At 47.6% G+C, this 57,671-nt stretch carries 47 protein-coding genes and 1 tRNA gene (2 of these 48 cut by a window edge); 13 read left to right on the forward strand and 35 right to left on the reverse strand.

From position 1 onward, the window contains the following. The 4 genes in view from T325_RS06095 to T325_RS06110 are tightly spaced (at most 28 nt apart) and all read left to right on the forward strand, a layout consistent with a single transcriptional unit that may run on beyond the window. A protein-coding gene (locus tag T325_RS06095) for a polyprenol monophosphomannose synthase (RefSeq protein WP_036911414.1) crosses the window boundary here: on the forward strand, positions 1-274 show its 3' portion. The gene continues 473 nt to the left of window position 1, outside the view; only the last 274 of its 747 coding nucleotides appear in the window; the start codon falls outside the window, past its left edge; the stop codon is at positions 272-274. A gap of 28 nt (positions 275-302) precedes the next feature. Continuing rightward, the gene (locus T325_RS06100) at positions 303-1,061 is read left to right on the forward strand and encodes a lysophospholipid acyltransferase family protein (protein WP_036911416.1); all 759 of its coding nucleotides are present in this window, start codon (positions 303-305) and stop codon (positions 1,059-1,061) included. Beyond that, positions 1,058-2,221, forward strand: a complete 1,164-nt coding sequence (locus T325_RS06105; RefSeq protein WP_036911418.1) for a metallophosphoesterase — start codon at positions 1,058-1,060, stop codon at positions 2,219-2,221. Before T325_RS06100 ends, T325_RS06105 begins: the two co-directional genes overlap by 4 nt. A 21-nt stretch (positions 2,222-2,242) precedes the next feature. Beyond that, positions 2,243-3,382 carry a glycoside hydrolase family 5 protein gene (locus T325_RS06110; RefSeq protein WP_036911420.1) on the forward strand — a complete coding sequence of 380 codons (1,140 nt, stop codon included), beginning with the start codon at positions 2,243-2,245 and terminating at the stop codon, positions 3,380-3,382. Here T325_RS06110 and T325_RS06115 read toward each other — a convergent pair whose 3' ends face one another. The 5 genes from T325_RS06115 to T325_RS06135 form a co-directional block, all read right to left on the reverse strand. Then, the gene (locus T325_RS06115) at positions 3,383-4,171 is read right to left on the reverse strand and encodes a vitamin B12 dependent-methionine synthase activation domain-containing protein (protein ID WP_036911422.1); all 789 of its coding nucleotides are present in this window, start codon (positions 4,169-4,171) and stop codon (positions 3,383-3,385) included. Then, positions 4,168-5,499, reverse strand: a complete 1,332-nt coding sequence (locus T325_RS06120; protein ID WP_036911424.1) for a dihydroorotase — start codon at positions 5,497-5,499, stop codon at positions 4,168-4,170. The genes T325_RS06115 and T325_RS06120 overlap by 4 nt, the downstream gene beginning before the upstream one ends. Next, positions 5,465-6,214: a DUF4369 domain-containing protein gene (locus T325_RS06125; protein WP_051949746.1), complete on the reverse strand. Its 750-nt coding sequence runs from the start codon at positions 6,212-6,214 to the stop codon at positions 5,465-5,467. The genes T325_RS06120 and T325_RS06125 overlap by 35 nt, the downstream gene beginning before the upstream one ends. Before the next feature lie 87 nt (positions 6,215-6,301). Next, positions 6,302-6,703, reverse strand: coding sequence for a hypothetical protein (locus T325_RS06130; RefSeq protein WP_036911426.1), 402 nt, complete (start codon positions 6,701-6,703; stop codon positions 6,302-6,304). Next, positions 6,687-7,049 (reverse strand): FtsB family cell division protein, encoded by a 363-nt coding sequence (locus tag T325_RS06135; protein WP_051949748.1) that lies wholly within the window; start codon positions 7,047-7,049, stop codon positions 6,687-6,689. Before T325_RS06135 ends, T325_RS06130 begins: the two co-directional genes overlap by 17 nt. A 130-nt stretch (positions 7,050-7,179) precedes the next feature. On the opposite strand from T325_RS06135, the gene T325_RS06140 reads away from it, so the two are divergent. Further along, positions 7,180-8,964 carry a DNA polymerase III subunit gamma/tau gene (locus T325_RS06140; protein WP_036911558.1) on the forward strand — a complete coding sequence of 595 codons (1,785 nt, stop codon included), beginning with the start codon at positions 7,180-7,182 and terminating at the stop codon, positions 8,962-8,964. Positions 8,965-8,979: 15 nt separating this feature from the next. Here T325_RS06140 and T325_RS06145 read toward each other — a convergent pair whose 3' ends face one another. The 3 genes from T325_RS06145 to T325_RS06155 are packed head-to-tail and all read right to left on the reverse strand — an operon-like array spanning position 8,980 to position 12,681. Beyond that, positions 8,980-9,336: a response regulator gene (locus T325_RS06145; RefSeq protein ID WP_036911428.1), complete on the reverse strand. Its 357-nt coding sequence runs from the start codon at positions 9,334-9,336 to the stop codon at positions 8,980-8,982. A gap of 40 nt (positions 9,337-9,376) precedes the next feature. Beyond that, positions 9,377-10,849 (reverse strand): D-xylose transporter XylE, encoded by a 1,473-nt coding sequence (xylE, locus tag T325_RS06150; RefSeq protein WP_036911430.1) that lies wholly within the window; start codon positions 10,847-10,849, stop codon positions 9,377-9,379. Next, the gene (locus T325_RS06155) at positions 10,846-12,681 is read right to left on the reverse strand and encodes a sensor histidine kinase (protein ID WP_036911432.1); all 1,836 of its coding nucleotides are present in this window, start codon (positions 12,679-12,681) and stop codon (positions 10,846-10,848) included. Before T325_RS06155 ends, xylE begins: the two co-directional genes overlap by 4 nt. A gap of 160 nt (positions 12,682-12,841) precedes the next feature. Between T325_RS06155 and T325_RS06160 the strand changes: the two genes are divergently transcribed. Further along, positions 12,842-14,854 (forward strand): alpha-L-arabinofuranosidase C-terminal domain-containing protein, encoded by a 2,013-nt coding sequence (locus tag T325_RS06160; protein ID WP_036911434.1) that lies wholly within the window; start codon positions 12,842-12,844, stop codon positions 14,852-14,854. A 67-nt stretch (positions 14,855-14,921) separates the two neighbouring features. Here the strand turns inward: T325_RS06160 and T325_RS06165 are convergent, their stop codons facing one another. Continuing rightward, entirely contained in the window at positions 14,922-15,884 is a 963-nt protein-coding gene (locus T325_RS06165; protein ID WP_036911436.1) for a bile acid:sodium symporter, read from the reverse strand. Between the two features lie 76 nt (positions 15,885-15,960). Between T325_RS06165 and T325_RS06170 the strand changes: the two genes are divergently transcribed. From T325_RS06170 to T325_RS06185, 4 genes are read left to right on the forward strand one after another with little or no spacing between them, the layout of a single operon-like run. Next, a complete protein-coding gene (locus T325_RS06170; protein ID WP_036911438.1) occupies positions 15,961-16,914 on the forward strand; it encodes a methylenetetrahydrofolate reductase in 954 nt (317 codons plus the stop codon). After that, complete coding sequence (locus T325_RS06175) at positions 16,911-18,023, forward strand: DNA polymerase III subunit (RefSeq protein WP_036911440.1); 1,113 nt, start codon at positions 16,911-16,913, stop codon at positions 18,021-18,023. Before T325_RS06170 ends, T325_RS06175 begins: the two co-directional genes overlap by 4 nt. 29 nt (positions 18,024-18,052) lie before the next feature. Further along, positions 18,053-19,216, forward strand: coding sequence for a PSP1 domain-containing protein (locus tag T325_RS06180; protein ID WP_051949749.1), 1,164 nt, complete (start codon positions 18,053-18,055; stop codon positions 19,214-19,216). Beyond that, positions 19,206-19,670 carry a gliding motility lipoprotein GldH gene (locus tag T325_RS06185; protein ID WP_036911442.1) on the forward strand — a complete coding sequence of 155 codons (465 nt, stop codon included), beginning with the start codon at positions 19,206-19,208 and terminating at the stop codon, positions 19,668-19,670. Before T325_RS06180 ends, T325_RS06185 begins: the two co-directional genes overlap by 11 nt. Positions 19,671-19,675: 5 nt before the next feature. On the opposite strand, the gene rodA is transcribed toward T325_RS06185, so the two are convergent. The 9 genes from rodA to T325_RS06230 form a co-directional block, all read right to left on the reverse strand. Further along, entirely contained in the window at positions 19,676-21,148 is a 1,473-nt protein-coding gene (gene rodA, locus T325_RS06190) for a rod shape-determining protein RodA (protein ID WP_036911444.1), read from the reverse strand. Continuing rightward, entirely contained in the window at positions 21,129-22,982 is a 1,854-nt protein-coding gene (mrdA, locus tag T325_RS06195; protein ID WP_036911446.1) for a penicillin-binding protein 2, read from the reverse strand. Before mrdA ends, rodA begins: the two co-directional genes overlap by 20 nt. Then, entirely contained in the window at positions 22,979-23,479 is a 501-nt protein-coding gene (gene mreD, locus T325_RS06200) for a rod shape-determining protein MreD (RefSeq protein ID WP_036911448.1), read from the reverse strand. Before mreD ends, mrdA begins: the two co-directional genes overlap by 4 nt. 15 nt (positions 23,480-23,494) lie before the next feature. Further along, on the reverse strand, positions 23,495-24,361 hold the full coding sequence (gene mreC / locus T325_RS06205) for a rod shape-determining protein MreC (RefSeq protein ID WP_036911451.1): 867 nt from the start codon (positions 24,359-24,361) through the stop codon (positions 23,495-23,497). A gap of 12 nt (positions 24,362-24,373) precedes the next feature. Beyond that, a complete protein-coding gene (locus T325_RS06210) occupies positions 24,374-25,396 on the reverse strand; it encodes a rod shape-determining protein (RefSeq protein WP_036911452.1) in 1,023 nt (340 codons plus the stop codon). A 15-nt stretch (positions 25,397-25,411) separates the two neighbouring features. Then, on the reverse strand, positions 25,412-26,005 hold the full coding sequence (locus T325_RS06215; RefSeq protein ID WP_036911453.1) for an IMP cyclohydrolase: 594 nt from the start codon (positions 26,003-26,005) through the stop codon (positions 25,412-25,414). A 125-nt stretch (positions 26,006-26,130) separates the two neighbouring features. Beyond that, positions 26,131-26,448, reverse strand: coding sequence for an L-rhamnose mutarotase (gene rhaM / locus T325_RS06220; RefSeq protein WP_036911455.1), 318 nt, complete (start codon positions 26,446-26,448; stop codon positions 26,131-26,133). Between the two features lie 28 nt (positions 26,449-26,476). Further along, positions 26,477-27,655: a rhamnogalacturonan acetylesterase gene (locus T325_RS06225; RefSeq protein ID WP_036911457.1), complete on the reverse strand. Its 1,179-nt coding sequence runs from the start codon at positions 27,653-27,655 to the stop codon at positions 26,477-26,479. A 346-nt stretch (positions 27,656-28,001) separates the two neighbouring features. Next, the gene (locus T325_RS06230) at positions 28,002-29,969 is read right to left on the reverse strand and encodes a glycoside hydrolase family 97 protein (protein WP_036911458.1); all 1,968 of its coding nucleotides are present in this window, start codon (positions 29,967-29,969) and stop codon (positions 28,002-28,004) included. A gap of 181 nt (positions 29,970-30,150) precedes the next feature. On the opposite strand from T325_RS06230, the gene T325_RS06235 reads away from it, so the two are divergent. Further along, positions 30,151-31,122: an aldo/keto reductase gene (locus T325_RS06235; RefSeq protein ID WP_036911459.1), complete on the forward strand. Its 972-nt coding sequence runs from the start codon at positions 30,151-30,153 to the stop codon at positions 31,120-31,122. A 96-nt stretch (positions 31,123-31,218) separates the two neighbouring features. Here the strand turns inward: T325_RS06235 and T325_RS06240 are convergent, their stop codons facing one another. From T325_RS06240 to asnA, 3 genes are all read right to left on the reverse strand, one after another. Continuing rightward, complete coding sequence (locus T325_RS06240; RefSeq protein ID WP_036911562.1) at positions 31,219-33,360, reverse strand: RagB/SusD family nutrient uptake outer membrane protein; 2,142 nt, start codon at positions 33,358-33,360, stop codon at positions 31,219-31,221. A 43-nt stretch (positions 33,361-33,403) separates the two neighbouring features. Continuing rightward, entirely contained in the window at positions 33,404-36,556 is a 3,153-nt protein-coding gene (locus T325_RS06245; RefSeq protein WP_036911460.1) for a SusC/RagA family TonB-linked outer membrane protein, read from the reverse strand. A gap of 204 nt (positions 36,557-36,760) precedes the next feature. Next, complete coding sequence (gene asnA, locus T325_RS06250) at positions 36,761-37,798, reverse strand: aspartate--ammonia ligase (protein ID WP_036911461.1); 1,038 nt, start codon at positions 37,796-37,798, stop codon at positions 36,761-36,763. Between the two features lie 225 nt (positions 37,799-38,023). Between asnA and T325_RS06255 the strand changes: the two genes are divergently transcribed. Continuing rightward, a tRNA-Arg gene (locus tag T325_RS06255) sits at positions 38,024-38,097 on the forward strand. 248 nt (positions 38,098-38,345) lie between these two features. Here T325_RS06255 and T325_RS06260 read toward each other — a convergent pair. From T325_RS06260 to T325_RS06290, 7 genes are all read right to left on the reverse strand, one after another. Further along, positions 38,346-39,269, reverse strand: coding sequence for a DUF4268 domain-containing protein (locus T325_RS06260; RefSeq protein ID WP_036911462.1), 924 nt, complete (start codon positions 39,267-39,269; stop codon positions 38,346-38,348). Between the two features lie 31 nt (positions 39,270-39,300). After that, the gene (locus T325_RS06265; protein WP_036911464.1) at positions 39,301-40,509 is read right to left on the reverse strand and encodes an SIR2 family protein; all 1,209 of its coding nucleotides are present in this window, start codon (positions 40,507-40,509) and stop codon (positions 39,301-39,303) included. Positions 40,510-40,653: 144 nt separating this feature from the next. Then, positions 40,654-41,730: a hypothetical protein gene (locus T325_RS06270; RefSeq protein WP_156097651.1), complete on the reverse strand. Its 1,077-nt coding sequence runs from the start codon at positions 41,728-41,730 to the stop codon at positions 40,654-40,656. Positions 41,731-41,764: 34 nt separating this feature from the next. After that, positions 41,765-42,625, reverse strand: coding sequence for a UPF0489 family protein (locus T325_RS06275; RefSeq protein ID WP_036911468.1), 861 nt, complete (start codon positions 42,623-42,625; stop codon positions 41,765-41,767). A gap of 97 nt (positions 42,626-42,722) precedes the next feature. Further along, positions 42,723-43,610, reverse strand: a complete 888-nt coding sequence (locus T325_RS06280; RefSeq protein WP_036911470.1) for a DUF1311 domain-containing protein — start codon at positions 43,608-43,610, stop codon at positions 42,723-42,725. A 28-nt stretch (positions 43,611-43,638) separates the two neighbouring features. Beyond that, positions 43,639-44,454: a TIGR02391 family protein gene (locus T325_RS06285; RefSeq protein ID WP_036911472.1), complete on the reverse strand. Its 816-nt coding sequence runs from the start codon at positions 44,452-44,454 to the stop codon at positions 43,639-43,641. A 101-nt stretch (positions 44,455-44,555) separates the two neighbouring features. Then, positions 44,556-45,839 (reverse strand): Fic family protein, encoded by a 1,284-nt coding sequence (locus T325_RS06290; protein ID WP_036911474.1) that lies wholly within the window; start codon positions 45,837-45,839, stop codon positions 44,556-44,558. An 867-nt stretch (positions 45,840-46,706) separates the two neighbouring features. Between T325_RS06290 and pepT the strand changes: the two genes are divergently transcribed. Further along, positions 46,707-47,930, forward strand: coding sequence for a peptidase T (pepT, locus tag T325_RS06300; RefSeq protein ID WP_036911478.1), 1,224 nt, complete (start codon positions 46,707-46,709; stop codon positions 47,928-47,930). Here the strand turns inward: pepT and T325_RS06305 are convergent. The 7 genes from T325_RS06305 to T325_RS06335 form a co-directional block, all read right to left on the reverse strand. Continuing rightward, positions 47,920-50,175 (reverse strand): monovalent cation:proton antiporter family protein, encoded by a 2,256-nt coding sequence (locus T325_RS06305; RefSeq protein WP_036911480.1) that lies wholly within the window; start codon positions 50,173-50,175, stop codon positions 47,920-47,922. The genes pepT and T325_RS06305 overlap by 11 nt on opposite strands. A gap of 12 nt (positions 50,176-50,187) precedes the next feature. After that, positions 50,188-53,028, reverse strand: a complete 2,841-nt coding sequence (locus tag T325_RS06310; RefSeq protein ID WP_231622199.1) for a putative LPS assembly protein LptD — start codon at positions 53,026-53,028, stop codon at positions 50,188-50,190. Positions 53,029-53,203: 175 nt separating this feature from the next. After that, the gene (locus T325_RS06315) at positions 53,204-53,740 is read right to left on the reverse strand and encodes an HD domain-containing protein (RefSeq protein WP_036911484.1); all 537 of its coding nucleotides are present in this window, start codon (positions 53,738-53,740) and stop codon (positions 53,204-53,206) included. A 116-nt stretch (positions 53,741-53,856) separates the two neighbouring features. Then, on the reverse strand, positions 53,857-55,638 hold the full coding sequence (locus tag T325_RS06320; RefSeq protein WP_036911486.1) for an oxaloacetate decarboxylase: 1,782 nt from the start codon (positions 55,636-55,638) through the stop codon (positions 53,857-53,859). A 610-nt stretch (positions 55,639-56,248) separates the two neighbouring features. After that, positions 56,249-56,710: a preQ(1) synthase gene (gene queF / locus T325_RS06325; RefSeq protein ID WP_036911489.1), complete on the reverse strand. Its 462-nt coding sequence runs from the start codon at positions 56,708-56,710 to the stop codon at positions 56,249-56,251. After that, on the reverse strand, positions 56,707-57,399 hold the full coding sequence (locus T325_RS06330) for a queuosine precursor transporter (protein WP_036911491.1): 693 nt from the start codon (positions 57,397-57,399) through the stop codon (positions 56,707-56,709). The genes queF and T325_RS06330 overlap by 4 nt, the downstream gene beginning before the upstream one ends. Positions 57,400-57,477: 78 nt before the next feature. Beyond that, positions 57,478-57,671, reverse strand: the 3' portion of a protein-coding gene (locus T325_RS06335; RefSeq protein WP_036911564.1) for a calcium/sodium antiporter. The gene runs 799 nt beyond the window's last position; only the last 194 of its 993 coding nucleotides appear in the window; its start codon lies beyond the right edge, outside the window — the gene reads right to left on this strand; the stop codon is at positions 57,478-57,480.

The raw sequence follows: 57,671 nt of genomic DNA on the forward strand, positions 1-57,671 counted from the left end.
TCATGACACTACCGCTGGTTTTGTGTGTTACAAACGCAAGGTACTGGAGACCATCGAGCTCGACAAAATACGTTTCAAGGGCTACGCCTTCCAAATTGAAATGAAATACACTGCCTACAAGATTGGTTTTAAGATCAAAGAGGTGAGCGTGATATTCGTGAATCGGCGTGAGGGCACCAGTAAGATGTCGGGCGGCATATTCGGCGAAGCATTCTTCGGTGTGATGAGACTACGCTGGGATGGGTGGACAAGGAAATACCCGAGAAATTCCTAAGCAATAGAACAACAAGAAACATAAGACTGTGAAATTACTCTATATTATCTACCAACTCTTCATCGGATTACCCTTACTTGTAATCCTAACTATTATCACCGCCCTTGAAGTGGGCATAGGTACAACCATAGGCAACGGGCACTTCTGGGGATATTACCCTGGCCATATGTGGGGTAAACTGGTGTTGAAGACATTTCTCATTCCTGTCAAGGTAGAGGGGCGCGAACATTTGGAGAAAGACCAGAGCTATGTGTTTGTGGCTAATCATCAGGGCTCGTTCGACATCTTCTTGATATACGGCCATTTGGGGCGTAATTTCAAGTGGATGATGAAGCAACAGTTGAGAAAGATTCCGTTTGTAGGTTATGCCTGTGCAAAGTCACATCAGATATTCGTTGACAAACGCGGTCCCAGCAAGATACGCAAGACATACGAGGATGCGCGAGAAATACTGAAAGAGGGCTACAGCGTGACAGTATTTCCTGAAGGAGCACGCACATTTACAGGTCATATGGGTACTTTCAAGAAAGGTGCTTTCGCACTGGCCGACGAATTGCAGCTGCCCGTAGTGCCACTTACCATTAATGGAAGTTTCGACATCCTGCCTCGCATGAAGGGATTCAACTTCGTCAACTGGCATCCGCTGACGCTTACCATTCATCAGCCCATCTACCCCATCGGGCAAGGACCAGACAACGTAGATGCCACCATGCGTCAGGCATACGACTCGGTAATGTCGTCACTCTCGCCAAGATATCAAGGCTATGTAGAGAATCCTGATCAATGATTGCAAGAGCTCCTTATCTTTTCTTACTGCTGATTTTGATACCCGACGTGTATCTGGATTTGCACTATTGGCGCCACAAGTTACCAGTAGGAAGACGTGTGGTACGTTGGATTCCCTCTATCCTGCTGGTAGCCTATACACTAATGCTGACATACGAGGCGAATTTTATTCCCGACAATCCCACCATATTATATATCTACCTGCTATTGCTGGGACTAATAGCTGTACCCAAGGCAATGTATATGGTACTGTCGGTACTGGGACTGAGCGTTTGCAAGTTGTTTCACCGGAAGAAAAACTACGGCAACCTGCTGGGATTACTGATTGTGCCCGTTATCTGGTATATAGTATTATATGGTAGTTTCGTGGGATTCAAGAAGCTGGAGGTGAACCATCAGACATACACATCTGAGGCACTGCCAAAGGCTTTCAACGGTTATAAGATCGTACTCTTCTCTGATGCACACGTGGGCTCCTACACCGTCAAGGACCAATGGATATTACAAAAGGCTATAGACAGTATTAATTCACAGAAGGCCGACATAATTGTATTTGCTGGTGATCTTCAAAACATACAGCCACAAGACCTCTATCCACACATGGACATACTGAACAAACTAAAGGCTAAGGATGGCGTTTTCTCTGTACTAGGCAATCACGATTACGCATACTATCTCGGATGCGACGACGCCATGAAGACGGCTAACTGCAGAGAGACGGTTAGTCTTGAACGACAGTTAGGATGGACGCTACTTCGCAATGAGAGCCAATCCATCGAACGCGGCAAGGAGCACATCATCATAGCTGGTATGGAAAACGATGGTGATGGTAAGAAGTTCCCCCAGAAAGGGGACATAAATAAGACTCTAAAAAACACAACCGACAAAGAGTTCGTAATGATGCTGGAGCACGACCCTTCAGCGTGGCGGCGCAAGATCATCCCTGACGGACGAAGTCAACTGACGTTGAGTGGACATACTCATAAGATGCAGTTCTCTATCTTCGGATGGTGTCCCATGTCGCTAACGGGCAAGGAGTATAGCGGTTGGTATCGGGAAGGAGGGCAGGCGCTTTTCGTCACAGCAGGCCTCGGCGGATTGATTCCTTTCCGATTCGGCGCTATAGGCGAGATTGTAGTAATCACTCTTAAAGCACAATAATAACTTAAAACTATTGAGATTATGAGAAAGTTTTTTTTCAAGCTGGCCATGATTGTAATGGTAATGTTTATATCAATGTCATGCTTTGCACAAACTGACAAAGTCAACAATTTCCGCATTAAACGTGGCACAAACGTCAGCCACTGGCTGTCGCAATCAGAACAGCGTGGCGAAGCACGTAGACTACACATCCAGGAAGACGACTTCGCGCGTCTGGAAGAACTCGGGTTCGACTTCGTACGTATCCCTATTGACGAGGTTCAGTTCTGGGATGAACAGGGGAATAAGCTACCAGAAGCATGGGACTTGCTGAAGAATGCTCTCGACTTGGCTCGTAAGCACAACCTGCGCGCCATCGTTGACCTGCACATCATCCGTTCGCACTATTTCAATGCCGTAAATGAGGGGAACCAGGCTGCTAATACGCTCTTCACGTCAGACAAGGCACAACAAGACCTGATCAACCTGTGGTATCAGCTTTCTGCATTCTTAAAAGATCGCAGTTGCGACTGGGTGGCTTATGAATTCATGAACGAGCCTGTGGCTGATGAGCACGAGCAGTGGAACCAATTGGTAGCTAAAGTACACAAGGCACTACGTAAAATAGAGCCTCAGCGCACTCTCGTCATTGGTTCAAACCGCTGGCAGGGACACGAAACGATGAAGTTTCTGAAAGTGCCCGAGGGTGACAAAAATATCATCCTCAGCTTCCACTATTACAACCCAATGATTCTGACACATTATGGAGCATGGTGGACTCCTATTGGCAAATATACAGGCAAGGTGAACTATCCTGGCGTACTTGTTTCGAAAGAAGACTACGACGCAGCTCCCGATGCCATCAAGCCAGAGTTGAAGCAATATACAGAGCAAATATGGGACATCAATACCATCCGCGCACAGTTTAAGGATGCCATCGAGGCCGCCAAGAAGTATGGTCTTCAGCTGTTCTGTGGCGAATGGGGTGTCTACGAGCCTGTAGATCGCGAGTTGGCTTACAACTGGACACGTGACATGCTGACGGTGTTTGACGAGTTCAACATCGCATGGACCACATGGTGCTACGATGCCGACTTCGGCTTCTGGGATCAACAACACCACACCTATAAGGATCGTCCGCTGGTAGAACTTCTGATGTCAGGGAAATCTCTTGAGAAATAATCAGAGGTTAGAGGCCAAGAACTTACGAACAACTTCTATGGGAAGACCACGACGACGGGCATAGTCTCGCAATTGGTCTTCCCCAATTTTTCCCAAGTTAAAATAACACGCCTTAGGATGGGCCAGCATCAGTCCGCTCACGCTGGCATGGGGTTTCATTGCTCCGCTCTCTGTCAAACGAATACCTATCTGACGCAAATCCAGCAAGTCATTAAGTACAAAATTCAAACTAGTATCGGGCAATGAAGGATAGCCTATGGCAGGACGGATACCCTGAAACTTCTCAATCAGCATATCGGGTATCGACAATTGCTCATCTTTTGCATAACCCCAATATTTTTTTCTTACTTGTTCGTGCATACACTCTGCTGCAGCCTCAGCCAGACGGTCTGCCAAAAGTTGTGCCATCATCTTCTGATATGGGTCAAAATCGAAATCAGTCTCCAAACCCAGATCCACAGAAGTAGCAAACACTCCTACCCTATCTTTTATACCAGAAGTAATAGGACGCAGAAAATCGGAGAGACACAGATAAGGCGGTTTGCCTTGTTGTTGACGAAGTAAAGGTATGCGATGTTCGTCAAGCACGATATCATCGCCATCGGCATTAGCAGCGAAAAGCTCGAAAAGTGCGTAGGCTTGATATCGATTTTCTATCTTCATTAAAAAAACTTCCGCCTCCGTACGTAAGCGTATCTTCTCCTGTTCCTCCTTCACTTGCCAAGCATAGTAGAAGTAGGGCCAGTTGACATAAGGAATCAACGACGGAATATCGAAGACTATTTTCATCTGAAAGCCACAGGTTGTCCAATATAAGAAGTATCAACCTTACCCTGCAGGAATACAGTGTGACCATTGCAAAGAGTTCGTTCTACACGCCAGAGATACATGTGTCCCTCCATAGGACTCCAGCCACAACGGCTCAAGATATTTTCTTTCGAGGCAATCCATGCGGTATTAGGGCGCACCAATACAATGTCGGCCTGATAGCCTTCACGAAGGAACCCCCTATTTCTGACCTCAAATAGTTTTGCAGGATTATGACACATCAGTTCTACAAGACGCTCTATTGAAAGAACGCCCTGATCCACAAGTTCCAACATGGTAACAAGCGAGAACTGTATCATCGGCATACCACTGGCAGCACAGGCACATCCGCCTTCTTTCTGAGCCAACAGATGGGGAGCGTGGTCAGTACCTATCACAGTAATGCGTCCATCGTTTAAAGCATCACGCAAGGCGTCTCTGTCACGTTGGGTCTTTATGGCAGGGTTGCACTTGATGCGAGTCCCCAACTGGGAATAATCTCTGTCGCAGAAATAAAGATGCGAGACAGTAGCCTCGGCAGTAATCATCTGAGTGTGAAATGAGGGTTCAAACAAATCCAATTCACGAGCGGTGGTCAGATGGGCCACATGCAGACGAGCCATGTGTTTCTTGGCCAACTCCACAGCCAGACGCGTGCTTTCGTAGCATGCTTCCTCGCTGCGTATCTCAGGATGATGCTGCACCCTAGGATCATCGCCATACTTCTGCTTTGCCTCTGCCATATTGCGGTTGATGATATCCGTATCTTCGCAATGAGCCATCAGGGGAAGTGGCGTCAATTCGAAGATCTTCTCCAAAGCCTCACGACGATCAACTAACATATTGCCCGTAGAGCTGCCCATAAAAAGTTTAATACCAGGAATCTGGTGTACATCGAGTTGAGAGAACAGATCGGCATTATCATTAGTAGCGCCAAAGAAGAAGCTGTAATTAACGTGGCTCTTACCAGCAGCCAAGGCAAACTTGTCCTTCAAGGCTTCGAGGGTAGTAGTCTGAGGCACTGTGTTGGGCATATCAAAATAGGTTGTCACGCCTCCAGCAGCCGCAGCCCTACTCTCAATCTCTATATCGGCCTTCTCAGTCAAACCTGGCTCACGAAAATGCACATGATCATCAATCACACCTGGTAGAATAAAACATCCCGAAGCATCTATGACTTCATCATAGGATGCCTCGGGAGTATTATAACCTTGTATTACTTTCGAGATTTTGCCGTTTTCGATGACGATAGAGCCATCAAACGTACACCCTTCGTTAACGAGCGTTCCCGACTGAATCAGTGTTCTCATACTTCACATTGTCATCTACCAGTCCATTCTGACGAGCCTGAATATCCAAAGCCGTCTGGTAATACTGCTTCACGTAAGAATCTTCCTTAAACTTCTTGGTAGCTTTACTCATAATATCTTCAATCTGGGGGGTCAATACAGGATACTGATAGCTGCCTGTCATCATCATGAACACACCTGGTCCCAAAACATTATCAAAGTTCTCTACTATAAAGTTCGTCACCAAACTATCTTCCTGCTGAGCCAAACGGGCAGCCTCAGCAGTAAGCTGACGATTTATCACACCTTCGTCGATACCTTCTAGCAGCATCTGACTCTGGCGGTGACTCAGTTCATTCATCTCATTGTCAATCTGATCATGGAGTCGAATAAACTCATATAGCTTATCGTTAAGCGGCGAACCACTAACGGTACGGCTCGTATTGTCGATATGAATCTCAATCTCACCCTTTTCGATAACAACTGGCATCATCAGAGGTTCATCGTCCATATAGAGGTTAGCCAGTTTAACTGTATCAAGAAGTCCTGCAAAGCGGAACTTTCCATGTATCACATCACAAGAGTCTATATTCTTTAGCTCTTGATCCTTGATTGCTTTCAAGTAGAGCTTGCTCCCATCGAGCTGCGATACTGAAGATGATCCCTGAATCGAATATGACTCAGCGCACGATATTAGCGTAGTAGCAATTAGAAAAGCGTATAATACCTTATTCATATATAATTAGTTTCGTGGCGCAAAAATATAATGAATTATTGAAGTAGAAAAATAAATTTGCGCATTTTAAAACAAATGCGCAATCTTTTATAGTTTTTTTGCCTCTTTCTCGAGTTCACAACCAATCCTATGCATAGAATAGAGTTGTAAGATGGCTGCAATCAAAAGCACGAGAACCCACTTATTATATACATACTCTATATATATAATATGGTCGAGTCCTAGCAAATTGCTCTTATTCGCGAACATGAGTACACCTGCTAACAAAAACAACACATCGCTGACAAGCATCATCCTGCGCAGTCTCTTGATGTTAAAGTTCTGTCCCTCATAACGCTGCAACATCTGCATAGAGGCAAAGCCCAGTGCACCTATACTATAGATGTAAGGAGCACTCTCCCATGTCAATAGTGATATACCAGCGCCAACGGTCATCAGTATGGCACCCAACAGATAAATCATCGTCTGTGTTTTATTCAATTGTTTCATTGCTGCTTTCCAGTGGTTTTGCTTCGCGCTCATCATCGCTGAGTACGAAAATATCCTCATCATCACTTTTCATAAAATAACGTTCGCGTGCAATCTTCTCAATAGCCTTCGGATTCTTGTCAAGTTCCTTAATCTGAGCCTGGTCACGCTCGAAGTCTGCATTATACTTTTCTTTCTCTTCCGTCAAGTCATTGATACGCTGCAAGTTCTTGATGTGGCTCCACAGACTGTTCTCGTCGAGAAAGCCAACAAGCAATACGCCAGCAATAGTCACCACGGCATATTTGAAAAATACCGAGTGCCACACGCGTAGTACATAAGCCTTTATATTTACCAAAAGTTTCATATCGCTTGCAAAGTTATGAAAAAAGCCACAGATTACGCTGATTTAATTGATTTTTTTAATTAATCAGTGTTAATCTGTGTAATCTGTGGCCAAAAATCGTTATCTTTGCAGCACGAAATCAACATTTAGAATAATGGAATACATTGTTTCAGCCAGGAAATACCGTCCGCTAACCTTCGATACTGTCGTAGGTCAGGCGGCTCTTACCACCACGCTGAAGAACGCTGTAAAGAGTGGTAAACTTGCGCATGCCTACCTTTTCTGCGGTCCACGAGGTGTGGGTAAGACCACCTGTGCGCGCATTTTCGCCAAAGCCATCAATTGTCAGAATCCCACTGCTGATGGTGAAGCTTGCAACGAATGCGAGTCGTGCCAGTCGTTCAACGAGCAACGTTCACTTAACATCTTTGAGCTCGACGCAGCTTCAAACAACAGCGTAGAGCACATCAAAACGCTCATGGAGCAAACACGTATACCACCGCAATTGGGCCGTTATAAGGTTTTTATCATCGACGAGGTACACATGCTCTCAACGGCAGCTTTCAACGCATTCCTCAAGACTCTCGAAGAGCCGCCAGCGCATGTCATTTTCATCCTCGCTACAACTGAAAAGCATAAAATTTTGCCAACAATCTTAAGCCGATGTCAGATTTACGACTTCGAACGTATGACCGTTCGTAACACTGTAGACCATCTGAAGCATGTGGCTCAGCAAGAAGGTATCACCTACGAAGAGCAGGCACTAGCAGTTATTGCCGAAAAGGCTGATGGCGGCATGCGAGATGCCCTCTCCATCTTCGATCAGGCTGCGTCGTTCTGTCAGGGGAACATCACTTATGAAAAAGTGATTGAAGATTTGAACGTGCTCGATTCCGAGAATTATTTTCAGATGATCGATCTCAGTCTGCAGAATAAGGTGAGCGATATCATGGTATTGCTAAACAATATCATCAATAAAGGATTCGACGGTGGCTTACTCATTCAAGGTTTGGCCAAACACGTTCGCAATGTCCTTATGGCTAAAGACGAAACCACTCTGCCTCTACTTGAGGTGAGCGATCAGCAACGTGAGCGCTATGCAGAGCAGGCCAAACGAGCAGAAACAAGATTCCTTTACCAGGCTCTTAAAATAATGAATCGGTGCGACATCAACTACCGTCAGTCAAGCAACAAGCGCCTGCTTGTGGAACTCACGCTGATTGAAGTGGCACAGATTACTCAGCCTGATGATGACGGGGCCAGCGCGGGGCGTAGCCCCAGAAGATTAAAATCCCTGTTTAAGAAACTGATGCAACAGTCTCAGCCCAGAAAAGCGGCCCCACAGGTAGCCGCAGCTAATCCTGTTGCACCAAAGCCTGTAGCAAGCATTCCCACCAGCGCTACAAATAGCATCAAAAGCAGCGACTCGTCTACATCCAAAGTTGCACCCGCAAAGCCAACTGTACAATTGAAGAAGATTGGCTTCTCCTGGAACAATCTTCGTGACCAGGGGAAAGCTACCAAGATGAACATCATCCCTGGCACCGTTACAGCCTCTCCAGATCAGCAGACCAATGCCAACTTCACACAAGAAGAACTTGATCTTCAGTGGATGTCCATGTGTATCCGTATGCCTCAAGAATACAAGGGTATCGCTACTCGCATGAAAAACATGAATCCCACCATCGAAGAGATTCCTCATATCAAGTTGATTGTTGATAACATGCTTATCAAGCAGGATATTGAAAACTTCAAGGGGCGCATACTCAGCACTCTGAGAAGTAGCCTGCAAAACAGCAATATCACTCTCGACATCAGCGTAGCCGAATATAAGCACGAGAAGATACTCACCCGTCGTGAGCAATTTGAACTAATGTTACAAAAAAATCCTGCCGTAGAGGCTCTACGGCAGGCATTCGGTTTAGAGTTAGCCTGATGTGTCAGGCTATTTTCAGACTCCTATGATTTTACGTATTGTAGCCAGACACTCATCGCTGTTTACTGGCTTTGCCATAAACTCATTACATCCGGCCTCTTGAGCCAATTCGCGGTCACTATCGAAAGCATTAGCCGTAAGCGCCACAATGGGAATTTCCTGATTGAATTCCCTGATTGCCGTGGTGGCTTCCAGACCATCCATGACAGGCATTTTAATATCCATCAGTACCATATCAAAGTCACCGCTCTTTACTTTCTCAACAGCTTCCTGACCATTTTTGGCACGATCATACGCATAATACTTTCTCAAAATGTACGACATCAGAATATAATTGCTGTCGTTGTCTTCTGCTACTAAAATTTTCTTCATAATGGCATTATTTAATCGATTAATAACCTATTTATCTCTTTTATTTCTTCTTCCATAATTTGGTCATATCCTCCAAGGTCTTCCCCTTTGTTTCAGGAACCAGTCGCCAAACGAAGAGAGCCGCAATCACACAGATGATGCCATACAGGCCATATGTAAACCAGTGTCCGAAATCATCACCCTCTGTCAAATGCATATTAAACATCGGTACGAAGGTAGAGCTGACGATGAAGTTGAATATCCACTGGAAGGCTACCGCTATAGCAACCGCACCACCACGAATGGTGTTGGGGAATATCTCAGCAATGAGCACCCAAGTAATGGGTCCCCATGAGAACATGAACGAAGCCGAATAAACCAGCAACGAGGCGGCTGTGAGCATCTCCAGACCTGCGTGTCCGAAAGTCAGAGCAACGCCAAAGGCGCCCAAAGCCATACCAAGCGAGCCACAGATCAACAGCGGCTTACGTCCAAGTTTTTCTACAGTAAAGATGGCAACCAATGTGAACAGAATATTAATTACGCCCATGAATACGGTGATCACCATAGGATTCTCCATACCCATATCGCCGAAGATACGCGGTGCATAGTAGAGCACGGCATTAATACCAACAGCCTGCTGGAATACAGACAGCATAATACCCACGAAGATACAGAGTGCGCCATAGGTCATCAGTTTCTCGGTCTTCACCACCATCGTATCCTTGATGTCCTGCAAAATCTGAGCAGCTTTTGCAGTACCATTAATCTTAGCCAGAATACCTTCAGCTTTCTGATCCTGACCTATACTTACAAGATAACGCGGTGTTTCAGGTACAAAGCAAATCAGCAATGCAAAGAGTCCTGCGGGCACAGCCTCACTTCCGAACATATAGCGCCAACCTGTTGTCACGGTCCATTGTGCAGCGGGGGTAATTGCAGCCAAGCCCTTACCCATCTCCTCTACGAGCGGTTGGATGTGGTCTCCCAAGATAAAGAAGTTCACAAAATAAACTACCAACTGACCGAAGATAATAGCAAACTGGTTCCAGCTCACCAGCATACCTCTGATATTAGAAGGAGCCACCTCGCCGATGTACATTGGGCAGATGGCAGAAGCCAGACCTACGCCAATACCACCGATTACGCGGTAGATATTAAACATGATCAGCAGTGAATAAGTTGGCGTACCATATTCGAAGAACATGAATTCCGGATCCATCGAGCCTAAGGCTGAGATGAAGAACAGAATACCTGCGATAATGAGCGACTTCTTACGGCCTAAATTGGTGGCCAGATAGCCCGACAGGGCAGAACCAATGATACAGCCTATCAGAGCGGAAGCAGAAGTAAATCCATGCCATCCGTCAGTATAGGCAAAATCCTTTGCTTCCATAAAGAAAGCTTGCAGACCTTTCTCTGCACCAGAAATAACGGCAGTGTCATAGCCGAACAGAAGGCCACCAAGTACGGCAACCATCACGATTGAAATCAGGTAGGCTTTGCTACCCTGTTGTAGAGTTTGTTGATTCATAATGTTTTATGTTTTTTAAGTTTAATCGGTAAGTTTAGCGTAAACGTTGTTCCTTCGTCCGACGTTTTAACAAGCAAAAGTTTTCCGTTTAGTTTCTTCGCAATCTTGTGGCAATAGGCCAGTCCTAATCCCAAGCCCTGTTTAAATTCATCAGCCTTCACAAAATACTCGAATATCGTACTTTTCTTGTCATCAGGGATACCGCAACCCGTATCCTCTACAGTGAAATAGAAGTTTTCATCGTCCCTGTCGAGTTTCAAGTATATGTGCCCTTGTTCGGTAAATTTTGCCGCATTCTCCAGCAGATTCTCTAATATCTGTAGTAAACTGTCGCCATTCGTCTCAATGGTTGTTTCGCCATCTGTCGTGTCTATGAACTCCACTTTTATCTTCTCTGTATCTATTATCGGCATTGCTTCTATAGCTCTTCGGCATACATCAGCAACGTCCGTCTCCACAGCATCAACCATCAAATCTTTAGTACTTTCGTTAGCCAACGCCAGCATTTTGTTCACCAACGAAGTAATCTGTCGTGTATTCTCACCGATGGTGGTGGCTATCTCATGACGTTCTTCTGGCGTAAAAGTGCAATCCTCGTCTGTAAGCACTTGGGAGAAACCATTGATGATATTCAACGGCGTACGTATCTCATGACTCACATTCCTGATAAACTCCGTTTTCATCTCATCGGCAGCCGTAACTTTCTTATAAGCAGCTCTCAGTTCCTCGTTCTTAACCATAAGTCGCTTTGAGAAATTCCTACGTATAAGGAGGATGCGCACCAACAGCACGATAACGAGAAATGCCAACGCAACGGCGCCGAGCAATACAAAGTTCATCACCCTGGCCGTTTTCTTCTGCTTAACGACAAGTCCTATCTCTGCTTCATGCTGCCGCATATTCTCCGCGATCATCACTCCCGTGATAGAGTCACGTTTGTGCATCAGTTCTCTCTGGGTCAGGAAAGCCTTGTCGTTATCGCCAATATAACGGAATATGTCACATTTTACGAGATACTGTTCCTTCAGGTTCGATAGCGCGTCTGCCTCGGCCAAAGCCTTTTCCGTATCGCCGTCAATCAAGGTCTTGTAAATACGGGCATAGGGTGCAAAGAGGTCGCCAGAGGATATCTTACTTGTTCTTTCAACATCCTCCATCATACTGAAACACTTGTTGAATGCATCATAGTTTCTTTGTTTGAACCTCACAATTGCCTTGATGGCATAGGCATCAATCAGAGCCCTGTAATAGTTCCACGAACCTTTAAACTTCCCCGCCTCCTCCAGCGTCACGTCAATCCAATGAAGGCTCTCCTTCAAATCATTATTAAGATGTGCATGGGCAAGCGCGAGATAGATAAAAGCCAGTCCTTCGCGCTCAAACATGGTACCCTTAATCAACTCGGCCGACTTCAACAGTTCTTCCTGCGCACCGGGAATATTACCACAGGTATTATATATATGACCCAGCATGTTCGCCACATAAAAATCCCCAGCTTCAGGATACCTGCTGGTCATAATGTCGGTTTTCATCGCTTGAGTCACATAATAGGCTTCCTTGATATCCATCTTACCTAAGTTGTACATGATGCCACACACCCACGCATTATTAGCCGCAACGATGTCGCCCTCTTCCTTGGCATGCCTATGAAAAGCCACACAGGCATCGTATAGTTCATCTCTCGAGTTGCCTCCAGAAGCTTTCCACATCGCTTCCTGCAACTGCCGATGAACTATTGTATCTGAGCACTGTAAAGTTTGAGCCGACGTCTCCGACGCTGTCAGAAAAGCCGCACCGACATACAATATCCGTAGATAATGGTTAATCATCATACCCTTAGGTTCTTAGAAAATCTCTGCAAAGTTACTGCTTTCCACTGAAACTGCCAAACATTTTCCGTCATAAAAATGTTATTTTTTCTATAATGTATCATCTATATCGTTTTTTTTATGTACTTTTGTGCCCGTCATGTTACTAACAACTACTAAAAAAATGAGGAAATTTGCAACAATCAGTCTACTGACCATCGGCCTGTCGGTCGCTGCTCAGACCCACGTCCTCGACGTGAACACCAAGAAGTTAGGGGCTCCCGTACAGCCTACGATGTACGGCATCTTTTTCGAGGATATCAACTACGCAGCCGATGGCGGTTTGTATGCTGAAATGGTGAAAAACCGCTCTTTCGAGTTCCCCCAAAGTCTGATGGGTTGGCGTGCATACGGAAATTTCGAGGTTCGCTCTGACGGCCCCTTTGAGCGCAATCCCCACTACGTACGTCTCGGCTATGCTGGCCACAACGACAAGTTCACAGGTCTAGAGAACGAAGGTTTCTTCGGCATCGCCACCAAGAAAGATGCCACTTACCGTTTCTCGCTTTGGGCCCGCTGCCCTGAGGGCGGAAAGTCTACCCTCGAGGTGAGTTTTGTCGACAACGACACTATGGGCGAGGATCAGCGTTTCGCCCGTGTCAATATTAATATCGAAGGTAAGGAGTGGAAGAAATACACTGCTGAGATTAAGTCGCCCCGCACCGAGGCCAAGGGCGCTCTTCGCATTTTCCTCACAGGCAAGAAGGTTACGACTGACGTAGAACATATCTCCCTTTTCCCCGTTGACACATGGAAAGGACGCGAGAACGGCATGCGCAAAGATCTGGCTCAGGCGCTCTACGACATGCGTCCTGGCGTGTTCCGTTTCCCTGGCGGTTGCATTGTTGAAGGTGTAAACCTCGAAAGCCGCTATCAGTGGAAGAACAGCGTTGGTCCTGTAGAGAACCGTCCACTCAACGAGAACCGTTGGCACTATACTTTTGGCCATCGTTTCTATCCCGACTACTTTCAGAGCTATGGTCTCGGTTTCTTCGAGTTCTTCCAGCTCTGTGAGGATTTCGGTTCTGAGGCTCTGCCCGTCATCTCGTGCGGTCTCTCATGTCAGTTCCAGAATCCAGACCCTACCAAGCCTGGTGTTCATGTAGCCCTCGACAGCCTCGACAGCTATATCCAAGATGCGCTCGACCTCATCGAGTTTGCCAACGGTCCCGTCGACTCTCAGTGGGGTAAGGTACGCGCTGAGATGGGCCATCCCGAGCCCTTCAACCTGAAATATCTCGGCGTGGGCAACGAACAGTGGGACTACGACGAACAGCATGGAGGTTTCGGTCCTGTGTTCACTGCCAGACTTAAGAAATTCTCCGACGCCATCCGTGCCAAATATCCCAACATCAAGCTCATCGGCACTACTGGTCCTAACTCTGAGGGCTGGGACTTCGACTTACTACAGCCTCGCATGAAAGAGCTCAAAGTCGACCTTTATGACGAGCATTACTACCGCAACGAAAAGTGGTTCCTCAGCCACGGTCTGCGCTACGACTCCTACGACCGTAAGGGTCCCCGTGTGTTTGCTGGCGAATATGCCTGCCATGGTGCCAACAATCACAAGTGGAATCACTACTACACCTCACTTTTAGAGGCTGCCCACATGACAGGCATCGAGCGCAATGCCGACATCGTACACATGGCGACCTACGCTCCCCTCTTCGCCCATGTTGAGGGCTGGCAGTGGCGACCAGATGCCATTTGGTTCGACAATCTCCGCATGTTCAAGTCGGTAAGTTACTACGTTCAGCAACTTTATGCTGTCAACAAGGGTACCAACGTGCTCCCACTCACCATGCAGGGCAAGCCTGTAGCAGGTCAGGAGGGGCAGGATGGTCTCTTCGCCAGCAGTGTATTCGACAAGGCGACAGGCGAGGTCATCATCAAGGTGGTGAACACCAGCGATAAAGCCCAGCCACTCAGCATCCAGCTGCAGGGCATGAAGGGCACCCGTACCGCCCAGATTATCACCCTCACACACGATGGCGACGACGACGAGAACACGCTCGACAATCCTGAGAAGATCATTCCTATAGAAGGCAGTTGCCAGGTCGATGCTGGCAAGAAGAGTTCACTCCTCTTAGACGACATCCCTGCCAAGACCTTCCGAATCTACAAGGTTAAGAAATAGACAATAATTAAATCCCCCGACAATTGACGGGGGATTTAATTTTTCTTACAATCCGACTCATAACAAATCAGGTCGCCGAATGTTTGCGACGGTACTCCCAGAGTTCAAGAGAGTTGATGATATTCTGCCATAAGACATAGCAGCCAGCGCCGACAGAGGCCACGGGGTTAAGATAGGTGTAAGCCACCCAGATAGAGAGGGCCGTATTCTTCTGGAACGAGCCCTGTCCGCCATCGATCTCGTCGCCCAGATGGCGCCCGATAGAACGCCCCACAAGGAAAAGAATGAAGCAGAGAATCAGACTCATGACGGCTATCATCAGGAGGGTGCGCAAGGCTGCATCGCTATGCACGATGTTACGAACGGTGACCCCCGAGGTGACGCTCAGCTGAACAGACCAAAGATAGAACGAGAGATCAGGGATAGACACGAGCCAAGCACAGAAACGCTTGGCATAGTGCTGAACGAGCCATCCCAGCACCAACGGCGACACAAGCACAAGGGCAAGTTTTTGGAGGATGATGAAGAAGACGGTCCAGAAGTCGAGCTGGCTGCCGCGCTCGATGAGAGGAAACGCAGCGGGAATCATGAGGGCCGAAGCAAAGGCAGAGATGACCACAAAGGCGGTCATAGTATTGATGTTACCGCCAATCTTGGCAGTAACCACAGGAGCGGCTGTGGCCGTAGGACCAATGATACAGGTAAGCACACTCTCCCACAGCAGCTTTTGCTCGGGATCGGCTTCAACGCCGAAGATAATCCACACGTTAAGAGCAACCAACGCCACCTGAGCCAGCAACACCCCCAAGTGCCAACGATGGGGACGCATCTGATGGAAATCGACACGACAATATGTGGAGAACAGCGTTGAGAACACCATCAACGGAAAAACAGCATCGACCACCTCACCCAAGGAGTCGCCAAGCCCATCGAGTTGTGGCACGAAATAGAAAGTAAGATAAACCACCGTACCAATGGCTATGGCGCAGGGAAGGGTCCAATCCTTAAGAAATTGCTTAATACTCATCATTTTCGCTGCAAAGGTAAGAAAAAAAAGTAAAAAAGTAAATTTACCTCTATATTTTTTATTATCTTTGCAGCCAATTATGAGTGTTACTGAGTTTATTCACCAAGATAAGAGCTGCAGGCGGTTCTCTATAGAGGTACTGCCGCCGCTGAAGGGGACGGGTACGGAAAAGCTGTTTGCCGATATCGACAAGATGCTGGAGCTGAATCCTGCCTATATCAACATTACGACCCACCACTCGGAATATGTATACAAAGAGTTGGACAACGGGCAGTTTGAACGTCAGCGCATCCGCCGACGCCCTGGAACGGTGGCCATTGCCGCTGCCATACAACAGCGATACAACATCCCCGTTCAGCCCCACGTGATATGCAGCGGCTCTACGATTGAGGAGATAGAATACGAATTACTCGACCTGCAGTTCCTTGGCATCAGCGACGTGCTGCTGCTGCGTGGCGACAAAGCGAAGGAAGACAGTCGCTTTGTGCCCACACCAGGCGGGCATGCCCACACCACAGAACTGATGAAGCAGGTGAAGCGGTTCAACGAGGGCTTTTTTGCCGACGGCACACCCATCAAACGCCCAGGCAAACCCTTTGCCTATGGCGTGGCCTGCTATCCCGAGAAGCACGAGGAGGCGCCCAACCTGGAGATGGACATGCAGTATCTGAAAGAGAAGCAAGAGCTGGGTGCACAATATGCAGTGACACAGTTGTTCTACGACAACGAGAAATACTTCGCCTTTGTCGAGAAAGCACGACAGATGGGTATCACCATTCCCATTATCCCTGGCATCAAGCCCTTTGCCAAACTTGCTCAGCTGACGGTTGTACCAAAGACCTTCCATTGTGACATTCCTGAGGCACTGGCCAAGGAGGTGGTGAAGTGCAAGACTGATGAAGATGCCCGTCAACTAGGCATAGAATGGACCACAGCTCAGTGCAAGGAACTGTATGGCCACGGGGTGAACAATATTCACTTCTACACCGTATCGGCTGTAGATTCTGTTATTGAAGTAGCAAAGAGACTATGACATTTGATGAGGTGATAGGACAACAGGAAGCCAAGGAACGGCTGATGCAGATGGTGAAAGAAGACCGTCTGCCTCATGCACTGATGCTCTGCGGGCCCATGGGTAGCGGAAAGATGGCGCTGGCAACAGCCTTCGCATGTCAGCTGCTCGACAACGGCACGCCATCAGCCAAGGCCATGTTGCAGAAGCTGGAACATCCTGACCTACATTTCACCTACCCCACCATCAAATTGCCCTCGATGAGTACTGACCACAAGCCCGTAAGCGACGACTTTGCTAAAGAGTGGCACGAGATGATATCTCAGACACCCTACTTCACCATGGACGAGTGGATGAAGATGATGGAAGGCGAGAACCAGCAGGCCATCATTACCGCAGGCGAGAGTGACAACCTGGTGAAGAAACTGAGTCTGAAGTCGAGTCAGGGAGGCTACAAAGTCAGCGTTATCTGGCTGCCCGAGCGTATGAACATAGAGTGCGCCAACAAATTGCTGAAGCTGATAGAGGAGCCACCACAGCAGACGGTGTTCATCATGGTGAGCGAGGAACCCGACAAACTGCTGGAGACCATACGTAGCCGTGTGCAGCGCATTGACATCAAGCGTACCAATGAGGCTGATATCAGAAATGCACTGATAGAGCGCAGAGGGGTGAGCGAAGAAGAGGCTCATCGCATCAGTCGCAGAGCCAACGGAAACTGGCTGAAGGCATTGGAGGAGTTGCAGGTGAATTCGGAAAACGAACTGTTCCTCGACCTCTATATCATGCTTATGAGACTGGCTTACCAGCGCAAGATAAAGGAGTTGAGGAGATGGAGCGAGCAGCTGGCCAATATGGGACGAGAGAAACAGAAACGCTGGTTGACCTACTTTCTGACAATGACGCGAGAGAACTTCATGTACAACTTCCAGCAAGAGGAACTGAACTACATGACGCAAAAAGAAGAGGACTTCGCACGCAACTTCGCTCGATTCGTTAACGAAAAGAATATCCTGCCTATCAGCGACCTGGCTAATCTGGCTATTCGCGACATCGGGCAGAACGCAAACGCGAAGATTGTATTCTTCGACCTTGCACTACAGATGATAGTCCTGCTTTTGCAAAAGTAAGAAAAGACAAGATAATAAACAATAAAGATATGACTGACAATACAAAGGAACATACCATCATGATAGGATGCGACCGAGGCTTGTGCCATCAGGCTGTTGGACGACAGGACAGGCAGTTGAACACATACGACTGGCTGGCTGACGTACCAGGCAACGTGGACACCACCGATCTGGTAGAAGTGCAGTTCAAGCACACCCGCAAGGGATACTACCACAACGTGAACAACCTGGACCTGAAGAAGGGTGATGTGGTGGCAGTAGAAGCAAGTCCTGGACACGATATAGGCGTAGTTACGCTCACTGGACGTCTGGTAAAACTTCAGTTAAAAAAGGCCAACATCAAGTCGCCCGACGACATTAAGCGCGTATACCGTATAGCCCGTGAGACCGACATGCAGAAGTTCCAAGAGGCGAAAGCCCGCGAGCACTCAACGATGATAGAGAGCCGCAAGATAGCCAAAGGTCTGGGACTCGATATGAAGATTGGCGACGTGGAGTATCAGGGCGATGGTAACAAGGCCATATTCTACTATATAGCCGATGAGCGCGTTGACTTCCGCCAACTAATCAAGGATTTGGCAGCAGCATTCCATGTTCGCATTGAGATGAAACAGATTGGTGCCCGTCAGGAAGCTGGACGTATTGGCGGTACCGGTCCTTGCGGACGTGAGCTATGTTGCGCCACATGGATGAAGAACTTTACTACGGTAAGCACTAACGCAGCCCGATTCCAAGACATCTCGCTGAACCCTCAGAAGCTGGCAGGTATGTGCGCCAAACTGAAATGCTGTCTTAACTACGAAGTAGACGACTACGTAGAGGCAGGCAAGAGATTACCTGGTAAAGAGATTACCCTGCACACAATGGATGCCGAATACCATTTGTTTAAGAGCGACATCCTGGCAGGACTCGTCACCTACTCTACCGATAAGAACATAGCAGCAAATCTCGAGACCATCAGTGCCGAGAGGGCCAAAGAGGTTATCGAGATGAATCGCAACGGTGAGAAGCCCGAATCACTGAACGAGAACGGCAAGAAGTCAGTAGAAGAGAAACCCAACATCGACTTGGCAGGAGGCGACATCAGCCGCTTTGACAAGGCTAAGAAAAAGAAAAAGAAGAAACCCGCCAACCGTGGTGGCAATGGTGGCAATAACAAGCCTAACAATGCCAAGAAACAGCATGCGGAATAAAATAGCCACACTATTACTGCTTATCATCACACTGGGGATGGTCTCGTGTGATGATAAGACGGTATATCATCACTATGAGCATGTACCAGGCTATGTATGGGAGAAGAACGACACGCTGACATTCTCCATACCGCCTGTGGCTGAAGAAGGCACCTATCAGGAGCAACTGGAAATGCGCATCAACGGCGATTACCCCTTCCTGAGTCTGACCATGTTGGTCGACGAGCATATACTGCCATTGGGAGGCTCTCACCGCTATGCCTACACCTGCGAGCTGATGGACAAATACGGCACACCGCTAGGTGAAGGCGTAAGCTACTACCAATATCGTTTCGACATGAACGAACTTAACCTGAACAAAGGCGACTCATTGGTAGTCTACATTGTTCACAATATGAAACGCGAGTTGATTCCGGGTATTTCCGATGTCGGCTTGCGCCTGCGTAGGAAATAATAAGGTTAGCGATACGCCATATTCCGGCTGGAATCGATACGAAGGAAGATGAACAGCAAGAATGTGAAGCCCCACAACGACGAGCCACCATAACTGAAGAACGGTAAAGGAATACCGATTACAGGAGTAAGCCCCAGTACCATACCGACATTGATGAACACATGGAACAAAAAGATGCTAACTACACAATAGCCATAGACACGTCCGAAACGACGGGGCTGACGCTCTGCCAGATGAATAAGTCTTAGTATCAATGCCAGGAAAAGCAACAACACACCTGCAGAACCCACGAAACCTTCTTCCTCACCAACGGTACAGAATATGAAGTCGGTATCCTGCTCAGGCACGTACTTGAGCTTTGTCTGTGTGCCATTCAGGAAGCCTTTACCCTCCAAGCCGCCTGAACCAATGGCTATCTCACTCTGATGTACGTTATAACCAGCGCCCTTCAGGTCTTCCTCCAAACCAAGCAGCACATTGATACGAACACGCTGGTGGGGCTCAAGTACATGGTTCAGGCCATAGTCAGCCAGATTATAGAACAAGAGCGACCCTAAGGCGAATAGCGAAATCCAAAGGTAATTACGCACACGTGTAATCAGGAAGCGCCAAAGCAGATAGCCTATGAGTATAATACACAAGCCCAGTTCTATATAAGAGATATCGAAGGGAATGATGACAAGGGTGAAAAGAACAATCAAGGCAGTGATACCGATACTTATAAGTGCCAATCGGACAGCCTCACGACGATCGTTGTGATAAACATAGAGCAGTCCACATGAGAAAAGCTGAATCATGAGCAGCACCACAAACTTACCCACCGACGTGGGAGTATAGAAGAACATGGTATCGGCAAAACGGATGCCCACCACGAAATAGACCACCATAGCCACACCGGTAAACAGGATACTACCTGGCATGCCCTCACGGTAGAACATCAGGAAGAACGACAGATAGACCAGGGCAGAACCCGTTTCACGCTGCAAGACGATAAATAGCATGGGCAACAACACGATGGCCAGCGTAGGTGCAAAATATTTCCATTTTTGGATGGAATAGCCATAAGTGCTCATAAACTTAGCCAAGGCCAAGGCCGTGGCAAACTTAGCAAACTCTGCGGGTTGCAGGCGCAAGGGACCTAACACCAGCCAAGAGCGCGATCCCTTAATGCTATGCGGATTGAAGATGGTGGCAAAAAGCAGAAGCAGCATACCGCCAAAGATGATATAGGCAAACATGTCAAGATAGCGGTCGTCAAGCATCAAGATGACGAAGCCCAAAACAATAGAGGTTCCTATCCACACAATCTGCATGCCGGAGCGTGAATCCAGACTGAAGAGGTCGGTCTCACCATAAGTATAACTGGCTCCACATACGCTGAACCACCCAAAGGTCAGCAGGGCAATATAGATGATTATCGTCCAGTAGTCGAGTGAGCGGATGACACCTTTCTGATTTTTATCTGTCGGTTGTACCATAAGCGATGCGACGTTCCTGAATATTCTTTGCTCTGGCCTCAGAGGCTTCAGAGAGTTTACCTTTTATATATTGTTCCATGATGAGACCTCCGATGGGCACACCATAGGTGGCACCCCATCCGCCATTCTCCACATATACGGCTACAGCGATCTTGGGGTTATCCATCGGCGCAAATCCCATAAACACAGAGTGGTCGTGACCTCGGTTCTGAGCCGTACCCGTCTTACCACAGGCCATAAAGTCGTACTTGCCCAGTTCGTGACAGGTACCACCGAGCACAGACGAGCGCATACCCTGAACCACATAGTCGTAAGCCTGACGTGAAGCCTTTGTATAGTGTTTGCGGGTAAAGAGCGTATCAAGAGGTTCCCCCTGCACTTTACGAACAACATGAGGTACGTAGTAATAGCCACGATTGGCAATGGTAGCACCAAGATTGGCTATCTGAAGCGGGGTGGCATTCACCTCACCCTGTCCGATGGCGATAGAGATGACGGTCAAGCCATTCCAAGAACCCTTATAAGCTTTATCATAGAACTGGGCGTTGGGAATCAGTCCTCGTTTCTCACCAGGCAGGTCGATACCCAGACGATAGCCAAAGCCCATCGACACCATATAGTCACGCCATGTGTTCATGGCGTTCTGTACAGAGCCGTACTTAGATATGTTCGTATTAATCATGTGGTATAGTCCCCAGCAGAAGTAACCATTGCACGAGGTGCTCAAGGCGGGCACCAATGCCAGCGGAGCTGCGTGGCTATGACAACCTACGTGCAAGCCTTTAAAGTTGAAGCCATGACCACAGGGATACATTGTCGACGCAGTGATGATACCTTCAGTCATAAAGGTCAGTCCCTGCGTGGTCTTGAAGGTAGAACCCGGGGGATACTGTCCCATGATACTACGATTGAGCAGAGGCTTCCACACATCCTGAGTAAGCAAGCGATGGTTCTTAGAACGCAGGCGTCCTACCATCATACGCGGATCATAGGAGGGCGACGACACCATACAGAGCACTTCGCCCGTAGAGGGATCGATAGCCACGATACTACCTATCTTGCCTTCCATGAGACGCTCGCCCAGTTTCTGCAGCTCAAGGTCGATACCTAACGTGAGGTTCTTACCGGGATGAGCACGCTGATCGAATTCGCCATTCATATAACGGCCCTGGATACGACCATGGGCATCGCGTAGGAGTATCTGCACGCCTTTCTCGCCACGAAGCTGTTTCTCGTAATAACGCTCTATTCCTAATTTACCGATATAGTCACCAGGCTGATAGTACTCATCCTCCTCGATATCGGCGGGCGACACTTCTGCCACATCGCCCAGCACATGAGCGGCTACAGGATATTGGTACTGGCGCACACTGCGTTTCTGCACATAAAAGCCCGGGAAACGGTACATCTTCTCCTGAAAGACGCTGAAGTCCTTATCACTCAGCTGACTCATGAAGAGCTGCTGCGTAAAACGCGAGTAGCCGGGATTCTTATTACGGTCCTTCATGGTAGTCATTCGGCGGTCGAACTCTTCTTTCGTAATGCCCAGCGACTGGCAGAAGTCAAGGGTATCAAGACGCCCCTTGGCCTCGTTCATCACCACCATGATATCATAAGAAGGCTGATTGTAGACCATCAGTTTGCCGTTTCTGTCAAGGATGGCTCCACGCGAGGGATACTCTATCTTTTTCAGAAAGGCGTTAGAGTCGGCACTCTTCTTATAGTCATCGCTCGTTATCTGGAGCATGAACAGACGGATGATATAGATGACCACTATCAGGATAGCCACCCCACCAATCACATAGCGCCGGTACTCAAGATCGTAGTCTTTCACTTCGAACGAACAGTTTCAATAGCCATCAACAGAATCCAAGTCAGGACGATACTGGCCAGAATACGCTCCATCCATACGAGCCAGTCGAAAAAGGAGAAGGCCTCGAGTGTGAAGAACACCAGACAGTATATAGCCGTAATCACGCCACTCAGAAATGAGAACTTGCCATAAGAGAGTGTCTTGGCGGAAGTCTTCAGGTCGTCAGCGGAATCACGCGGCACCAAGCGTTCCAGGATGTAGGGCTGGAGAAGTGCCACCAACGTCATACTACCTGCGGCCAGTCCAGGCGTGCTGGAGAATATATCAACAACCAAGCCAAGAACGAAACTCGACACCAGCATAATCCACTTGGGAAAACCACGGCGGAATGTGATGACGTAATAAACATAAAGCAGAGGCGTGGCTACGTCAAACAGGTGTACATGGTTCAGGATGAGCACCTGAGCCAGGAACAAAGCCCCGAACATGACCAAACGGTTGAGTAATTCTATTGCCATCTGCTGATTCTGTTTTTATCGCTGTTTCATATTAATCGAGTCGCGGGCTGCCTGCATCAAAGCGGCACGCTCGGCAATGCTCTTGTCACTAATCACACACACATCACGCACACAACTGAAGTCGGTACTCAGGCGTACTTTCAGCTTGTACGACAAGCCGTCGCTCGAGTTATAGGCTTGCTCTATCTGCCCTACCAGGACACCTGAAGGGAAGATGGATGAGAAGCCGCTGGTTTCTATCCACTCGCCCAACTTGAACTTGGCATGACGAGGCACATCCTCTACATAAGCCACTGAAGGGTCGCCACCATACCAATGCAGATAGCCGAAATAGCCTCGGCCACGGATGGCACAGCTGATACGTGAAGAAGAGGCGTTAAGCGCAGGAATCACCACAGAGTAATGATCGGAGACGAGGTAGACCACGCCAACGATGCCACTACCACAGGCCACGCCCATATCAACCTCTACCCCGTCGGCACTTCCCTTATCGATGGTCATCAGGTTTTCAGCCTTATGAACGGTATTATCAACCACCTTGGCAGGAATGAGCTGATACTGACTGAGGAACTGGAGTTCCTGACGTTCCATCACCGTAGTGTCTTTGGTGAGGTCGGTATACAGGCGGCGTAACTGGCTCACCTGGCGTTCCAGATAGAAATTGCGCGTGGCAAGCTCTTCGTTTACTCTTGAAAGCGAGAAATGATGAAGCACTCCACTCTCCCACTGGTTCACCTTGCCTACCACCACATTGGCCGACGAAAGCCACACACTGCCCTGATAGCTGTTGTACTGAAACAACAGAACACCACTGGCCACTTCCAACAAAATGAAAACGAACCAGTGATGATAGTTTCTCAGGAAATCCAGCAGGTTGCGCATTTCCTCTTTCTATTATCTCATCAAGAACGAGAAGCGGTCTACATTCTTCAGAGCGATACCCGCACCCTTAGCAACACTGTGGAGGGGATCCTCAGGCACATGGAACTCAATGTGCATCTTGTCGGTAAGACGCTTGTCGAGGCCACGCAGCAGAGCGCCGCCACCAGTCAGGTAGATACCATTCTGAACGATATCGGCATACAGCTCAGGAGGAGTGCTCTCAAGGGCCGACAATACAGCAGTCTCGATGCGCGAGATGGTCTTGTCGAGACAGTGTGCAATCTCCTGATAGCATACAGGCACCTCCATAGGCAGGGCCGTGATGCGGTTAGGTCCGTGTACGACGAAGTCCTCAGGTGCATCCTCGCCGAGATCGGTAAGTGCCGAACCTACGGCAATCTTGATACGCTCGGCCATACGCTCGCTGACCTTGACGTTATGCTGGCGATACATATACTCCTGGATATCAGCAGTCAGATCGTCGCCAGCAGTACGGATAGAGTTATTCGAAACGATACCTCCCAGAGAAATCACGGCAATCTCGGTAGAACCGCCACCGATATCCACAATCATGTTTCCTTCAGGAGCCTCGACGTCGATACCAATACCAATAGCTGCGGCCATCGGCTCGAAAATCAGATATACGTCACGACCATCGGCATGCTCTGCAGAGTCACGAACGGCACGCAGTTCCACCTCAGTAGATCCTGAGGGCACACCAATCACCATGCGCAGCGAGGGCGAGAACAGGCGACTGCCTGTATGCACCATCTTAATGAGTCCGCGCATCATCTGCTCACAGGCAGAGAAGTCGGCAATCACGCCATCGCGCAACGGACGGATGGTACGGATGTTCTCGTGTGTCTTCTCATACATCATCTTCGCCTCGTTACCGACAGCAATCATCTTGTCGGTCCGGCGATCCAGTGCAACGACAGAGGGCTCATCTACCACAATCTTATCATCACTGATAATGATTGTATTGGCAGTACCCAGGTCCATTGCAATCTCTTGCACAAAACTAAAAAATCCCATTATATTCTTTCTTTATTATTTCACAAACCAGCTGTGGATAGCAGTATCGTAGTGAGAGCTTACGCCGAAGGCACGGGCAGCGAACATACGGCGGTCTTCAATATCAGTCTGAGCGCCCTTCTTGTTCAGGATGTCGAGCAGCACGCCATATTCAGCCTTGCTAGGCACGATGACTACATCCTTGAAGTTCTTGGCACCGGCACGAATCAGAGAGATACCGCCGATATCGATCTTCTCGATGATGTCAGCCTCAGAAGCGCCGCTGGCCACCGTCTGCTCGAAAGGATAGAGGTCAACGATCACCAGGTCAATCTCAGGAATCTCATACTGCTTCATCTGAGCAATATCGCCCTCGTTCTCACGACGAGCCAGGATACCGCCGAACACCTTTGGATGGAGCGTCTTCACGCGTCCGCCGAGGATTGAGGGATATGTGGTCACGTCCTCTACCTTCTGGCACTCATAGCCCAGTGATTCGATAAACTGCTGGGTACCGCCAGTAGAGAGGAATTTCACACCTTCATCATTCAACTTCTTGAGGAGTTCGTCGAGCCCGTCTTTGTGGAATACAGACACCAAAGCGGTCTTAATTTTCTTAGTTTCAGCCATTTCTATTATTTATAACGTTATAAAATTCTAATTCGGGCACAAAGGTACAAAAAGAAAACGGATTAATCTCTTTTTTCCCAAAGAAAATGCGATTAATCCGTGTTAAAAGTAAGAAATGTCAATCCCTAGTCCAGATGGAACACCTCTTGTATGGGTACTGTGACGGGCGAATTATCGGGATTCACCTCCATGATGTCGGCCATCATGTCCCACCATTTCTGGGTGATGGGGTCCACGTTCTCCGTGTCCTGCGAGTTTCCCTCGCCTTCGCACTCCTGATAGCCGAACAGGATGTTCGTATCCTTATCCCAATAAATGCTGTAGTTACTTACGCCTCCGTCCTTGATCATCTTCACCAACTCGGGCCAGATAGCGGCATGGCGCTTCTCGTACTCTTTCTCACAACCTGGTTTCAGGTACATCTTAAATGCAAATCTTTTCATAAGTTTTCTATTATTGATAATATCTTTCCTAATTTCCGTCTGGTTTCGTCAGGCTGCTGCCTGTAGACATGTGCCACACAAAGGCGTCAGCATCGTCGGGCTGCTGAGGATCGAAGTCCTGCCAGTCGCTACGCAGGCACGCCGCCAAGGGGCAACCTATCTGTTTCAGCCCCATCACCACCATCTTGGCCACCTCCCAGGCACCGAAGGGGTTGAAGTGGGTATTATCGGCCAAAGGCTGGTTCTGGTCTGGGAACGTGTTGGCAGGATAGTGTACCAGCGAGCGTTTCGAGCCCTCCTCGCCCAGCGCCTCATAGAAGGCCGTCGACATACGGGTCAGGTCTATCACAGGCACAGCCTCGCGCCCAGCCACCGTCTTCATGGCCTCCGGATAATCGCCGTGGGTGTTCTGTATCGTCTTGTGGTCAGGATTGAAGAATCTTCGCGCCGTTGGCGTACAGAAGATGATATGTCCGCCAGCAGCCCTCACGCGATCGGCGAATATCTTCAGGTTACGGGAATAGGAATACCAGGCGCCGTCGCCGGGCTTCTTCTCCTTCTCGTCGTTATGGCCGAACTCCACGATAACGTAGTCGCCCTGCTTCAGCTGCGACAGAATCTTATCGAGGCGCAACTGAGCCAGGAAGGTGGTACACGACAGTCCGCTCTCGGCATAGTTGGCCACGGCCACCTCGGGGGTAAACCAGCGGGTAATCATCTGTCCCCACGAAGCCCAAGGCTCGTTCTCCTGATCCACCACCGTCGAGTTGCCACAGAGAAACACCGTGGTCACATCGTTGGCAGGCTCTATCCTGATGCGCTGCACAGCAGGAGCAGGACCGCAGAACGACAGGCTGAGCGAGTCGTCCCAATTCTTATATGTCAGTTCGCGAGGCTTCAGCTTCACCACCCTGTCGCCCTCGATGAGCGGCTGGTGCTTGTTCACCACGAAGGTCACCTCCTGAAACCTGCCTTTCCTCGTTGTCACCACATCCGTATAGTGGCGTCGCGACTCAGCACGCACCACCGTCTGGGCAGCCCTTTTCTTCGAACCCAGCGTCACGGTGACGCGATAGTTACCGTCTGGCACAGCCACAGCATAGCTGAAGGGAGCGCTGCCCGCCCTGTTGAGCACCGTGTCAACCACCGTCTGTGCCTGAACACATGTGGCAGCCAACAGCGCCACACTCACTAACATCTTCCTCATTTGTTTTTTGATCTGTTTGTTTCGATTTGCTTGCAAAGGTAGTGCAAATCAACGAGAATACCAAATAATTAGGAGACTTTTAGAAATGTCGGCTTCTGCTTTGGTAAAACAATAAGACAAACAACCTCGTGAGAATTGTGTCTTTACGAGCAAGCCGCCCTTCAGCCGCAAATACGCGAGTTTTGAGCCGTTTCCGTAAGTCATTGAGAACGTGAACGAAACCCAAAAAGCGCCTCCCGCTGCTCTAGAATGAGCCAGCTGAGAGGCACTTTTTCAGGTATGTTTTATTGACATTCTACAAAACGAGAAGCCATACAGTCTTATATAGACTGATATAGAAAAACTATTATTCTGCGAGGATGATGCCGCCCATGGGCTGGATGGTTACCTTGGCCTCACCGTTGGCATTAACCTTCAGGGTCTTGAGCTCTGAAGCAGGAAGAATCTCGCCCTTCTTCTGCGGCTTGTCAGTATAGTAGCGGACGGTCTTGCCTGCCAGCATGGGGAGCTGCAGGGTAAGCGTCTTCTTCTCCTGAGTACCATTCAGGCCTGCCACATACCAGCGGTCGCCTGTACGACGGGCCATCACAACATACTTAGTAGGATAGCCGTCGATGAACTGGCTCTCCTCCCAGGTGGTAGGAATCTCACGCAAGAAGTCAAGTTCGAACTGAGGCAGCTCCTCAAGGTTGTTAGGATAGATAGCCACGCAGTTCACGCTGGTCTGGATGACGATGGCCGATGCCATCTCGAACACATCGCTGGTATAGCGCTGGTGGCGGCTCTTGTTGTCGCGGCTCAGGTGGTGGTTCATCATCACACCGCCCCAGTCGGCAGCAGCCACGGCATTACGGCTGAAGGGGTACATGGTGAGTTCGAAGCCCTCTTTCTTGGCGTGATACTCTGTGAAGAACACGTTCTCTGAAGCCAGGAAGGCCTCGCTGGCCACGAAGTTAGGATACATACGCTCCCAACCGCGAGGCAGGGTACATCCGTGGAAGATGACCTGCAGCTGATGACGGTTGGCGTCAGCCAGAATATCCTCGTAGAGCTGCATCATGGGCTGCTTGTCGCTACCGAAGAAGTCGACCTTGATACCAGCCACGCCAATCTTCTCCATCCACGACATCTCGCGTTCACGAGCGATGGCGCTGTTCATACCATCGTGAGGTCCCTGAGGCGCATCGTTCCATGTGCCGTTGGAGTTGTACCACAGCAACAGACGGACGCCCTTGCTCTGAGCATACTTTGAAAGCTCCTCTACACGGTCGCGACCAATCTGCGTGTCCCAAAGGGCATCGACCAGACAGTACTCATAGCCCATCTGGGCAGCCACGTCGATCATCTTCACCTGATCCTCATAGATGGTAGAGTTATCCTGCCAGATGAGCCAGCCCCATGTATAACGGCCAGGGCGGTAGTCGGTCTTGGCTTCATAGAGAGGCTCTACGACATCATAAGAGATGGTGGTCTCGACGATAGGCTCGAGCGTAGAAGCCACGGTGAGGGTGCGCCAAGGGGTAGAGCCAGGCAGAGAGATGGCAGCACCATCGCCACCCATGCCCTTCATCTCCTTCGGATTGGGGAAGGCGATCGTGTAACCCCTACCCTGCTCATAGTCGCTCAGGTGGCAACCTACGTATTTTCCGTTAGTACCCGTCTCGCTGACCTGTACCCAGCCGTCGTTGCCAATATGGAACAGACAGGGGAAGGTATATCCTTCGCCAAAGGCAGAAGGAGTGTTGAGGGCTGCGTCGGGAGTATATTCCTCTTCGTATGAAGGCTTGGTCTGGGCAAAGCCGACCATGGGTTTGCTCTGGGGACAGATAAAGCTGGTGGCTGTCTCAGGGAAATTGAAGCCTGTGGTCTCGCCCTGGACCACAGCCGTGCGTACATCCCTGCGCTTAGCCTGCTTCAGCGTATAACGGAAGGCGATATCATTGTTTGAAACGAGGAAAGTAACCTCGAGTGGCAGACCGTCGGCATTCTCGAGCTGAACGTCGAGCTGGTTGGCCACAAAGTGCGATGTTGCTGTTTTGGTACGTGTCATGGTGTAGGTCTTGTCTACACTGCCCTGCTTGCTGTCTTTCAGTTTCAGGCCCTGCGAGAAATCACCGATATCGGCTTTCAGTCCAAGGGCAGAAGGCGTCAGCATGGCCTTACCGTCATAACTGACCGTATAGAAGGCCTGTCCGTCCTTACAGTCGATGCTGACCTGCAGTTTCCCGTCTGGAGATGACACACTTGTCGTCTGCGCCATAGCGGTGAGGGCAGACACGAATAATAATCCTAGTGATAATAACTTTTTATTCATAATTTAGCATTAAATAATAAATCCTGATAGCTGTTTTCGATTTTCGCCTGCAAATTTATATAAAATTCCTCAGATTCTCTAACGTTTCTTCATTTTTATACCTTACTTTTTCCTATTGTACTTGCAAATATCGATATTTTCCACTATATTTGCAGCAATTTAGCAATACCAGACAAAGACAATGAAAGAAATGTATTTGGCGGACAAGAACCGCTACGACAACGGAATGGAGTATAAGCGCTGCGGGCGCTCTGGTGTTTTACTGCCTAAGGTGAGCCTCGGCTTCTGGCATAACTTCGGAAGCGTAGACCCCTACGAACGCAGCCGTGAGATAACCCACTATGCCTTCGACCATGGCATCACGCACTTCGACCTGGCCAACAACTACGGCCCAGTATACGGCTCGGCAGAGGAGACCATGGGACGACTGATGGACGAGGACTTCCGCCCCTATCGCGACGAGCTCTTCATCTCGTCGAAGGCAGGCTACGACATGTGGCCCGGCCCTTATGGCAACTGGGGCAGCAGAAAGTATCTCATGGCGTCGCTCGACCAGAGTCTGAAGCGCATGAAGATAGACTATGTAGACCTATTCTACAGCCATCGCTACGACCCAGAGACCCCATTGGAAGAGACGCTGCAGGCTCTCGTCGATATCGTGCGCCAGGGCAAGGCGCTCTATATCGGCATCTCACGCTGGCCACTGGAGGCCACACGCTTTGCAGCCAAATATCTTCGTGAGCGCGACGTGCCCCTGCTGATTTATCAGGGCCGTCTTAATCTGCTCGATCGTGAGCCTCAGGAAGAGGGCATCCTTGACCTCTGCGCTGAAGAGGGTATTGGCTTCATCTCGTTCTCGCCCTTGGCACAAGGCCTGCTGACAGACCGCTACCTAAATGGCATTCCCAAGGATAGCCGCATGTCGAAAGGACAGTTCCTGACAGAAGACATGCTGACACCCGAGCTACTGGAAAAGCTGCACCAGTATAACGATGTGGCAGAGAGTCGCGGTGAGACGCTGGCAGAGATGGCCCTGGCCTGGATTCTGAACCAGAAAGCCGTCACCTCTGTGCTGGTAGGTGCCAGCAGCACCGCCCAGCTCGAAAAGAACCTGCGCTGCGTCAGTGCCGCTCCCTTCGACGAAGAGCTGTAAGAAAATCCTTAAAAAGGTCATAAAACGAAAAGCCCTGCGGCCTCATCTCGAGGCGCAGGGCTTTGCTAATTAATTTCAATTATGTATGAATCTAAATCAATAGCCGGGATTCTGCCATGCCTTCTTGGCGGCATCGCTCAGGTTGGTACCATCCTCGTTCTGGAGGGTATCGATGAACTTCTGAGGAACAGGACGATACATGTGACGATCCTGAACATTGGGAGCAGCCTCGGGGTTGAAGGCCTTGGCACGCTTAACCAGCAAGCCTGTACGAGCCAGCTCATCCCAACGGTTCCACTCACCCAGGAGCTCACGAGTGCGCTCGTTGAACACGAAGTTCAGCATGCGGTCGTAGTCGCTGGTAGCACCAATCTCCTTCAGGATAGCCTCATCCTCAGCAGGAAGCTGCGTGTAGCTCTTGATCTGGAGGTCAGAAGCCTCAGTGGTCTCAGCAATACCTGTAGAGAGGTAATAAGAGTTCTTATGAGTCATTGAAGCATAGTAAGCCTCAGTGTTGGTAAGAACCTTACCTGTGAAGTCCTTGTTCTTCTTCACAGCCTGAGCAGCAGCGGTAGAGTTGTCCTTGTCGCCACCGTCAGACTTCAGGAATGCCATTGAGCCATCAGTGTAGTAAGAGCGATCCTCGCCATTCTTCCACTGACCACGGGCACGGAGGATATTGATGGTGTTGATGGCACCAGCATAGTCGCCCTGACGAACCTGGCACTCAGCCTTTACGAGATAAGTCTCACCCGAACGAGCCATGATAACGTCGCGGTGTGCGTCGCCCTTCTCACCAGTACGTGAGCCGTCAGCAGTCTTGTTGATACCGCAGAACACGTTAGAGGTAGCAGTGTTGCCGCTTACGCCATAGTTAAAGAGCACATACTTGCCGCCCATGAAGGTGGGGAATGCATTGGGCACCCACTTGCCAGTCAGAGGATTCACGAAGCTGTGTGGCACGCCACCACGTCCGAATGTGCCGTAAGGCTCACCGTCGAAGCGGTGATCGTCCTTCTTGTTGAGGATGAAGATGATACCCTCGTCACCGATACCAGGCATCTGTTCAGCCTTGATACCATTCTCAGCAACAACGGCCTCAGTGGTCTTGTTAGCATGGTTCAGACCATAAACGGTCTTGAAGGTCTTCCACATACGAGCATCGTTCACGTTGTCGAATACAGAATAAGCATACTCTGTAGGACGGCAGCGCTGGAAGTCCATACCACCGATATACTGACCACGCTGTACCCAACCTCCTGAGAAGTTAGAGAACTGAGGATCGAAGTAGTTATAGGTACGGTTTCCGAAACGTCCCTGAGTAGAGCTGTCCTCGTTGTGCTCAGCAGCCATCAGGATCTCAGAGAGTCCCTCGTTCTTACAGTCCACACCAGTCCACTTAGCATACAGATCCCAGTAGTCGGGAGCCAGAGGACATGCAGCGATCACCTCGTCGCAAAGAGCGATGGCACGAGTCAGGTCGGCATTCTTATCATACTTGCCAGCCCAAGAAGCGCAGCGCTCCGACTGACGATACAAGAGTGCCTTAGCCAGGAAGTGTGCAGCAGTATACTTAGTCCAAGTACCGTTTCCACGCCACTTATCCTTAGGCAGCATCTGATAAGCATTCTCGAGGTCTGAGATAATCTGCGCGAGCGTCTCGTCTTCAGTAGCACGATCATAGAATTTTCTTACGACGCCGTTGGCAGGCTCAGTCTGAAGCACAACGCCACCATACTGACAGAACAGACGGTAGTAGTTGTAGCCACGCAGGAAGTAAGCCTCACCAAGAGCCTTATTGCGGCTATCCTCGTTCTGCACGTTTACAGCCTTGTCGATAACGAGGTTGGCAGTAGAGATACCATAGTACATCTCATCCCAAAGGGCCGACACTGCAGGACAGTTCTTATTGGCAGCACCCAGAGCTGGTGTACAGTCGAGTGCGTTCAGACGGTTATCGTAAGTATTCCACGGCTCAGCGGTAAGGTCGGCACCATTGGTGAACTCATCACAACCATAAAGGGTGATACCGTAAGCCCACTCATAACCGAAGTGCCAGCGGATGTTTCCGTAGAGACCAGCAGCCATCTTCAAGGCGCCTGTCTCGTCTTCAAGCAGTGCATCAGTTACCTTATGACCCGCATCTTCCTTCAGGAAGTCGTCGCCACAGGAGGTTGTACCCATCAGGGCCAGCATCGAGAGAGCACCGCAAACTAATGTTTTATTGATATATCTCATAATATATTTTCTTTTTTCATTATTCATTATTCACTATTCACTCCTAGAATTCTACCTGCAGACCTACAGTGAAGCCACGGTTGAAGAAGGTGGCACCAGTGTCGAGGTCCATGAAGTCGACTGAAGAGTAGAGCATACCGAGGTTCTTACCCTGAACGTAGAGCTTAGCACCGTTGATACCGACGGTCTGGCACAGGCTCTTGTCGAAGTTGTAGCCCAGAGAGAGGTTGCGGATCTTGATGAACGAAGCATCCTTGAAACCAAGCAGACCAGAATAGGGGTCACCACCAGCCTGGCTGTAGACAGGCTTCTGCCATTCTGCGCCAGTGTTGTCTGGACGCCAGTAGCTGATTTCGCGCTGCTGGTACATACCGAGCTGACCCTCACCACCAGTGCTGATGGTATAGCCGAAGCGACCCTGCAGCTCGAGAGCGAGCTCAAGACCCTTCCAAGAGATGCTGTTGGTCCATCCTGCGGTGAAACGAGGATTCTTGTTACCAATAATCACACGGTCGTCAGCGTCGATCTTATAGTCGCCGTTCTGATCGACGGGCTTCACCATACCTGCAGAGAACTTAGCGCCGTTCTCGTTGAACTTAGCCATCTCAGCAGCGTCGCTCTCCTGCCAGAGGCCGTCAGCCTCGTAGCCGTAGTGAACAGCGATCGACTCACCGATGAACCATGCGTTGTTGATATCGTCTTCCTTACCGTTAGCCAGTTCAACGATCTCATCCTTCTGCCAAGCGAAGTTCAGGTTTGAGTTCCATACGAAGTCCTTTGTCATCACGGGGATAGCGTTGATAGTCACCTCGACACCCTTGTTCTTGGTCTGTCCGATGTTGGCCATCATTGAAGGATAACCAGAGAGTGAAGGCACGCTCATTGAGAGCAGCAGATCCTTGGTCTTAGAAGTATAGAGGTCGATGGTACCACCGATGCGGCCCTTCAGGAAGCTGAAGTCAACACCGAAGTTCCACTGAGTGGTCTTCTCCCAACCCAGCTTCTTGTTAGGCATAGCGTTAGAGCCGTTGGTATAGTAAGGCTCATTGGTTACGAAGATCTGAGAGTTACCAGTGCTGAACGGCATCCAGAACGAGCTGATCACACCGAGTGTTCCGTAAGGAGCAACAGCAGAGTTACCAGTCACACCGACACCAAGACGGAGCTTCAACTGGTCAAGCCATGTAACGTCCTTCAGCCAGCTTTCCTGTTCCATACGCCAACCCAGAGCCATTGATGGGAAGAAATCCCACTTGTTGCCCTCAGCGAGAACAGAAGAACCATCCCAACGTGCAGAAGCAGTGAGGAGGTAGCGATCCATGAACGAGTAGTTGATACGGGCCATATAAGAGCTCAGAGCATTCTCTGAGAGACCAGTACCCATAGAAGCCTGATACTGTGTATCTGTAATATCGATAGCACCCATGTTGTTCCAGAGGAATGAAGGGATAGTCACCTTCTGCTCGCTCATCGAGCTGCTCTCGTTGTTCACCTTAGAGGCACTCTGCAACAGTGTCAGTCCGAAGGTGTGCTCCTTGATACTCTTGTTGTAGAGCAGCATGTTGTCGAGTGTCCATGCGAAGTGGCGCTCGTCTGAACGGCTGGCTGAGTTGTTACCGCCAGCGCGGCTGATAGAGCTACTGTCGAGGAAGTTACCACGACGATAGTAACGGAAGTCGGGACCGAACTGAGTCTTCCACTGCAGACCCTGCAGAGGCTCGAAGATCTGTCCGAAGTCGATCTGAGCATAGAAGCTACCCAGAGCGCGGAAGGTCTCACGGTTATCCTTTGACTTCTTCCACTCATCGATTACAGAATAAGTATTGGTTGTAGAACCACCAGGCTGGGTGATAATCTCACCATTCTCATCATAAGGAAGTGTATAGCGCAGAATGCTCTTGGCAGCGCTGTAGAGTTCCTTGGCGCCAGTAGATGTGCCGTAAGGAACAGAGTAGCCATACTTCTGAACGCCATAAGAAGCGTTGAACGAGCCACCAACCTTGAACCACTTAGTACCATTGATGTCAGCAGAAGCAGAGAGGTTGTAGCGCTCGTAGCTCTGTCCCTTCTGGGTACCCTTGTTGTTCAGATAGCCGAAAGATACATAACCAGACATATTCTTAGAACCGCCGCGTGCGCTGAGTGTGTGCTCCTGAGTAACACCAGTCCGAGTCACGAAGTCTGTCCAGTCGGTATCAGTCACCTTAGAGCCGTCCCATGTACCGCTGGCCCAACCCTTCATCACGTTGTTCAGAGCGGTCTCATCGCCAGCAAAGAAAGCCTTATCCTGCTCCATTGTAGGCTGGTCGCCAGGAGTATACTTATCAGGAGCAGAGTTATAGTAAGCCCAACGACGCCATGTGATATAGTCGCTGGCACTCATAGCAGGGCTCTTGTCGACAATCTTCTCGAAAGTCATAGAGCCGTTATATGTAAGCTGAACCTTTCCTTCCTGACCACGCTTGGTAGTAATAAGTACAACACCGTTGGCACCACGGCTACCAAAGATAGCGGTAGAAGAGGCGTCCTTCAAGATGTCGATAGCCTCAATATCGCGAGGGTTGATAGACTCGATACCGCCAGCCTGAAGGGGCACACCGTCGACTACATAAAGAGGATCAGTACTTGCACCAAGATTTTTACCCATAGAACGCTGACCACGAATCATAATGCCACCCATTGTGCCAGGACGCTCGCTTGTAGTGATGTCCACACCAGCAGCCTTACCCTGCAAGGCCTCAAAAGCATTGCCAACAGGCTTTGTGCTCAGTTCCTTCTCACCAACGCGAGTCAGAGCACCCGTTACATCACTCTTGCGCTGTACACCATAACCTACCACAACCACCTCGTCGAGCAACTGCTTATCTTCCTCGAGCGTGATATTGAACTGGTTCTTACCAGCAGTGGCCACAGTCTGAGTGCGGTAACCTACGTATGAAATCACGAGGCTTGCATTGTCGGAAACATTCTGAAGGGCAAACTTACCATCGAAATCGGTAATAGTTCCTGTAGAGGTTCCCTTTACCATGACACTGGCGCCAATCACGGCCTCGCCAGCAGCATCAACTACAGTTCCCGACACTTGTTTCTGGGCCCAAGCACCACTGGTGCAGAGCGCCATCAGAGCCAAGAACATCAGTCGTCGGAGTACGTTCATACTCGACAACATACTGTCTGTAACTTGATCTTTTCTCATAAAGATTTAATTAGTTAGTAAAATGATTATTTGTTTATTGATTATAGTTTGTGGTGCAAAGTTAAGTTAAATAAGTGAAACATATACACCCAAAAATCAACTATTTTCTGAAAATATCAAAAATCTAAGACGAATATCAAAAATTAGGGGTCGACTCCTAAGAATCGGCCCCTGAATACCTTATTAATATATAAAATAGATGATTTAAATCAAGTTCATGCCCAGCGCCTTACACTGTTTTCTCATCTCGTCGGGCCAGATAGAAGCCTGAATCTCACCGATGTGTCCCTTGTGCAGAAGCACCATGCAGAGACGGCTCTGTCCGATACCGCCACCGATTGAGAGAGGCAGCTTGTCGTTCAGCAGCTGCTGGTGGAAGTAGAGCTGTTCCCTCTCCTCCTTGCCCTCCAGCTTCAGCTGGCGCAACAGGCTCTCCTTGTCGACACGGATACCCATCGACGACAGCTCGAACGAACGGCCCAGCACAGGATACCAGATCAGGATATCACCGTTCAGACCCTCACGCCCGTTCTCAGCCACCGTGCTCCAGTCGTCATAGTCAGGAGCACGTCCGTCGTGCTTCTCCCCATTCGACAGCTTACCACCGATACCAATCACGAATACGGCACCGTAAGCCTCACAGATAGCATCCTCGCGCTCCTTAGGCGTCTTGTCGGGATACATCTTCAGCAGCTCCTCAGCATGTATGAAGTGAATCTTCTCAGGCAGGAACGGCTTTATCTGCGGGTAAGTCTCACACGTCAGATACTCCGTGCGACGGATAGCGGCATAGATGCGCTCCACGATATTCTTCAGGAAAGCCAGCGAACGGTCCTCGCGGCGAATCACGGCCTCCCAGTCCCACTGGTCCACATACAGCGAGTGCAGGTTGTCCAGCTCCTCGTCCGCACGAATCGCGTTCATATCTGTATAGATGCCATAGCCAGGCTCTATCTTATACTCAGCCAGCGAGAGTCTCTTCCACTTAGCCAACGAGTGCACCACCTCAGCGCGGGCGTCGCCCAGGTCCTTGATGGGAAACGTCACAGCGCGCTCCACCCCGTTCAGGTCGTCGTTGATACCCAGCCCCTTCAACACGAAAAGCGGTGCTGTCACTCGGCGCAGACGCAACTCCGTAGAGAGGTTCTGCTGAAAGAACTCCTTAATCAGTTTGATACCCTGTTCCGTCTGCTTCATATCAAGCAGCGGCTCATACATCACGGGTTTAATTACTTGTCCCATTTCTTCGTTTATGATCTTACAATTTTCATTTGCCGCCGCAAAGGTACATATAAAATATCAAATTGCAAGCAAAAACTCGATAATTTTTGCAAATTAGACATAATTCGCATATTTTTACTATCATTTTGCACCGCGCCCATATTCCTTAAAAGATTATAATTCTCCACGCCCTATTCTGTTTTCTCATCTAAAAGCCTTACCTTTGCATTCGCATTTAAAATCACTGGTCCCGTAGCTTAGCTGAATAGAGCGTCAGATTCCGGTTCTGAAGGTCTTGGGTTTGAATCCCAACGGGATCACAAAGGAAAAAGGAGAATTAAATATGAAAGCCTGCTTTCAATATTTAAGGCTTCTTTTTTATTTGTAGGATGGCTGGCGCCAGCCTATAGGGATATGTAATCCCAACGGGATCACTTTACAAAATGCACCACATTTGTGCCACTGAGTTACAAATTACACTCCAATTATCACATACATCTGACAAATCTTATTCATATTATTATTGTTTAAATTTCCCATTTTGACTAATATGAGGAATTAAAGTTCTTTATTTCCCATATTTAGCGGCAATCTCCTTGTATATGATGGCTTTTTCCAAGAACCAATTATAGGCTTTAGGCCATGTTTCTCGTTTCTTTGGGTTTATATCTGTTGATATGCAGAAACGACAAGCTTTCCTTGCTTCACGCCATTCCACTTCACTATTTAGCATGGCAGCAATCTCATCCTTATGATTTTTGAATTGCGCAAACAACTCCTTATCGTCATCAATATAAATATCCACACCAATACATTGCTTTTGAGTATTAATGGTAAGACATACATGATAAGCAGAGCTGCCAATACTCAAATCGTACCAATGCTGTGGTGAAGCTTTACGTGTTCGGAAATTATGTGTAAACAACTCATTATTGCTCATTGCGTCGTTAAAGCCTGTCCAGAATTCGAGTTTCAGCAAATCAGTATCCGAAAGACCCTCTATCGTTTTCATTGTCTTAGTCCAATCATTTGGCTTTTCAACAATATTAAAACGTGGTGCTTTCAAAGAATCGCCAATCTGCCACAATTCAATTTCCAACAGGAAGAATCCTATGTTACTATCAGTATGCTGGTTTAGCCATTCTATAGCCTGGCGATGTTCGTCGCGTGCACGTTTAACCACCCAGATGATTACTTCTGCTCCTTTACCTGAAGCATAGGTAATCAATTTTCCAAGATGATCGTGGTTAGTATCTTCAAGCTGGTTCTCAATGATTACACGACGATTAGTGCCTATTTCTTTGGCAAAGATGTCCACACTGAAGCTACCAACAGAAGATTCTCGCTCTTCCAGTTCCAACTCAATATCAATAGCGTCACTAAGCAGCGCAAGGTTCTCTTCTTGTGCCAACCACTTTGTAAAATCACCAGCCTCATGATGCCATACAGACCTCAAATCGGTAATTCTTGTCATCTTGCCTAACTTATCCATAACATTCAATTTTATACAAATATATTCTATATCATCTTATTAAGCCATATATCATACGAGGTAAATCTTCATGTTTGTCATACCAGATACAATTCACTCCAAATCCACGCATAATTTTCTCCATAAAAGGCACATCGTTCTCACTTTTTCTGAGAAATGCATAATGAACACGCTCTATTTCGCCTCCATCATTTGAAATATCTATCAATCTTCTTAGATTTGGATCACGCATCGACAGTCCAATGAAAAAACAAACATTTCTACACAGAGCATGTAATTGTTCAACATTACCCCAATTATATGCCTCTTGATATACTTTATGGTATTCCTTTTCTCCAAGCACTATCGGCGACCATGGCCCCTGTTTTGGAATAAATCCATGCACATGATATATATGTATACCCATTCCATCATTTGGCCTTGATTTATCATATACAGGGTAACAGGGAGTATACCTTCTAACCTTTTGTTCTACCAGATCATCATAATTATATGATATGACACTATCTACATTTCCATTATGAACAAAATACGCTATCGAATCTATTAATTCTGATGAATGGATATCTGAATATAGAATCGCTCTCATGTCATTATAGAATTCATCTGGAATTTCATCCAGTTGTTTTTTATATCCATCTATTATGTACCTTCCTTTTGTAACACCATCCACATTCCCCTTGATTTTAGGCAATCCCTTTTTCACACAAAGTTTTTCCAAAAGAGAATCCCACGTAACAACACCTCCCGATGCACTTACACCTGCTCCTAAAAACAGACTTACCCTATTATGCTTTATTGCTTCTTTTGCTTTTTCAATAACTATTTCATCCTTGGAGCTATTGAATAAATCTATAGATTCTTGGGGTACAGTCTTTATATTAGTATGCAGAGCCAATTCTTGAATAAAATCTTCATATTGAACAAATTCAATATTTCTACCAACACCATGATAGTTCGCATTATACAACTTCTTTGGTATATCGTCATTAGAAATAACAACAACAATCAATTTCCCAATATTTGATTGTTCAAATGCATTTCTTAATTTATCAATACTATCATATATTAGTCTAAATTTTATTTCAACGTAAGTATTCTTGGGCCAGTCCAGCTTTTTTAAGCCATTAGGCAAGTAGAATTCAAACATTGTTCCAGCAATAATTGTTTCTCCCCTCTCCAAACAATGGAGAATGGCATCAAATATGCGTCGTTCTAATGTTGACAATTCATTATTCATAGTTCATAAAATTATAGTCCAATCTTTGCCAAAAGCAAAGACTGTAATTCCGTTATTTTGAGTTTTCTTTTAATCTTATTTTAAAGTCTGTACCAATGCCCATTTCTAAGCTATGTTCGTTGTAGTGTGACATATCAAAATGTATTATTTATGTAATGACCACATCTCTTTGTTTGTTTTAAGATATTGTTTTATATCTATGAGGCTTGGCTCTTCAAGCATCTCTTTATGAGGAAAATCTATGTTTAAATCTTTTCTCATTGCAGTCAATATATTATTGAGTAAAATTCCAAATTCGGAATGCAACATTTTGCTTTCTTCCTCATTTCCTTGTTCCAAGGATTGATGAAATAACAGAACTTTCTTTCTATAATCTTGCAAATAATCAACCAATTCCTCACTTCCAACGATATAGACTTTTGCTAAACGTTCATTTATGTATGTTTCCAATAAAGGATTTCCCTTCTGTGCATAAGGATTAGTCAGAAACAAATTATACAATTCTCCAATTAATGAGGTGTATAATTGATAACGTGCATGTAATCTCGGCTGCTTTATGAAAGAAGGTGTGGCCAATCCACTTGCTTTAATTATAAGGCCAATTGTCTTGACTATATATTTTGAGCAGTCAACCTTTGACATTAAGGAATGGATAGATTCTGGATGACGGTTTTGACCATTTGAATTCACTAATTTAGACCGACTAACCAACTCTGCATTCTTATGAGCAATACCATTTCTCAGGTTTGTCAAATCCAAAGCGAATTTAACATCGTCATCATTCCACAATTTCCATTCTTTAAAATAATATGCAATATCTTTCAACGTCTTCTTGTCGAAAGCATCTGAAATGATGGATTTTGCAATATCATTTATAGGCAGCATATCATTTAGTGCATTTAAACAATATCTTTCTAAAATTCCTTGTAATTCTAAAACAAGTGCAGAATTATTGCTCAGCAAATATAATGAATAGGCTGTATCAAAACTCATTGCAGAAAACGCATCATGCAGACCCCGACTAATTGATTGAGGTGGAAATGTCCGATCAACTTCTTTTGCCAATTTTGATATTTTATTCTCTTTACTTTTTAGGGAGTTTTCGATATCATTTACAATCGTGTGTAGCCTATCGCTAATATTCAAAGGCTTATTTGCCACCTTGTTTAGTAACAAGTGATCCGCTTCTTTCTTTTTGCTATTCGAATTCATTTTTGCCATACTATCCTTTTTTACTTTCACAAACATTTTCAACTTATTTAATTGGAAATGTACCTAAGCAGCCATTAAAGAAGTAATTATCTAAATATCCCAATATCTTATTAGATTCTCCTATGCCGCCACAGCATTTAGGCTCGCGGCATATTGTAATAAATGAAGAGCGGTCAATAAGTTGACGCATAAAATGAAAAGTTTTTTCATTTTTACAATATTTTTCCCAGAATATTACCTCAGGCCATGCATAAGCCTTGCCTTCACATTCTGTTGTAAAACAATCCAAATCAAAATCCAATACAAATGGATTATTAACTTCATTAGAGAATTGTTCGTAGTTTCTAGGTAACAATTGGTTGTATTCGAAAATGTTACGAATAGTTTCATAGTAGGGCTCTTTTAAGATACTATCACCTAAGCAACCTCTACAGCCTATGGAATAATCTATGTGAGGAATGTCAAATAGTTCATGACGAGTCCCATCAGAAGAATCAAAATGATTGTTCATATCACTCATATTTGAATTCTCGGTTTGTCCAATTACTACCGCATCGTTTATTAAATCAAGTTCCATACCTGCTAAAAGCCAATCATCGTCAGTGCCACTTAAATCAAACTCAACAAAAGACCAGAAATCACGACTATTCACATCTTCAATTCTGTTAGCTCCCCATTCCTTGAACAAATCTTCAACTTTAATCCGAGGATCGCATGCATCATCATGCTTATCAAAGAATAATAAATTGGGGGTTTTTGAGAACAAGCCCAATTTCTTTGATTCAAATAACACATTCAGAACACTCCTATGGTCATCATACAATATGATATTTTTGTTATGAAATGGAAATACTTCAATATTGGAACGAAGTATTAATCCTTGTATTGATTTAATATCTTGCATATTGCACTACAAAGTTACTTATTGCCCCATCTTCGCCCAAAGCAAAGACTGTAATATGGTTTGTTCACTATTTATTATATTGAAATATGACATACTCTTATCTCTTTAATTCATACTTATAATCTTCTTTCAACTCTTTTATTAGAGACTTCGTCGTTCTCTCCATATTCCTATAATAGTGAAGAGGTAAATAACCCTCCTTGTTATTAATTGAAGAATCACACAAAGCCCTTTCCTCTCTATATTCTTTCCACTTGTTAATATAACTAAAATCATTATAATGGAATGGACCTTTATCTTGCTTTACTTTAAGAACATCTATTAATTCTTCAAGCTCTTTATTTGCTTTTTCGTATTCCTTTTGGGCGATTTCGATTTCTTCAATACCGCTTATTTGGTCAGAATACAAAGCGTTTCTAATAATATCATCAGAATTATCAATAAACTCAATTGCATGAGATATTAGTTTTCTTGCACTATCTACATCAATAGTCTTTTTCATAGGTACTTCATGGCAATATATATGCCTAAGCCTAAAGATTTCTGAAATAGACTCAAGTATTACCTTCCCATCATCTTTCTTTTCTAATTCAGTTAAGAAATTAATGCCTAATAGCTTTGATATGGCATTATCTATGTCACCCAATTTACTACATGGAATTAAAAGCGATAAATAATCACTTAGCGAGATAGTATTTTCCTCAAAGGCTCCTATAATATCAAAGTTAAATTTGGTGTCCTTGAATAAATCTATATTCTTAAGGTTCTTTTTAACCTTAGGATTTTCCAAAATTTCCTGATACTCATCTCTAAATAATTGCTCAAAGCAAGCTACAATCTTAACAGGTACATACTCTATCAATTGAGGATTATCCATTTTATAGCATAATTCCTGCAAATCATAAAGCTCTATTTGGGCTCGGAAATTAGTCTTTCCTCGTTCAAGAGATTCTATCGTTTCTGATAACTGCAGCTGTTTCTTCATATTATTAATCTATGATAAATACTTGTTATTACCTTATTTTTTGCGCATTATCTAATCTTCTATAACAATAGGAAATAATACCTAATATCTCCAAGGCATCTTGTTCTGTAATCTCCCAATCAACTTTTGGCTCATGAGCTGTAGGATTTCTAAACATACTGCATAAGCCTTTAAGTAAATTGCAAAAGCCATTATGCTCGTTCTTTTCTGATGATGACTGATAATTGTTGATTATCAAGATGGGATTTGAACTAAATACTTGTTCTATAAGAGTATTGCCATCTGTTTGAAGCCCTGACAATTCACGTATCTTTTGAAATAGTCCTTTATTAGCTTCTAAAACCGCATGAAAATAATTGTTTTGAAGCAATTCTGCCTTACAGTATTTAAAGACCTCACTATGAGCATTTCTTTTTTCCAGTTCTTGCTTAAGATTATCCACCTTAATTTGAACATCAGAGATCGTGGAGGCAGGTTCAATTACTCTATACTGTCCATCCTCTTTTAATTCGTATCCGACAAAAGCCAATTGCTGATTAACGGCATTTCTTAACCTCTCAAATTCTTCAGGCTTATCTACATATCTTGAGGGAGCTAGTGCATGTCCTATAAAATTCAAAATATGGTTTGAGCATTTTAGCTTATTTTGATTATTAGCCAAAGAATTGAAAAGGTTCTTCCTTTTGGCAAGCATAGCTCCTTCTTGTGTTGAATCCTCAATTTTAGCCTGTAACAATAAGCGATGAATTTCACTTCCAGTTAATCCTTGATCAGTGTCACCAAGAATATTACTAATCATTTCCAAGACATTCGCTGGAAAACATTTTCTTAATATTTTTGCCATATCATCATATATTATTATTGTTCCATTTTCGCTAAAAGCAAATTCAAATCTTTGTTACGAATCACATCTCTGATATAGTCGCTCAAACGTTTGTATACCATTTATCCCTCCTGCATTTTAATATAGCCTCGTGTTACCTTGTTGATAGCAACCTCTGTCAGATAGCCTTGTTGCACCAAGTCGGTAAGGTCTTTTCTCGCAGTCATCGAAGATACAGAGAACTGTTCCTGAACGTCTCTCACCGTCAGGATGGCATCTGGCTCTTCTGTTAACCTTTGGAGGACCATGGCCTGCCTATAATTAATATTACCAGCCATCATAAATGTATTAGCTGCTTTCTTTTCCTGCTGCTTTCTTTGTATATATTCACGAAGCTGCTGGAAAGAGATCTCTAGCGCCTTTAAATTATAGGCAACGAAATAGCCCATATCGTTGCCGTCATTCTCGGTATAGCGGAATGCTTTCTCGTAACTGGCCTTCGACTTTGAGATAACTCTTGATATCGACATATATTCTGTCAGCTTGTAGTTCTCTTTAAGCATATACCAATAGAACAATGCACGGGCTGTTCTTCCATTACCATCTACAAAAGGATGCATGTATGCCACCATAAAATGAATGATGATGCCTTTAATGATAGGATGAATGAAAGTCCTTGGATTGCTATTGTTAAAGAAATCACATATCGTTTCTACAAAATCCGGAATGTCTTTGTATGTCGGAGGCGTATAGACGATATCGCCTTCTATCATGTCGGCCACCACTACTTTGTCGTTTGTTCTGAAGCGTCCTGCATCAGCGGGATCGTCGAGGGTGTTCTCTGTCATCAGCTTATGTACATATAGCAACGACTCCTCAGTCAATGGCTCGTCTTTATGTTCAACGATATACCGAATAGTACTATAATTGTTGACTATCATCTGTTGAGCCTTGTTTTGGGGAGACTTCTTCTTCCTCAGCATCTCTTTTGCCACCACGCGGGTTGTGGAGGCACCTTCCATCTTGCTGGAATAAATAGCTTCCTCCATCAGAGAACTGGACAGGTAGTATTTCTTTTCAGGACTCTGAGCATCGTTATCTGTTTCCCAGAAACTGCCAAACTTCATGTCGAACTCATGACACATACGCAGCATTTTACTGGTAATACACAGATTGATGTCGTATTTTTCCCACACTGTGATCATTCCTCTTAGCCGTGAAGCTTTCACATGAGCCCATAGCATTTGTGGGGTAAATCCTTCTGGCAAAGATTTATATTTCACCTTGTCCCAATACTCATAATTGGAATTGATTGCATCAACTAGTTGGGCAATTTCATCGTTGCTCTCTTTTAGCAGAGCATTGACGATTGTTTTCCTGTCAATTTTAGGTGGCAGCTCTATCATAAATCAAAGCATTAATTATTTGCCGCAAAGATACAAAATAGTTTTTAAATTCTAGCAAATTCTTGCAAGTTTTTGCAGAATTAGCAAGAATTTGCTAGTTTTCTCTTCATCAAATCTGCTTCCATATTTCAAGTTTAGCGTAATTTTTAGGTTTCATTTAACGGGTTTATGATTTGCCTACAAAGGTAAGCAAAAAAAACGATTCTGCCAAATAATTCCGCGATAAATATCAATGTTCACAGGAAAAGGGGCAACCTTATTATGGAAAAGGCAAAGAAGCGCACCGCGCACCGTGCTGCAAAGTTGCAAATGCTTTTTTCATTTTTTCATTCGAGGGGAGGGGGAATGATTGTTATATTATATATTATATTATATAATATTATAATATTATATAATATAATATATAATATATAGTTTTTCTTTCTTTTCCTCGCAGCATTTTATCGATTTTCGATTTTGCAGCACGGTGCTTTGCAACAATGCAGCGCTTACAGTAGTTTTTTCCTGATTTGGCTGACAGTTTTTGCTGCAGTGTTGCAGTGTTGCAGTTCGAATCATGGTGTGGAAAAGGTGAAAAAGTAAATCTATATATTTATATATATATAATATATATAATATATAGACCTTTTTTTAGGGATGCGCTAAGCTCTCAAACAACTGCAACACTGCAACAACTGCAGCAGATCGACGGGATCCTTGGTCAGGAGCTCCTACTCTGCTCGGAGGAAGGGCGGGGTTTCGATAAACGAAAGTAGCTCTTTGCCCGGAGGAAAATACGAAACGAAAAGATACGTAATGATGGCGTATTTGCTTGCATATTCCAAAAATTTTTCGTATCTTTGCATCGTTATTAGAAGCAGTTAAAATATGGATATCACAGAAAGGTTTTTAAACTATACACAGTTCGACACGCAGTCGTCGGAAGAGAGCGACAGCGTGCCCAGTACCGCCAAACAGCTTGTTTTCGCAGAATACCTGAAGAAGGAGCTGGAGCGCGAGGGACTGAGCAACGTAGAGATGGACGAGAAGGGCTATATCTACGCCACGCTGAAGGCTAACACGAAGGGCGACATTCCTACCATCGGATTCATCTCGCACTACGACACAAGCCCTGACTGCTCGGGGGCTGACATCAGACCGCATATCGTGCGACAGTATGACGGCAGCGACATCCTGCTGTCGGAGGGCATCGTCAGCAGTCCGAAGAAATTCCCTGAGCTGCTGAGTCATGTGGGCGAGGACCTGATCGTGACTGACGGACACACGCTGCTGGGGGCTGACGACAAGGCGGGCATAGCGGAGATCGTGCAGGCGATGTGCTGGCTGAGGGATCACCAGGAGGTGAAGCACGGCGACATACGCATAGCCTTCAACCCCGACGAGGAGATCGGAATGGGCGCCCACTACTTCGACGTGGAGAAGTTCGGATGCGAATGGGCCTACACTATGGACGGCGGCGACGTGGGCGAACTGGAGTTCGAGAACTTCAACGCTGCCTCGGCCAAGATACGCATCAAGGGCGTGAGCGTGCATCCGGGCTATGCAAAAGGCAAGATGGTGAACGCTAATCTGCTGGCAATGGAGCTGGCGGCGATGCTGCCCGAGGAGGAGCGTCCTGAGACGACGGAGGGCTACCAGGGGTTCTACCACCTGCTGGGCGTTCAGGGCAACATAGAGCTGGCCAGCATGAGCTACATCATCCGCGACCACGACCGCGAGACGTTTGAGGAGCGTAAGCGCAAGATGGAGAGCATCGTGGCAGCCATGAACGAGAAATACGGCGAGGGCACGGTGACGCTGGAGCTGAAGGACCAGTACTATAACATGAAGGAGAAGATTGACTCGAAGATGCACGTGATAGACATCGTGTTGCGCGCCATGCAGGACTGCGGAGTGGCTCCGAAGGTGAAACCCATCAGAGGCGGCACAGACGGCGCTCAGCTGTCGTTCAAAGGGCTGCCCTGCCCCAACATCTTCGCTGGAGGTGTGAACTTCCACGGACCGTATGAGTTTGTGAGCATACAGTCGATGGAGAAAGCCATGCGCGTGATTATCCGTATCTGCGAGCTGGCAGCGGGATTTAATGATTGAACAGGGCGTTGATTGACTCTTTCTCGCCAACGACCCAGATGATGTCGCCTGCCTGGAACTTTCGTGTGGGCTTGTAGGGAGACAGCTTTTCCTTTCCCTCTTCAAGACCTACCACCATACAGCTATAGATGTCGCGGATGCCGCTCTCGATGAGCGTCTTGCCAACGAAAGGACTGTCGGCACCGATGACCAGCTGGCGGAGCTTCATCTCGCGGTTCTCCCACTCGTAATCCTGTCCGAGGACCTCTTTCTCAAGGGCTTCGCGGAAGACGGTGAACTGCTCGTCGCTACCAATCACCTGAAGCACATCGTAGGGGAAGATGATATAGTCGCCATCGGGGATGTTGATGCGCATGCCGCCACGCAGGATGCTGCTGACATGGACGCCGTACTTGCGGCCCAGATCAAGATCCTTGAGGGTTGAGCCCATCCACATGGAGTTATAGGGCACCTGGAAGTCGGCGATGTGGATATCGCGGTCGAGCAGACGGCCTTCATAGAGCGGGCGCTTCTTGCCGTGCACCTGAGCCTCGATGTCGCGCGAACGGAGGTTCTGGATAAAGAGGCGCTCAAGGGTGATGGAGCGGTGCTTGATCCACCTCGAGAGAATAATCAGAATCACGACTACCAGACCAATGGTGAACATAATGGCATTGGTGAAGCGGCTCAGATAGTTGCAGATATAGAAAATGAAACTAATGGCGATGAAGCCGCGCACCAGGATGGTGAAGATGAGTGGCGGACGGTTGCGGTTAGACTCGGCCCAGAGGGCACGGAACTCGTCGCTATGGTTCTTCTTCATGACCATGGCACGCAGGAAGGGGGCGATGAGCAGCACGGTGAGCACGCCTGTGATGGCGTTGGCATACCAGTGGAGCTCCCAGCCTGGCAACAGCTTGCGCGTGAAGGGCAGCACGAAGGTGAACATCACCACGATGCCTGCAACGGAAAGGATGGAATAGATGATGGTGTTGACGGCCATCTGCCTGAGCAGCTTATTCCACAGGCTCTGATGGGTATGGGTGTTGCCAACAGCCATCTGGTTCATCGACTTGATGAGCTTGTTGGGCAGATGACTCTCCAGTTTGTTATAGGCTGGCGTGGCCAGACGGATCATGTAGGGCGTGAGGAAGGTGGTGATGACGGATACGGCCACAACCACAGGATAGAGGAAATGGCCGATGACGCCCAGCGACAGGCCCAGTGAGGCGATGATGAACGAGAACTCACCAATCTGTGCCATCGAGAAGCCGCAACGCATGGCTGACTTCAGCGACTCGCCGCCCAGCATGAACGAGAAGGTGCCAAACACGCTCTGGCCCACCAGAATGGTGAGCACGAGGCACATGATGGGCACGGCATAGTCGACCAGGATCTTGGGGTCGACCAGCATACCTACCGACACGAAGAACACGGCGCCAAAGAGGTTCTTGACAGGCTCGACGAGCTTCTCTATATGTTCGGCCTCGACGGTCTCGGCCAGGATGCTACCCATGATAAAGGCACCAAAGGCTGACGAGAAGCCCACCTTGGTAGAGAACACGGCCATGGCGCAACACAGGCCAAGGGCGACGATGAGCAGCACCTCGTTGTTGATAAGTCGGCGCACGGCCTTCAGAATGAGGGGTACGGCAAAGATACCAACCACCAGCCAAAGCACCAGGAAGAAACCTATCCTCAATACTGACTCCAGCATCTGTCCGCCATCGGGGTTGTTACCACTGGCGATGGCACTCAGCATCACCATCATGACGATGGCCAGGATATCTTCAAGTATGAGCACACTCATCACCATGCCTGCAAACTGCTGTTGGCGAAGGCCCAGATCGTCGAAAGCCTTATAGATGATGGTGGTCGACGACATGGCCAGCATACCTCCAAGGAAGATGCAGTCCATCCTGCCCCACCCGAAGAGATAGCCTATTCCTGCACCCAGCAGCGACATGAAGAAGATGATGGTACAGGTGGATATGATGGGCGAGGCGCCCATCTTGAGGATTTTCTTGAAGGAGAAGTCGAGACCCAGAGAGAACAAGAGGAACATGACACCGATGTCGGCCCAGAGATGGACGTTGTCCATATCAGCCACCGAGGCGGTATAAGGCATACTGGGACTTACCAGGAAACCTGCCACGATATAGCCCAGCACCAGGGGCTGCTTCAGTTTCTTGAAGATAATGGTCACTATGCCTGCCACCGTCAGAATGAGAGCCAGGTCTTGAATCAAAGTAGGTAGTTCTGCCATCTTGTTTTAGTTTTAGTACCACTGCACTGCGTTCGAAGAACTTGAGCGCTTGTCATACTTTAAAGCATCGGTGAGCGTTGCCGCATTACACCTGAATGAGAAGTTATAACTTGTATAAGGGGCCAGCACCACTGAGCACGACATGCTGAAGCAATGCAGATCGCGCGAGAGTGAGGCCGTGGTCATAGATATCTTCTTGTTTTCAAAGTCGTAGCCCGACGAGAAATTGATGTTCCAGCCGTCGCTGATGGCGAAGTTTCCGCTGAGGTTCAGGCCCTGAGTGAAATGATAGGGATAGCGCATGGTTTTGTAGTTGAACTTGCTCTTATCCCTGTTCTCCGTCATATTGATGTTATAGCCTATACTCAGGCTCCATGGGAACTGGAAGGTCATATAGCCGTCTTCGTCGGTCTCGGCCTTGTCGCCGCCTTTGCGCTGGGCGCCATGCTTGCCTTTCTCCATGTCTCTGTCGACATTGGTTTCAAGATCGTTCTCCCAGTCATCGTCGTCATCGTCGCGCTGGGCGTTCTTGTTCTTCTTATCCACCTTCTCGCCCTTGAGCCATTTGATGAGGTTCATCACCTTCTCGTTGTTCAGGGTGTACGACAGGTTCTGGGAGATGCCCTGGAAGCGGCCTATCTTTCCCTTCTGCCAATAGGTGGTGTGGTCGCTCTCCACAATATTGCCCAGGCTGTCTTCTTCGTAGACATAAGAGGCAAACGTGCCTGAGAGGTTCAGCGTATAGCTCTTCGAGAGCTTCAGTCGCAGGTTGGCCTCTACGGGACCCATAGGCTGACGCTTGGCCGCGAAGTTATAGAATGAGGAGAGTCTGAACTCGTCGATGAGCGAGATCTTCTTGTAGCCTGTCGAGTCGTCCTCGCTCTTCACCTTCATCTCCAGATTGTTGCTCAGCTCGAAGTTCATCGTCTGTGACTTTCCTGCTGAGGGAGCGGTATAGGCTCCGATGGAGTAAGGCGTATAAGACACCATCGTCACATTACCATTGGCATCGGTCTTCTGATACTTCTTCCAGTAGCCGTAGCGTTCTGCGCTGAAGTCGGGGGCGTAGCTGAAGCTGACACTTGGCGAGATGACGTGGCGGATGGCCTGGATCTTATCGCCAAAGAGCTTGCGGCTGGGCACCCAGAAGCCGTAGAGCTTAGTAGATGCGGAAACATTCATGCTCCAGTTGTAGACATTATAGAAGCCTGAGATTGTATCGACCACCTCACGCTGATTGACTGCATCCCACGACTTGTTGACCTTGCTGAACAGGGTCCTGTCAGTAAAGTTGATGCTTGGCGAAAGGGTGATATAGCCCAGAGCCGTGAAATTGGCCTTGATGGGTATCACGTGCTGCATGCCGTTCTTCCAGTCCTTATTGAACTTAGAGTGGAGCAGCAGGTTTTCCTTGGTGTTGATCTCGTTGTTCAGCGTTCCCGTATAGCTCATCGAGATCTTCTCATACCAGCGTTCGGTGCCTACCCTCTTCTTGCGCTTGAAAGGATAGAACTGGGAGACTGAGATGTTGAGTTCGGGGAACGACATGCCAATGGTGGAGTCGCGCATATTCTGGTTCAGACGCATACCTGCGCTGATGTTCATTCCGATGCTGGAGAAATTGGTGCTCCACGCTACAGAAGATGTACGCGTAGACTGTGTTCGAGTCTGGGGGTTGTACATCGAGGTGAGGTTGTTCTGCTCATAGCTGGTAGAAGCGAAGTTCACGCTGGCCCTCAGCGTTGAGAAGGGGTTGGCCTTCGCATCCTGAGAGTGGTTCCACTGGAGCTTGAAGCTGGTTTGCTTGGCATAGTCGGGCATGTTCTTCTCGCCCGTCACCGTATTCTGGTAACTGAAGTAGAACGAGCCGTTGTAACGATAGCGCTTCCTGTAGTTTGAGGCAGCAGAGAGGCCCCACGAGCCTTTGGTGTAGATCTCGCCCAGCAGCTTGAGGTCCATCTTGTCGCTGAGGGCGAAATAGTAACCGCCATCGCGGAGATAGAATCCGCGCGACATCTCGTCGCCATAGGTTGGCATGATGAGACCGCTGGAGTAGCTCTTCGTAAAGGGGAAGAAGCCATAGGGGATAGCGAGAGGCAGAGGTACGTCGGCCACAACGAGATAGGCGGGGCCGAACACGACATCCTTACCAGGGCGCACCTTGGCTCTCGACAAGGCGAGATAGAAATCGGGATGAGGATCGTCGCAAGTGGTATAGCGACCATGCTGCAGGAACATCTCACCATTAGCGCCGCGCTTGGAGACCTCTGAGGTCAGGAATCCGTCTTCCTGCTGGGTATAGACATCGCTGATGAGACCTTTCTTCGTCTTGAAGTTGAAAGCCATCGGGCCCGACTGGTATTCATCGCTGCCCATCTTGAACACGGGAGAGCCCTTGGGCTCGTTGGTCGTCGTGTCGATACGTGAGTCGGCATGAACCAGACTGCTGTCGAGACTCATATAGATATGGTCTGCAGAGAGCTCCATGTTCTGATATTTCACGTCTGACTCTCCATAAAGATGTGCCAGACCTGAGGTGGCTTCATAGGTCAGCGAGTCGTTGGCCACATAGTCCACAGGGGAGTCTATACCGTTCTTACGGCTACGGTTGATGCTGTCGAGCTCGAGGGAGTCGTCAACAGCCTTATTATGCTTATAGACAGCCAGTTCGATGGAGTCCATCGTGGTGGTGTCGCGCTTGATCTTTGCCGCAGCAGCACCCTTTACAAGCGTGGTATCGACGAGAACGGTATCGGTATCGACACTATCGTCTGCCTCTGACGCCCTCATGGCTTCAGACACAAACGACATCGGCGCTTCTGCCATCACAAAAAGGATGACGAAAAGCAGCATAAAAATAGCCGATTTCCTTTTCACGGTGCAAAAGTACAATAAAATAGGGGAATTACAAAATTCCCCTTTTACTTTTTTATTTTATTTACCTTTATTATTGATACTTCGTATCGAGCCTGCTCACGTTCGGCATAGCTGATGCAGGCATCGCTCTGCTCTCGCTTAATCGCAGAGTTCACTCAAAAAGATCCACCCATTTCTGGAAACGTCTCACGCCATCCCAGCCAAACTTCTCGAGGCTGTGCATGGCTTCTACGACTGTGCGTTCGCTGCCCGGATGGGTCTTGGAGTAGAACTTGTCAGCATAGCAGATCAGTTGTTCCTCGAGTTCCACAGGCAGGTAATCCTGATGGGGCAAAGGCAGATTCTGGTGTTCTATCTCCGACTTTGAAAGGCCTGTACCAGTATGGCGTTCGCACACACGGGCATGGCGCTCCCATCCCAGTTCCCGCAAGATCTCTGCACCAATGATGCCGTGACGGATATATGGTTCTGTACCGAAGCACTGTATACCAGGGGCATCGCATCGGAAGATACCTATGTCGTGAAGCATAGCGGCTTCTTCGAGAAACTCTTTATCAAGGCGCAGTTCGGGGTGGGCCTTGGCTATCTTCAAGCACTTATCTGCCACCTGACGACTATGAACCATCAGAATCTTCTTCAGTTCATTATCCTCAGGGTAATAGCGATCAATTATCGATTGGTAATCCATATAATAAAAATTTGGCACGGATTACACGGCTCTTTATAAGAGACACTGCTTTTTTGCTACAGCCGTGTCTTTAATAAAATTAAAGCCGTGTAAATCCGTGCCTAATATCTTAAAGTTTAAGCTTCGCGCTCGATCCAGGCGATGGTGTCGCCCTGACGGATGTTCTGTCCAGGCTTAACGCTGATGTCTACCAGCTTACCGCCCATAGCTGCAGGGATAGCAACAATCTCGCCCCACTTGGTCTGCAGATAACAGAAGGTGTCGCCCTCCTCGTACTTCTGACCAATGAACGGCTCTACGCATGGTGCCAGAACACCTTCGCCACCGAAGCCCCACAACAGCTGACCTGCGAGAGGAGCCTTTACGGCATCGGCCTTGGCGTGCTTGATAGCGTCGATCTCTTCCTGAGAGAGCTTCTGACCACCACCCAACTTGGCATCCTTTGCCTTCTGGATATCAGCCAGCAGCTGCTTCTTAGCCTGACCGCTCTTGAAGGGACGATACTGCTCTGGGTGCATAGCCAGCTCGAAGAGCTCTTCGTCGTCCTGTCCGTAGTCCCAGCCGTTCTCGTCCATCTCCTTGCGGAAGCTGTCGAGTGTATTCTCCAGCAGTGTGTGAGGATCGGCATCGGTGAACTTAAGACCTTTCTTCTCTGCCAGCTCAACGAGCTCAGGAGCAATAGTGCCAGGCACCTTACCGCTCTTACCAAGAATCATACCCCAGATAGCGTCGTCCATCATCACGTAACGACCCTTACCCTGCTCCATCGTGAGGAGGTTCATCAGGGCGATGTTCTTAGTGTACTGAGAGAACGGGGTTACCAATGGGGGATAACCAACCTTTGGCCATACGTACTCTACCTCGTTGAACAGCTTAACCAGCATATCGTCCATAGTGAGTGTGTTCTCGCCCTTCTTCTCACGCTCCTTGTTGATCATCTTCTGGATAGGACCGAGGTCGGCCATCATACTACCCATCATGCCACCAGGCAGACCGCAACCAAGCAACAGTGAAGACATGTGCTTGTTGGCAGGATTGATGAAGCAACCCAACCAGTCGTCGATGAACTCCTGTGTGAGCGTACGAGCCTGCATATAGGCGTTCATATCAAGATCGGCAACCTCGAAGCCCTCGTTCTTCAGCATTGAACGAACAGAGATGATATCGGGGTGAACCTTACCCCATGACAGAGGCTCGATAGCTGTGTCAATCACATCAGCGCCGTTGTTACATACCTCGAGGATTGAAGCCATAGACAGACCAGGACCAGAGTGGCCGTGGTACTGGATGATGATATCGGGGTGCTTGGTCTTGATAGCCTTAGTGAGCTGTCCCAGCATAGCAGGCTGACCAATACCAGCCATATCTTTCAGACAGATTTCCTCAGCACCAGCTGCAATCACCTCGTCAGCAATAGCTGCATAATAGTCGACAGTGTGAACTGGAGAAGTGGTGATACAGAGTGTTGCCTGAGGGGTCATACCACCCTCCTTGGCCCACTTGATACTGGGGATGATGTTACGCGTGTCGTTCAAACCGCAGAAAATACGGGTAATATCGACACCCTGTGCGTGCTTTACCTTATACATCAGGGCTCGAACATCGTCGGGCACGGGATACATACGTAATGCGTTCAGACCACGGTCGAGCATGTGGGTCTTAATGCCTACCTCGTTGAAGGGCTTACAGAAAGCGCGAACTGCCAGGTTGGGGTTCTCACCTGCCATCAGGTTTACCTGCTCAAAAGCGCCACCATTGGTCTCTACACGGGCAAAACAGCCCATATCGATGATTGCTGGGGCAATGCGCTCCAACTGGTCCTTACGGGGCTGGAACTTACCCGAGGACTGCCACATGTCTCTGTACACGAGACTGAATTGAATCTTCTTCTTTGCCATATTTTTTTAGCTATTTTTCAAAATTTGAATGCAAATATAGCACTTTTTCTGCACATAGCGGTATTATTACCAATATTTTTATGTTTTTTAGTAGTGGTATAGGCTTTTCGCGAGTATCTATACAGAAGATTTTCATTTCTTTCGTCACCGAAAGAAACGAAACAAAGAAAGGTGCGAAAACGTCCTGAGCTCAGAGGCCGGATGTAATATTATCGTAATCATTCGATGAACTCGCTACGCTCAAACAGCATCTCATGTCGATTTGCTTGTCTCGCTTACGCGACACAAGAATCGAAGAAGATTCCGATAATAGTACATCCTATAAATACCTCTTCGTGCGGAATGTTTTCGAGGAGTCTAGCGACGTAGTAACTAGAGAAAAAGAAAGAAATCCTCAAAACATTCCGCACGAGGAGGTCTTTAGAGGTATGCAAATTCTTTGAATCGATATTGAGTCTCGGATTGCATCCGCAATCCGAGCAACGAAATACGAAATGCTGTTTGAGCGGAGCGAGTTCATTGAGTGATTTGAAGAATTTGTGTACCGGCCTCCGAGTCAGGACGTTTTGGGGATTACTTTCTTTTTCGGTCAGTCAAGCGAACTAACAAATCATTTGAAAGTATGATTCATGAGGCGCTGCTCGGCTAGAGATTCGTATTTGGTGCCGGGGCGACCGTAATTGGCGTAGGGATAGATACTGATGCCACCACGAGGGGTGAACAAACCTATGACCTCGATATACTTGGGATCCATCAGTTTCACCAGGTCTTTCATAATCACGTTCACGCAGTCCTCATGGAAATCACCATGATTGCGGAAGCTGAACAGATAGAGTTTCAGGCTCTTGCTCTCAACCATCCGCTCGCCAGGGATATACATGATCTTGATCTCCGCGAAGTCTGGCTGCCCCGTGATAGGACAAAGCGACGTAAACTCAGGACAGTTGAACTGCACCCAGTAGTCGTTCTCGGGATGCTTGTTCTGGAAAGTCTCCAGCACCTCTGGAGCATAGTCCATCTTGTACTCGGTCTTCTTACCAAGCTGCTGTAATCCTTCTTGTTCTCTGTTCATAACTCTTTTACCTTAAATATATTATACGCAATATCGTTGTCAAACACATCTTCGTGGTCGTGTTTCTTGGTGAAATTAACCACACGGATGGTGACAGGCAATACAATAATCTCGTAGAGGGTCTTCAGGGTCACCTGAGTGATGACAAGCGAGGGCATCTCTTCCCAGGGAATGACACCGCCCAGAGCGAGGGGGAAGAAGATAACCGAGTCTGTCAGCTCACCGAAGACGGTACTCATCACGGCACGATATGAGAAGTTCTTTCCGTCTGACGACAGTTTCATCTTACTCATCACGTAGGCATTGATGAACGATCCTGCCAGGAAGGCCAGGAAGGAAGCGCCAGCAATACGGGGAGCGAGTCCGAAAATCTGATGGAACCCCTCTTCCCCATCCCAATAGGGAGCACCGGGAATCCAGTCGGCCACAGCACCGAAGAGCACGAACATGAAGTTCATGGCGAAGCCGAGCCAGATGAGCAGACGTGTACGGCTATAGCCCCACACCTCGCACACCACGTCGTTGATGATGTAACTAACGGGGAACACGATCAGACCTGCCGTCATGTTAGCTGGTCCCAAAGAGATCTGTTTGGTCTCAAGTACGTTTGCCGTAATCAGGCAAACGCAGAACAGTACGCTGTAGAACATGAACAGCACACTGATTTTCTGTTCTTTCTTTTTTTCCATTTTTTCTTGTTTTGATAAAGGGGGTTGAGCAAGGTCCTACCTCGCCGGCTTATGCCTCAAGTACCCCTGTGTTTATACTTAAAGAAGATATAATAGCCATGCCATATAGCAGGCGAAGAAGAGGATAAGGATGAAACCTTCACGACGCGACACGTAATACTTGGTGAAGGCGAAGAGCCATAAGATACCTACGCTGACAAGCATCATCATCAGATCGACAATCGTAATACCCATGATACGGAGGGGATGGATAAAGGCAGTCATACCCAGCA

It is taken from the genome of Prevotella sp. FD3004, from assembly GCF_000746155.1.
In the GTDB taxonomy this organism is placed as follows: Bacteria; Bacteroidota; Bacteroidia; order Bacteroidales; family Bacteroidaceae; genus Prevotella.

Bases quoted from the DNA above. Each gene is read 5' to 3' on its own strand.
- T325_RS06125 (WP_051949746.1), bottom strand. From the start codon at position 6,214: ATGAATAAGGTATTATACGCTTTTCTAATTGCTACTACGCTAATATCG.
- rodA (WP_036911444.1), bottom strand. From the start codon at position 21,148: ATGGTACAACCGACAGATAAAAATCAGAAAGGTGTCATCCGCTCACTC.
- T325_RS06230 (WP_036911458.1), bottom strand. From the start codon at position 29,969: ATGAATAAAAAGTTATTATCACTAGGATTATTATTCGTGTCTGCCCTC.
- T325_RS06145 (WP_036911428.1), bottom strand. From the start codon at position 9,336: ATGAAGAAAATTTTAGTAGCAGAAGACAACGACAGCAATTATATTCTG.
- T325_RS06305 (WP_036911480.1), bottom strand. From the start codon at position 50,175: ATGGCAGAACTACCTACTTTGATTCAAGACCTGGCTCTCATTCTGACG.
- T325_RS06210 (WP_036911452.1), bottom strand. From the start codon at position 25,396: ATGGGATTTTTTAGTTTTGTGCAAGAGATTGCAATGGACCTGGGTACT.
- asnA (WP_036911461.1), bottom strand. From the start codon at position 37,798: ATGGGACAAGTAATTAAACCCGTGATGTATGAGCCGCTGCTTGATATG.
- T325_RS06160 (WP_036911434.1), top strand. From the start codon at position 12,842: ATGAGGAAATTTGCAACAATCAGTCTACTGACCATCGGCCTGTCGGTC.
- T325_RS06155 (WP_036911432.1), bottom strand. From the start codon at position 12,681: ATGATGATTAACCATTATCTACGGATATTGTATGTCGGTGCGGCTTTT.
- T325_RS06315 (WP_036911484.1), bottom strand. From the start codon at position 53,740: ATGGATTACCAATCGATAATTGATCGCTATTACCCTGAGGATAATGAA.
- mreC (WP_036911451.1), bottom strand. From the start codon at position 24,361: ATGCGCAACCTGCTGGATTTCCTGAGAAACTATCATCACTGGTTCGTT.
- T325_RS06165 (WP_036911436.1), bottom strand. From the start codon at position 15,884: ATGATGAGTATTAAGCAATTTCTTAAGGATTGGACCCTTCCCTGCGCC.
- T325_RS06135 (WP_051949748.1), bottom strand. From the start codon at position 7,049: ATGAAACTTTTGGTAAATATAAAGGCTTATGTACTACGCGTGTGGCAC.
- T325_RS06115 (WP_036911422.1), bottom strand. From the start codon at position 4,171: ATGAAAATAGTCTTCGATATTCCGTCGTTGATTCCTTATGTCAACTGG.
- T325_RS06280 (WP_036911470.1), bottom strand. From the start codon at position 43,610: ATGAAGAAACAGCTGCAGTTATCAGAAACGATAGAATCTCTTGAACGA.
- T325_RS06175 (WP_036911440.1), top strand. From the start codon at position 16,911: ATGACATTTGATGAGGTGATAGGACAACAGGAAGCCAAGGAACGGCTG.
- T325_RS06270 (WP_156097651.1), bottom strand. From the start codon at position 41,730: ATGGCAAAAATGAATTCGAATAGCAAAAAGAAAGAAGCGGATCACTTG.
- xylE (WP_036911430.1), bottom strand. From the start codon at position 10,849: ATGAATCAACAAACTCTACAACAGGGTAGCAAAGCCTACCTGATTTCA.
- T325_RS06170 (WP_036911438.1), top strand. From the start codon at position 15,961: ATGAGTGTTACTGAGTTTATTCACCAAGATAAGAGCTGCAGGCGGTTC.
- T325_RS06120 (WP_036911424.1), bottom strand. From the start codon at position 5,499: ATGAGAACACTGATTCAGTCGGGAACGCTCGTTAACGAAGGGTGTACG.
- T325_RS06105 (WP_036911418.1), top strand. From the start codon at position 1,058: ATGATTGCAAGAGCTCCTTATCTTTTCTTACTGCTGATTTTGATACCC.
- rhaM (WP_036911455.1), bottom strand. From the start codon at position 26,448: ATGAAAAGATTTGCATTTAAGATGTACCTGAAACCAGGTTGTGAGAAA.
- T325_RS06245 (WP_036911460.1), bottom strand. From the start codon at position 36,556: ATGAGAAAAGATCAAGTTACAGACAGTATGTTGTCGAGTATGAACGTA.
- T325_RS06235 (WP_036911459.1), top strand. From the start codon at position 30,151: ATGAAAGAAATGTATTTGGCGGACAAGAACCGCTACGACAACGGAATG.
- T325_RS06130 (WP_036911426.1), bottom strand. From the start codon at position 6,703: ATGAAACAATTGAATAAAACACAGACGATGATTTATCTGTTGGGTGCC.
- T325_RS06260 (WP_036911462.1), bottom strand. From the start codon at position 39,269: ATGGATAAGTTAGGCAAGATGACAAGAATTACCGATTTGAGGTCTGTA.
- queF (WP_036911489.1), bottom strand. From the start codon at position 56,710: ATGAACAGAGAACAAGAAGGATTACAGCAGCTTGGTAAGAAGACCGAG.
- T325_RS06225 (WP_036911457.1), bottom strand. From the start codon at position 27,655: ATGAGGAAGATGTTAGTGAGTGTGGCGCTGTTGGCTGCCACATGTGTT.
- mreD (WP_036911448.1), bottom strand. From the start codon at position 23,479: ATGGCAATAGAATTACTCAACCGTTTGGTCATGTTCGGGGCTTTGTTC.
- T325_RS06240 (WP_036911562.1), bottom strand. From the start codon at position 33,360: ATGAGATATATCAATAAAACATTAGTTTGCGGTGCTCTCTCGATGCTG.
- T325_RS06215 (WP_036911453.1), bottom strand. From the start codon at position 26,005: ATGGCTGAAACTAAGAAAATTAAGACCGCTTTGGTGTCTGTATTCCAC.
- T325_RS06310 (WP_231622199.1), bottom strand. From the start codon at position 53,028: ATGCTGCTTTTCGTCATCCTTTTTGTGATGGCAGAAGCGCCGATGTCG.
- T325_RS06330 (WP_036911491.1), bottom strand. From the start codon at position 57,399: ATGGAAAAAAAGAAAGAACAGAAAATCAGTGTGCTGTTCATGTTCTAC.
- T325_RS06265 (WP_036911464.1), bottom strand. From the start codon at position 40,509: ATGAATAATGAATTGTCAACATTAGAACGACGCATATTTGATGCCATT.
- T325_RS06320 (WP_036911486.1), bottom strand. From the start codon at position 55,638: ATGGCAAAGAAGAAGATTCAATTCAGTCTCGTGTACAGAGACATGTGG.
- T325_RS06180 (WP_051949749.1), top strand. From the start codon at position 18,053: ATGACTGACAATACAAAGGAACATACCATCATGATAGGATGCGACCGA.
- T325_RS06110 (WP_036911420.1), top strand. From the start codon at position 2,243: ATGAGAAAGTTTTTTTTCAAGCTGGCCATGATTGTAATGGTAATGTTT.
- pepT (WP_036911478.1), top strand. From the start codon at position 46,707: ATGGATATCACAGAAAGGTTTTTAAACTATACACAGTTCGACACGCAG.
- T325_RS06290 (WP_036911474.1), bottom strand. From the start codon at position 45,839: ATGATAGAGCTGCCACCTAAAATTGACAGGAAAACAATCGTCAATGCT.
- T325_RS06185 (WP_036911442.1), top strand. From the start codon at position 19,206: ATGCGGAATAAAATAGCCACACTATTACTGCTTATCATCACACTGGGG.
- T325_RS06275 (WP_036911468.1), bottom strand. From the start codon at position 42,625: ATGCAAGATATTAAATCAATACAAGGATTAATACTTCGTTCCAATATT.
- T325_RS06285 (WP_036911472.1), bottom strand. From the start codon at position 44,454: ATGGCAAAAATATTAAGAAAATGTTTTCCAGCGAATGTCTTGGAAATG.